This window comes from Eubacterium sp. BIOML-A2, from assembly GCF_009680135.1.
Lineage (GTDB): Bacteria > Bacillota > Clostridia > Lachnospirales > Lachnospiraceae > Faecalicatena > Faecalicatena contortus_B.
Genome location: NZ_WKZK01000016.1, coordinates 1 through 57,671 on the forward strand (window position 1 = coordinate 1; position 57,671 = coordinate 57,671).

The 57,671-nt window shown below is 45.3% G+C and carries 54 protein-coding genes, 1 tRNA gene and 1 other annotated feature (1 of these 56 running past the window's edge); of the genes, 11 read left to right on the forward strand and 44 right to left on the reverse strand.

The genetic code is table 11. The annotated features are described in order from the left end of the window. Positions 1-479: 479 nt before the first annotated feature. From GKG43_RS07865 to dapF, 6 genes are all read right to left on the reverse strand, one after another. Positions 480-1,067, reverse strand: coding sequence for a DUF1349 domain-containing protein (locus tag GKG43_RS07865; protein WP_202976921.1), 588 nt, complete (start codon positions 1,065-1,067; stop codon positions 480-482). A 67-nt stretch (positions 1,068-1,134) separates the two neighbouring features. Beyond that, positions 1,135-2,487: a DNA repair protein RadA gene (gene radA / locus GKG43_RS07870; RefSeq protein ID WP_117440854.1), complete on the reverse strand. Its 1,353-nt coding sequence runs from the start codon at positions 2,485-2,487 to the stop codon at positions 1,135-1,137. Between the two features lie 141 nt (positions 2,488-2,628). Next, positions 2,629-3,042 carry a hypothetical protein gene (locus GKG43_RS07875; RefSeq protein ID WP_050640042.1) on the reverse strand — a complete coding sequence of 138 codons (414 nt, stop codon included), beginning with the start codon at positions 3,040-3,042 and terminating at the stop codon, positions 2,629-2,631. 73 nt (positions 3,043-3,115) lie between these two features. Next, positions 3,116-5,506, reverse strand: coding sequence for an ATP-dependent Clp protease ATP-binding subunit (locus tag GKG43_RS07880; protein WP_243125831.1), 2,391 nt, complete (start codon positions 5,504-5,506; stop codon positions 3,116-3,118). Between the two features lie 138 nt (positions 5,507-5,644). Next, positions 5,645-6,022, reverse strand: coding sequence for a GntR family transcriptional regulator (locus GKG43_RS07885; RefSeq protein ID WP_050640044.1), 378 nt, complete (start codon positions 6,020-6,022; stop codon positions 5,645-5,647). A 485-nt stretch (positions 6,023-6,507) separates the two neighbouring features. Then, positions 6,508-7,365: a diaminopimelate epimerase gene (gene dapF / locus GKG43_RS07890; protein WP_050640045.1), complete on the reverse strand. Its 858-nt coding sequence runs from the start codon at positions 7,363-7,365 to the stop codon at positions 6,508-6,510. A gap of 213 nt (positions 7,366-7,578) precedes the next feature. Here dapF and GKG43_RS07895 point away from each other — a divergent pair, with 213 nt between their 5' ends. After that, the gene (locus GKG43_RS07895; protein ID WP_050640046.1) at positions 7,579-8,418 is read left to right on the forward strand and encodes an AraC family transcriptional regulator; all 840 of its coding nucleotides are present in this window, start codon (positions 7,579-7,581) and stop codon (positions 8,416-8,418) included. Here the strand turns inward: GKG43_RS07895 and GKG43_RS07900 are convergent. The 11 genes from GKG43_RS07900 to GKG43_RS07950 form a co-directional block, all read right to left on the reverse strand. Further along, positions 8,370-8,846, reverse strand: coding sequence for a threonine/serine exporter family protein (locus tag GKG43_RS07900; RefSeq protein WP_050640047.1), 477 nt, complete (start codon positions 8,844-8,846; stop codon positions 8,370-8,372). The two genes, GKG43_RS07895 and GKG43_RS07900, sit on opposite strands and share 49 nt — an antisense overlap. Continuing rightward, positions 8,843-9,775: a threonine/serine exporter family protein gene (locus GKG43_RS07905; protein ID WP_082202888.1), complete on the reverse strand. Its 933-nt coding sequence runs from the start codon at positions 9,773-9,775 to the stop codon at positions 8,843-8,845. Before GKG43_RS07905 ends, GKG43_RS07900 begins: the two co-directional genes overlap by 4 nt. A 279-nt stretch (positions 9,776-10,054) precedes the next feature. Then, the gene (locus GKG43_RS07910; RefSeq protein WP_050640048.1) at positions 10,055-11,797 is read right to left on the reverse strand and encodes a carbon starvation protein A; all 1,743 of its coding nucleotides are present in this window, start codon (positions 11,795-11,797) and stop codon (positions 10,055-10,057) included. 44 nt (positions 11,798-11,841) lie between these two features. Next, the gene (locus GKG43_RS07915) at positions 11,842-12,360 is read right to left on the reverse strand and encodes a hypothetical protein (protein WP_129878941.1); all 519 of its coding nucleotides are present in this window, start codon (positions 12,358-12,360) and stop codon (positions 11,842-11,844) included. Between the two features lie 125 nt (positions 12,361-12,485). Continuing rightward, the gene (locus GKG43_RS07920) at positions 12,486-13,796 is read right to left on the reverse strand and encodes an ATP-binding protein (protein ID WP_055152806.1); all 1,311 of its coding nucleotides are present in this window, start codon (positions 13,794-13,796) and stop codon (positions 12,486-12,488) included. Then, entirely contained in the window at positions 13,786-14,466 is a 681-nt protein-coding gene (locus tag GKG43_RS07925) for a response regulator transcription factor (RefSeq protein WP_129878942.1), read from the reverse strand. Before GKG43_RS07925 ends, GKG43_RS07920 begins: the two co-directional genes overlap by 11 nt. Before the next feature lie 4 nt (positions 14,467-14,470). Further along, on the reverse strand, positions 14,471-15,148 hold the full coding sequence (phoU, locus tag GKG43_RS07930) for a phosphate signaling complex protein PhoU (protein WP_050640051.1): 678 nt from the start codon (positions 15,146-15,148) through the stop codon (positions 14,471-14,473). A 3-nt stretch (positions 15,149-15,151) separates the two neighbouring features. Further along, positions 15,152-15,901: a phosphate ABC transporter ATP-binding protein PstB gene (gene pstB / locus GKG43_RS07935; RefSeq protein ID WP_025656581.1), complete on the reverse strand. Its 750-nt coding sequence runs from the start codon at positions 15,899-15,901 to the stop codon at positions 15,152-15,154. Between the two features lie 15 nt (positions 15,902-15,916). Then, complete coding sequence (gene pstA / locus GKG43_RS07940; RefSeq protein ID WP_050640053.1) at positions 15,917-16,777, reverse strand: phosphate ABC transporter permease PstA; 861 nt, start codon at positions 16,775-16,777, stop codon at positions 15,917-15,919. Beyond that, entirely contained in the window at positions 16,770-17,663 is an 894-nt protein-coding gene (pstC, locus tag GKG43_RS07945) for a phosphate ABC transporter permease subunit PstC (RefSeq protein ID WP_050640836.1), read from the reverse strand. The genes pstA and pstC overlap by 8 nt, the downstream gene beginning before the upstream one ends. A 37-nt stretch (positions 17,664-17,700) precedes the next feature. Next, entirely contained in the window at positions 17,701-18,633 is a 933-nt protein-coding gene (locus GKG43_RS07950) for a substrate-binding domain-containing protein (protein ID WP_050640054.1), read from the reverse strand. A gap of 305 nt (positions 18,634-18,938) precedes the next feature. On the opposite strand from GKG43_RS07950, the gene GKG43_RS07955 reads away from it, so the two are divergent. After that, positions 18,939-19,352: a hypothetical protein gene (locus tag GKG43_RS07955; protein ID WP_050640055.1), complete on the forward strand. Its 414-nt coding sequence runs from the start codon at positions 18,939-18,941 to the stop codon at positions 19,350-19,352. 58 nt (positions 19,353-19,410) lie between these two features. Here GKG43_RS07955 and GKG43_RS07960 read toward each other — a convergent pair whose 3' ends face one another. Next, complete coding sequence (locus tag GKG43_RS07960; protein ID WP_050640056.1) at positions 19,411-20,307, reverse strand: AraC family transcriptional regulator; 897 nt, start codon at positions 20,305-20,307, stop codon at positions 19,411-19,413. 198 nt (positions 20,308-20,505) lie between these two features. Between GKG43_RS07960 and GKG43_RS07965 the strand changes: the two genes are divergently transcribed. Next, positions 20,506-21,543, forward strand: a complete 1,038-nt coding sequence (locus GKG43_RS07965) for a uroporphyrinogen decarboxylase family protein (RefSeq protein WP_050640057.1) — start codon at positions 20,506-20,508, stop codon at positions 21,541-21,543. Between the two features lie 139 nt (positions 21,544-21,682). Here the strand turns inward: GKG43_RS07965 and GKG43_RS07970 are convergent, their stop codons facing one another. The 3 genes from GKG43_RS07970 to GKG43_RS07980 all read right to left on the reverse strand — a co-directional run bounded on the left by GKG43_RS07970 (position 21,683) and on the right by GKG43_RS07980 (position 24,852). Beyond that, positions 21,683-23,323, reverse strand: a complete 1,641-nt coding sequence (locus GKG43_RS07970) for a Na/Pi cotransporter family protein (RefSeq protein ID WP_050640058.1) — start codon at positions 23,321-23,323, stop codon at positions 21,683-21,685. Positions 23,324-23,430: 107 nt separating this feature from the next. After that, complete coding sequence (spoVAE, locus tag GKG43_RS07975; RefSeq protein ID WP_050640059.1) at positions 23,431-23,787, reverse strand: stage V sporulation protein AE; 357 nt, start codon at positions 23,785-23,787, stop codon at positions 23,431-23,433. Positions 23,788-23,841: 54 nt separating this feature from the next. After that, a complete protein-coding gene (locus GKG43_RS07980) occupies positions 23,842-24,852 on the reverse strand; it encodes a stage V sporulation protein AD (protein ID WP_025656573.1) in 1,011 nt (336 codons plus the stop codon). A 614-nt stretch (positions 24,853-25,466) separates the two neighbouring features. Here GKG43_RS07980 and GKG43_RS07985 point away from each other — a divergent pair. From GKG43_RS07985 to spoVAC, 4 genes are all read left to right on the forward strand, one after another. Continuing rightward, positions 25,467-25,841, forward strand: coding sequence for a GntR family transcriptional regulator (locus GKG43_RS07985; RefSeq protein ID WP_050640060.1), 375 nt, complete (start codon positions 25,467-25,469; stop codon positions 25,839-25,841). 3 nt (positions 25,842-25,844) lie between these two features. Next, positions 25,845-26,726, forward strand: a complete 882-nt coding sequence (locus tag GKG43_RS07990) for an ABC transporter ATP-binding protein (RefSeq protein WP_055152816.1) — start codon at positions 25,845-25,847, stop codon at positions 26,724-26,726. Continuing rightward, positions 26,714-27,376, forward strand: coding sequence for an ABC-2 transporter permease (locus GKG43_RS07995; protein ID WP_050640062.1), 663 nt, complete (start codon positions 26,714-26,716; stop codon positions 27,374-27,376). Before GKG43_RS07990 ends, GKG43_RS07995 begins: the two co-directional genes overlap by 13 nt. Before the next feature lie 180 nt (positions 27,377-27,556). Next, complete coding sequence (gene spoVAC / locus GKG43_RS08000) at positions 27,557-28,015, forward strand: stage V sporulation protein AC (RefSeq protein ID WP_025656569.1); 459 nt, start codon at positions 27,557-27,559, stop codon at positions 28,013-28,015. A 438-nt stretch (positions 28,016-28,453) separates the two neighbouring features. Here spoVAC and GKG43_RS08005 read toward each other — a convergent pair whose 3' ends face one another. The 23 genes from GKG43_RS08005 to GKG43_RS08105 all read right to left on the reverse strand — a co-directional run bounded on the left by GKG43_RS08005 (position 28,454) and on the right by GKG43_RS08105 (position 55,075). Continuing rightward, entirely contained in the window at positions 28,454-29,446 is a 993-nt protein-coding gene (locus GKG43_RS08005; RefSeq protein WP_055152818.1) for an ABC transporter permease, read from the reverse strand. Then, positions 29,439-30,536 (reverse strand): ABC transporter permease, encoded by a 1,098-nt coding sequence (locus GKG43_RS08010; protein ID WP_025656561.1) that lies wholly within the window; start codon positions 30,534-30,536, stop codon positions 29,439-29,441. The genes GKG43_RS08005 and GKG43_RS08010 overlap by 8 nt, the downstream gene beginning before the upstream one ends. Next, entirely contained in the window at positions 30,533-32,134 is a 1,602-nt protein-coding gene (locus GKG43_RS08015; protein WP_050640837.1) for an ABC transporter ATP-binding protein, read from the reverse strand. Before GKG43_RS08015 ends, GKG43_RS08010 begins: the two co-directional genes overlap by 4 nt. Before the next feature lie 255 nt (positions 32,135-32,389). Beyond that, complete coding sequence (locus tag GKG43_RS08020; RefSeq protein WP_050640064.1) at positions 32,390-33,565, reverse strand: BMP family ABC transporter substrate-binding protein; 1,176 nt, start codon at positions 33,563-33,565, stop codon at positions 32,390-32,392. A 184-nt stretch (positions 33,566-33,749) separates the two neighbouring features. Continuing rightward, positions 33,750-34,166 (reverse strand): stage V sporulation protein AB, encoded by a 417-nt coding sequence (locus GKG43_RS08025; protein WP_025656558.1) that lies wholly within the window; start codon positions 34,164-34,166, stop codon positions 33,750-33,752. Beyond that, complete coding sequence (locus GKG43_RS08030) at positions 34,126-34,791, reverse strand: stage V sporulation protein AA (RefSeq protein ID WP_050640065.1); 666 nt, start codon at positions 34,789-34,791, stop codon at positions 34,126-34,128. The genes GKG43_RS08025 and GKG43_RS08030 overlap by 41 nt, the downstream gene beginning before the upstream one ends. Then, positions 34,781-34,942 carry a hypothetical protein gene (locus GKG43_RS22910; protein ID WP_167702493.1) on the reverse strand — a complete coding sequence of 54 codons (162 nt, stop codon included), beginning with the start codon at positions 34,940-34,942 and terminating at the stop codon, positions 34,781-34,783. The genes GKG43_RS08030 and GKG43_RS22910 overlap by 11 nt, the downstream gene beginning before the upstream one ends. A gap of 391 nt (positions 34,943-35,333) precedes the next feature. Next, on the reverse strand, positions 35,334-36,050 hold the full coding sequence (sigF, locus tag GKG43_RS08035) for an RNA polymerase sporulation sigma factor SigF (RefSeq protein WP_025656556.1): 717 nt from the start codon (positions 36,048-36,050) through the stop codon (positions 35,334-35,336). Then, complete coding sequence (spoIIAB, locus tag GKG43_RS08040; protein ID WP_025656555.1) at positions 36,029-36,484, reverse strand: anti-sigma F factor; 456 nt, start codon at positions 36,482-36,484, stop codon at positions 36,029-36,031. The genes sigF and spoIIAB overlap by 22 nt, the downstream gene beginning before the upstream one ends. Next, positions 36,481-36,795 (reverse strand): anti-sigma factor antagonist, encoded by a 315-nt coding sequence (locus GKG43_RS08045; protein WP_025656554.1) that lies wholly within the window; start codon positions 36,793-36,795, stop codon positions 36,481-36,483. Before GKG43_RS08045 ends, spoIIAB begins: the two co-directional genes overlap by 4 nt. Before the next feature lie 270 nt (positions 36,796-37,065). Beyond that, on the reverse strand, positions 37,066-38,502 hold the full coding sequence (locus GKG43_RS08050; protein ID WP_129878944.1) for a tetratricopeptide repeat protein: 1,437 nt from the start codon (positions 38,500-38,502) through the stop codon (positions 37,066-37,068). A 21-nt stretch (positions 38,503-38,523) separates the two neighbouring features. Then, on the reverse strand, positions 38,524-38,658 hold the full coding sequence (locus GKG43_RS23585) for a hypothetical protein (protein ID WP_255350410.1): 135 nt from the start codon (positions 38,656-38,658) through the stop codon (positions 38,524-38,526). 17 nt (positions 38,659-38,675) lie between these two features. Further along, positions 38,676-39,995, reverse strand: a complete 1,320-nt coding sequence (locus GKG43_RS08055; protein ID WP_055154657.1) for a folylpolyglutamate synthase/dihydrofolate synthase family protein — start codon at positions 39,993-39,995, stop codon at positions 38,676-38,678. After that, entirely contained in the window at positions 39,992-42,211 is a 2,220-nt protein-coding gene (locus GKG43_RS08060) for an LTA synthase family protein (RefSeq protein ID WP_129878945.1), read from the reverse strand. Before GKG43_RS08060 ends, GKG43_RS08055 begins: the two co-directional genes overlap by 4 nt. A 15-nt stretch (positions 42,212-42,226) precedes the next feature. Further along, on the reverse strand, positions 42,227-44,875 hold the full coding sequence (locus tag GKG43_RS08065) for a valine--tRNA ligase (RefSeq protein ID WP_050640071.1): 2,649 nt from the start codon (positions 44,873-44,875) through the stop codon (positions 42,227-42,229). 208 nt (positions 44,876-45,083) lie between these two features. Next, positions 45,084-45,364: a binding site (T-box leader), on the reverse strand. Between the two features lie 164 nt (positions 45,365-45,528). After that, a complete protein-coding gene (locus GKG43_RS08070) occupies positions 45,529-46,188 on the reverse strand; it encodes an RloB family protein (RefSeq protein ID WP_055154656.1) in 660 nt (219 codons plus the stop codon). A 2-nt stretch (positions 46,189-46,190) separates the two neighbouring features. Then, positions 46,191-47,531, reverse strand: coding sequence for an ATP-binding protein (locus GKG43_RS08075; RefSeq protein WP_055154655.1), 1,341 nt, complete (start codon positions 47,529-47,531; stop codon positions 46,191-46,193). Between the two features lie 153 nt (positions 47,532-47,684). After that, entirely contained in the window at positions 47,685-48,962 is a 1,278-nt protein-coding gene (locus tag GKG43_RS08080) for a glycosyl hydrolase family 28 protein (RefSeq protein WP_157355668.1), read from the reverse strand. 31 nt (positions 48,963-48,993) lie between these two features. Next, the gene (locus tag GKG43_RS08085; RefSeq protein WP_129878946.1) at positions 48,994-50,358 is read right to left on the reverse strand and encodes a glycosyl hydrolase family 28 protein; all 1,365 of its coding nucleotides are present in this window, start codon (positions 50,356-50,358) and stop codon (positions 48,994-48,996) included. Beyond that, entirely contained in the window at positions 50,355-51,158 is an 804-nt protein-coding gene (locus GKG43_RS08090) for a carbohydrate ABC transporter permease (RefSeq protein WP_055154652.1), read from the reverse strand. Before GKG43_RS08090 ends, GKG43_RS08085 begins: the two co-directional genes overlap by 4 nt. 1 nt (position 51,159) lies before the next feature. Continuing rightward, complete coding sequence (locus GKG43_RS08095; RefSeq protein ID WP_157355666.1) at positions 51,160-52,044, reverse strand: sugar ABC transporter permease; 885 nt, start codon at positions 52,042-52,044, stop codon at positions 51,160-51,162. A gap of 256 nt (positions 52,045-52,300) precedes the next feature. After that, positions 52,301-53,641 carry an ABC transporter substrate-binding protein gene (locus GKG43_RS08100; protein WP_055154650.1) on the reverse strand — a complete coding sequence of 447 codons (1,341 nt, stop codon included), beginning with the start codon at positions 53,639-53,641 and terminating at the stop codon, positions 52,301-52,303. Positions 53,642-53,653: 12 nt separating this feature from the next. Then, positions 53,654-55,075, reverse strand: coding sequence for an alpha-L-fucosidase (locus GKG43_RS08105; protein ID WP_083487150.1), 1,422 nt, complete (start codon positions 55,073-55,075; stop codon positions 53,654-53,656). 391 nt (positions 55,076-55,466) lie between these two features. Between GKG43_RS08105 and GKG43_RS08110 the strand changes: the two genes are divergently transcribed. The 4 genes from GKG43_RS08110 to GKG43_RS08125 all read left to right on the forward strand — a co-directional run. Continuing rightward, positions 55,467-56,525, forward strand: a complete 1,059-nt coding sequence (locus GKG43_RS08110) for a LacI family DNA-binding transcriptional regulator (RefSeq protein ID WP_055154648.1) — start codon at positions 55,467-55,469, stop codon at positions 56,523-56,525. Between the two features lie 129 nt (positions 56,526-56,654). Next, positions 56,655-56,727: transfer RNA gene (locus GKG43_RS08115), tRNA-Ala, on the forward strand. A gap of 317 nt (positions 56,728-57,044) precedes the next feature. After that, positions 57,045-57,377: a nucleotidyltransferase domain-containing protein gene (locus GKG43_RS08120; RefSeq protein ID WP_050640076.1), complete on the forward strand. Its 333-nt coding sequence runs from the start codon at positions 57,045-57,047 to the stop codon at positions 57,375-57,377. Continuing rightward, positions 57,370-57,671, forward strand: partial view of a HEPN domain-containing protein gene (locus GKG43_RS08125; RefSeq protein ID WP_050640077.1) — the 5' portion only. 94 nt of this gene lie beyond the right edge of the window; the window shows 302 of its 396 coding nt (coding positions 1-302); the start codon lies at positions 57,370-57,372; its stop codon lies off the right edge, out of view. The genes GKG43_RS08120 and GKG43_RS08125 overlap by 8 nt, the downstream gene beginning before the upstream one ends.

Below are 57,671 nucleotides of genomic sequence, written 5' to 3' on the forward strand. Positions count from 1 at the left end.
ATTATGATGCTGTTCTTAAAAATTTTCTCTATAAGAAATTTTCAAGGGTTTGTTGTCTATTGTTTAATTATCAAGGTACTTTGCTGTCGTTCTTTGTCGTCAGCAGCAACTTTTACATGATACCATGTTCGTCGTCATCTGTCAAGAACTTTTTTATTTTTCTTTTCTACATTGAGTTTCCAGTTGTTTCCAGTTCCTCATGCGACAGCTTTAATAGCTTACCACATCACGCTGCTATTTGTCAAGCATTTTTCGACATTTTTCAACTTGATCTGCCAGTTGGTCGAACCCCTGCATAACTCCTGTCTGGCTCAGAAGCTTCCGCTCTGCCAGTCTCGCTTGCAGCAGGTATGTCATCCGCGATGGAACTTAATATTATCATTCCAGTTCGTAATTGTCAATAATTTTCTTGTTTTTTATTTTGTTCGTACAACTTAGACATTTTATTATTAGATTTGACAGCGCTGTTATGCAATTTTTTACTGATGCGGTTCCCAAAGACATTCTGAAAATATTGCTTCTGAGAACACAGCTTGGAATGAAGATTTTTCAGGGCTGCATGCGTATACCCCAACATTAACATGCCCTTCCCCTTGGAAAAGATGTGCAATTCTCATCTGCTTAAAATGAATTCCGTCGTAGGAGTTTTCCACAAGATAATCACTCTTACGCCTGCTCAGTCTGTAAAACATGCTCTTCTGATCCGCCGGAATATCCGTAGTCGCCCAGTCTGAATATCCACAATTGGTGACTACACTTCCCAGGCGCTGAAAATACTCATTCTCGTATTCTATAGATGCTTTCAGCCAGTTATCGCTATCCTGATATACCATAATGCCACACTGATCAAATCTGTGGGTACTGTCAAATTCGGTTTTAATTGTAAATGAAAAGTAGGGCTCGTCAGTTTTTATCAGCAGCGCAGGTGCATTGTCATTGCGGAATCCATAATAGGTACGCTGCCAAAAGTCCGTTTCCGGTTCTGTTATGATAGCTAGCTTCCCCTCTTCAAAGTGATACAGGGTGGGTTCATGTATCCAGAATGTATTATTTTTTGTAAACTCCATTACCATTTCTCCTTTTCTTGGACTGATATCATTACTCTTCTTCCTTCTACACTTAATATACAACGTTTTATAAAAGATTCATTGCATCATTAATCGTTTTAACACCTACTATTTTAATTCCTTTTATATCTTTCACCATATCTCTTGATACAGCTGGCAGTACACAGGTCTCAAACCCCAGTTTTTTTGCTTCCGACACTCTCTGCTCCGGCATATTGACTGCCCGGACCTCACCGCTCAGCCCTACTTCCCCAAATACGATCATTTTCTCATCAATTGGCCGGTTCTTATAGCTGGAAACCAACGCCATAATAATTCCCAAGTCGATTGCAGGCTCATTCATCTTGATCCCTCCTGCTATATTTACATAGGCATCATAATTGGAAAGCGGCAGCCCGATTCTTTTTTCCAGTACAGCCATCAGCAGATTAACTCTGTTATAATCTGTGCCTGCTGCCGTTCTTCTTGGAAGCCCAAAATTACTCTGGCAGACAAGCGCCTGTATTTCAATCAGAATCGGCCTTGTGCCCTCCATCGAACATGCTACTACAGAACCGGACGCATTTTCCGGTTTACCGCTTAGCATATATTCAGAAGGATTTTCCACTTCTGTGAGCCCTGTCTGTCTCATCTCAAACACACCAATCTCATTGGTAGAGCCAAAACGATTCTTTACACCCCTCAAGATCCGGTAGGACGCATGCCTGTCCCCCTCAAAATATAACACAGTATCCACCATATGCTCCAGAACTCTTGGCCCTGCAACTGTTCCTTCTTTTGTCACATGTCCCACGATAAATATAGAAATTCCCAGGCCTTTTGCAAGCTGCATAAAAACATTCGTTGATTCCCTCACCTGGGATACACTGCCCGGTGCAGAAGATACCTCTTCACTGTACATCGTTTGAATAGAATCGATGATCACCAGTTGGGGGTGCCGGCCCTCGATAATATTCTTAATTGTCTCCAGGTTTGTTTCGCACAATAGCTTGAGATTTTCCTTAAATTCCCCCATACGGTTCGCCCGAAGCTTGATTTGTGCCAGAGATTCTTCACCTGATATATATAGAATGTTCTTTTCTTGTGACAGCCGCTGACATACCTGAAGCAGAAGTGTTGATTTTCCGATTCCGGGATCGCCGCCCACCAGTACCAGGGAACCCGGAACAATACCGCCCCCTAGTACCCGGTCCAATTCCTGTATCCCCGTCAGAATCCTTGTGTGATCGTCCGCACTGACCTCCGAGAGCGATACAACCTCCGCCTCCCTTACAGTCTTAACCACTGCTGTCTTCGCGGTACTTACCTTCTCCTCAACAAAAGTATTCCATTCCTTGCAGGCAGGGCACTGCCCCAGCCATTTTGACTCCTCATGCCCGCAGTTCTGGCAGAAAAATACACTTTTTTTTGCCTTCGCCATAATGCTCCTTCCTCCCAGGTACCTCATAGGGGGCTGCTCTTTTGGAAAAAGGATCAGACCCCTATGAGGTACCTATGAAAAAGAGACAGGCTTATGTTTCCCTGTCTCCTTTTTTATTGCTTTATGCAGATAATTCCAGTACTAGCACTTTGATACACTGACAGTCACGCTGTCTCCTTCGCTTACTTCTGTGCTGACGCTTAACTTGCCGCTTAAGTTTGTCATCATCTTGCCAGCTGTTGTACCATTGATAAATACTTCATACTCACTGTCTGGTTCCAGCTCTAATGTGAACTGTACGTCTTCAGGTGCGGATACTGTGAATGTCACTTCTGCATCAGTAGCCTTGAAGTTCTCTACTGTGCTTCCCGGTACGGATTCGTATACGAACATTCCGTTCTTCTCCAGCTTCGTGATCTCTTTAAATGTCTTCACTTTATAGATATCGCCTTCAAATTCGAAATTGTCCATTTTTGTCTTGGATGCTAATGTATAGTCTCCAAAACTGAGTGTTCCGTCATCTTCTGCGCGTAGTAGTTCTTTTACTGTTGCCATTTTTATTATCCTCCTAGGTATTTCAGATTGATGGTTATCCTGTTTGTATTATATAATACTTCGTTTTTATTTTCTACTCATTTATGGACTTTGGGTAAAATTTAATTTCTTTTTTAGATACTCCTGCCTCCACACGGTCCCCTTCTTTTACTTCACCGTTTAAGATCGCCTCAGCCAGCTTATCCTCCAGTTCTGTCTGCATGGCTCTCCTGAGGGGACGGGCACCATATTTTGCGTCGGTCCCTTTCTCGACAATGAATTTCTTCGCAGATTCCCTGAGCGTAAGTGTTATATTCATCTGTTCTTTCACGCGTTTTGTGAATTCTCTGCACAGCAGAGTTACAATCTGCTTCATATGGGTATTGTTCAGCGCATGGAATACTATAATTTCATCAATCCGATTCAGAAACTCCGGACGGAAGATCGTTTTCACCTCATCCATCACGTTCTGCTTCATCCGCTTATAATCCCCTGCCGGATCTTCTTTGGCGGCAAATCCCAGTTTCTTAGGCTCTACAATTGCTTTTGCACCCGCATTGGATGTCATAATGATTACCGTATTGCAGAAATCTACTTTCCGCCCCTGGGAATCTGTAATATGGCCGTCATCCAGCACCTGGAGAAGTATGTTAAATACATCCGGATGCGCTTTCTCCACTTCATCAAATAGTATAACCGAATAGGGATGCGTACGCACCTGATCACTGAGCTGTCCGCCTTCTTCATGCCCAACATACCCCGGAGGAGACCCTATCATCTTAGATACAGAGTGCTTCTCCATATACTCTGACATATCGACCCGGATCATAGAATCCTCATTTCCGAACATCGCCTCCGCAAGCGCTTTTGAGAGTTCCGTCTTACCTACCCCCGTGGGGCCTAGGAACAGAAAAGAACCAATCGGACGTTTTGGGTCTTTTAATCCAACACGCCCCCTCTTAACGGCTCTGGCCACGGCACTGACTGCTTCCTCCTGGCCCACGACCCTTTTATGAAGAACCTGTTCCAGCTTTTTCAGTCTGTCCGTATCGCTCTCAGCAAGCTTCTGCACCGGCACTTTTGTCCACGCAGATACCACGTCTGCAATATCGTCTTCTTTCACTTCCGGATGGTGGGATGCCGTCTTTTTCTGAAAACGCTTTTTCAGGTTTTCCAGCTTATCCTCAACCGCTTTCTGTTCCGTGTGAACAAGAGATGCCTTCGTAAAGTCGCCGGATTTAATGAGCTCCTCTTTCTGCTTGAGCAGTTCTTTCAGGGAATCTTCCAGACTTTTAAGATTCTCCGGCACTTTATAACCCCGCATACTGACCCTGGAACACGCTTCGTCCAGGACATCAATTGCTTTATCCGGAAGATTTCTGTCTGTAATATATCTTTCCGACAGCTGTACCGCTGCTTCAAGGGCCTCCTCCCGTACAGATACCTTGTGGTGGGCTTCGTATTTGCCGCTCAGTCCATGCAGGATCTCAAGGCATTGTTCTTTGGTCGGCTCCTCTACCGTAATCGGCTGGAACCGGCGCTCCAGAGCCGCATCTTTTTCGATATATTTTCGATACTCCGCAATCGTCGTTGCGCCGATCAGCTGCATCTCTCCGCGGGCAAGGGATGGTTTTAGGATACTGGAAGCGTCAATCGCTCCTTCCGCTCCGCCTGCTCCGATCATTGTATGCAGCTCATCCAGGAAAAGAATAATATTGCCGCTGGCCTTTACATCGCCAATCAGCCCTTTCATACGCTCCTCAAACTCCCCGCGGTACTTGGAGCCCGCAATCAGCCCCGGCAGATCTAGGGTGTAAATCTTTTTGCCTTTCATATTATCCGGTACCACACCCATAGCAATCCTGGAAGCGAGCCCCTCTATAATGGCAGTTTTCCCAACACCGGGTTCCCCTACCAGACAGGGATTGTTCTTTGTCCTTCTGCTCAGTACCTGCATCAGTCGGTAGATCTCCTGCTCCCGGCCTACAACAGGATCCAGCCGGCCCTCTTCCGCCTCGGCAGTCAGATCTGTACAGAACTGCTCCACCACGGCGCTTTTTCCGTGGGTTTCATCCTGCAGTTCCTCCTGATACTCTTTCGGATCCACTCCTGCCGCATTCAATACATCCTGTAAAATCTTCTGCAGACTGATATTGAGCGTAGTCAATATCCTGGTTGCAACACAGTCCACATCGTGGACCATCGCCAAAAGCAGATGCTCCGTACCCACGCTTTTTGTGTGAAGGCACCGCGCCTCCCTGTTGCTGTTCTCCAGCAGATACTGCAGCCTCGGGCTCTCCTCCGGATGCTCCACACTCAGCACATCCCCAGCCGGTGTAATCAGCTCATCCATCAGATGGAGGATGCGCTCTTCATCCACGCCGTTCGACGCCAGAATCTGTCCGGCCACCCCTGTAAACTCCTTGCGCAGCCCCAGCAGCAAATGCTCCGTACCAATATACGGATGCTTCAGCTTCTTTGCCATCGATGCCGCATATTTAATGGCGCATTCGGCCTAATTTGTATAATTTATCTGCATATTTTCCTCCTGTCACTATTCAATCAATTTTAAAATTATATCGCCTTTATCCCATCATAAATCGAGACTCCTTCCAGAAGTCTCTTAAAAGGCTCCATCATACACATCAAATATTTCATCCACCAGATTATGCACTTCTTCCCTGGAAATATTCTTACAACAGCCCTTTGCCAGTAAAATTGTAAGCTGCTCCCTCATCTCGTCCAGCGCTTTCATCTTATCCACATCCAGGGCAATAACCGCGCCCCGTCTTCTGTCCAGCTGAATAAACCCTTCCTGCTTCAGAACGCTGTATGCCTTATTTACCGTATGCATATTCACCCCGACCGTGTCAGCAAGCTGACGCACAGACGGAAGCGAATCCCCTTCATGAATCGTAGAAGTAGCAATCCCCATAATAATCTGATTGCGCAGCTGAATATAAATCGCCTCTTCACTGTTAAAATCTATCTCAATCAGCATATCATCACCTGCCTTTAATTGTTATACCTATGTTAGCACAAACACCCCAGTCCCCGCAAGTGAAAATTGTAGGTGTTATTCATATACCGGAGCTATGCTGTGCCGCCAAACGTATCAGTACGCTGCCCCCGTTAAGGAGCCTCCCCGGTTAACGGCCTTACCTACCGATTGGATGCACCCAGCGAAAGGAAGGGATGGCCGCAAGCCGTCCAAGTGCACCTATGCCGCCTCGAAATGCTAAAGCGGGCCTTAGAAATTCTTGGAAGCCGACAGCCGGGAAAGTGGGGAGATTTTGTGATCTCCGAATCACAAAATCGGATGACCCAGCGCGAGAAATCATCAAATTTCTCGTGATGTGTCATCCGTACCCCACTTTCGCGGCTGTCAGATTCCTAGAATTTCTTAGGTTCGCGTCCGCATTTCGAGGCGGCATAGGTGCACTTGGGCGGCTTGCGGCCATCCCTTCCTTTTGCGGCTCCCTGCCGTCAAACCGCCCGCAGTTTCTCCACAAACTCATTAGAAAGAGAGATTTTTGCCACATAGAATACTTCTCCGGTCATGTAAACCTCCCAGTTATCATCGATCTCTACCTGCAGTTCCCCGCCCGGCATGTGTACGATTACTTTATTTCCGGTCAGGCCCAGTTTGTGGGCCACTCCTGCTGCTGCACACGCTCCTGTGCCTGTTGCCATCGTGTAACCGGCTCCTCTTTCATATGTTTCTATGGCAATATTATTGTTGTCGATCACTTTCATAATCTCTGTATTTATTCTGTCCGGAAAATACCTTGCAACCTCGGAATAATTACCGATCTTGCATACAAGCGGCTGCGAGATCTCACGCATTGGGATAACGCAGTGAGGATTGCCCACGGATACACAGGTTACCGGATACAATGTCCTGCCGAATACCATGTCTTCATTGATGACCTCGCGGCGCTCTCCTGTCACCGGAATCTCATCGCTCCAGAAGGACAGACGCCCCATGGAAATACGCAGCCTGCTGCCGTCTTCGTTCAGATACGTGATTTCCACCAGTCCTCCGTCTGTCACAAGTTTGTAATTCTTCTTCTGCACATAGCCGGCATCCTTCAGGTATTTGGCAAAAATACGCACTCCGTTTCCGCTCTTTTCGGCAACGCTTCCGTCCGGATTCCATATGCGAAGGGACATGTGTTTTTCCCCGATAAACGGACCTTCCAGTATCCCGTCAGAGCCCAGCCCCATATTGCGGTTGCAGAGCATCTCCACATTTGCTTTATTTAATTCTAATTCATTCTTATTCGGATCAAAAACCAGATAATCATTTCCAAGACCATGATAACGTTCCAATGTAATTTTCATAATAACGCACCTCCTGTTTCTATCATTATATCAGGCATTTTTTTCATATAATACTTATTAAATGCTTTTCACATTGCAGATAATGCTCTATACTATATTTGACGGCATTTACGCGGGGCCGGCCGGAGCAGTCAGGCACTTGCAGGGAATGCCCGGAGGCACACGGATTCATGTGTCTTCATCCCTGACAATCATAACGAAAAGGAGACGCTTATGCAGCAATACAATAAAAGAGGTTATCTAAACAGCGATTTCCGTATATTCCATCTAAAGGACAGTATCTCCAAAGAGTTTGAATTTCACTACCACGACTTTCATAAAATTACTATATTTATAAAGGGTAAAGTACAATACATCATAGAAGGCAAATCCTATGAACTTGAACCTTACGACATTGTACTGGTGAACCGCAACGATATCCACCGCGTACAGGTGGACAATTCTCTGCCCTATGAGAGAATCATCGTCTATATTTCTCCCGGTTTTATGGAGGATTATCAGACGCCGGAATATGATCTGAATTACTGCTTTGAGAAAGCAAAAAAGGAACGCTCCAGTGTACTTCGAATCCATTCACTAGAGAAAAGTTCTCTTTTCCGGATTACAAACCGCCTGGAGCGTTCCTTTGAGGATCAGGAGTATGCCAGCTCTCTTTACCGCCAATTGCTGTTTTTGGAATTCATGATACACCTGAACCGCGCCGCCATCAAAAACCGCGTGGAGTTTCTGGATACAGAATTGTATAATTCTAAGATTGTTGATATCATGCATTATATTAACGGACATCTTACGGATCATCTGGACATCGATACTCTTGCAGGCATCTTCTACATCAGTAAATACTATATGATGCGGCTGTTCAAGGCAGAGACCGGTTATACCATCGGCAGCTATATCACCTACCGGCGCCTGCTCTTTGCCCGGGAGCTAATCCTGGACGGCATGCCCATTACAGAGGCCTGTTTTGCCAGCGGATTCCGGGATTATTCCACCTTTTCCAGAGCCTACAAATCGGAATTTTCTGAGGCGCCGCGCAGCCTCCTTCGCCAGTAGCTGAGGCTGAACCACTGCTTCGGTATGGTGACAATAAACACAATGCCAAGCACAATCGCAAAAGCAATCTTCAGCGCTTCAATGCCTCTGACTGCCGCCTCCCGCAGGCTGCCCTGCACAAGGTTATATACCGTATAGTAGACTCCCGCCCCGGGAATCAACGGGAATATACCCGGTACAAGGAATACGGTAATCGGACACTTCATCCACACAGCCAGCATCCTGGACATCAGCACCACCAGCACAGTTCCCAGAAATGTAGAAGTTGCTATAGAAGCGATATTCTCACTTGCCAGATAGCAGAGCCATCCCGCCATCCCCGTCAGCCCGCAGCAGAAGTAAAATCTCCGCGGCACATTGAATAAAACAGAGAATGCGATTGTCCCCAGAAAAGAGCAGAACATATTAACCAGCACAAATCCTGTCATGGTATCATACCTCCCGTGAGCTTATTGAAACATCCCAGCACGAACCCGACTCCGATGGCGATATAGACAAAGACGAGAAGGGCATCCACGATCCTTACGATCCCTGAGATAAAATCGCTGTTTGCAATATCCCGGATCGAATTGACAAATGCCAGCCCCGGAACCAACGGCAGTATGGAGCCTATGATCAGCTTGTCTATCCTCACCGGGAAGGGCCACGGAATCTGAAGAGCAAACAGCGCCATAATCGTAATAAGCCCTCCGCCCACAATATGAATGATAATCTTTGACAGCCTGTGGTTCTCCGCAAAGATCACAAATATATACAGTAGGCACCCAATCACGACTGCCAGCATGCTTTCCCATAGGTTGGCCTGCAGCAGATAGCAAAAACAGCCGCTTCCAATGCCTGCGGCAAATACCCGGAACCGTCCCCTCTTGGGCGGCATCGCCTCGATCCGCCGCAGCCGCTCCTTTGCCTCCTCCAGCCCCACCTTTCCAGCCGCAATCTCTCTTGACAGATCATTCACTTCGGTAACAATCCCTAAATGGAAGCCGGAAATCGGAATATGCTTCACCTTGGCATACACTTCCTCCGCCTCATCCCTGGCAGTCATAAAAATACCGTTGCTCATGACAAAAGATTCCACATCCTTAATGTGAAATCTCCTGCAGACATGTTCAATGGTCTCCTCCACCCGGAAAATCTCCGCCCCGTTCTTCAGCAGTACCCGCCCCATATTCATTGCCAGATCCAGCACATCCCGCATAGCTTCCTGTTCTCTGCCCGTAAAGCCTGCCGGACTGCAGACTGCCTCGCCTCCGCCCGTTCTTTCTCCATCGTCCCTGTCAGAAGCGGGATTCGCTGCGTTTATATTTTTTATCACGATCTGTTCTGCATCTTTTCTCATGCTAACCCTTTCATCCATGTAAAAACCCCCAAAACATCTATGGGATAGTATTTACAAATTGCCGAAACAATTGCAGATATCCCTATTAAATTACTTTTTGATCCTAAGTAATTTATTTTAGCATGCTTTGAGGGTAAAGTCATCTCACTTTATATAGTTATTCATTTAACAAAAGGACAAAAAGTAACAGTTCCGACAGGTCTGCGAGGACCCTACGAAAACTTGATGGTTACAGACATACAGACCTTCGACGCAGACGAATTTAAATGGCCTGAATTGTCAACCAAAATTCTTCTGTTATGCCTTTGCTTTTTTCTTTGACTGGCCTGTCAGAGTCTTGATTCCGTCCACGGCAAGCACTGCTGCCAGTACAATCAGAAGTACGCTGATCACAAGCCGGATATAGCACCAGCCAACTCCGTCCGCACCGGCAAGAATTCCGGCAAAGTTGGACTTAATTGTGAGGCACAGCGAAGTAATGGTTACAATCAGCATAAAAGCCATCGGAACCAGGAACATTTTATTGTTCTTGCCCACCTTGCCAAGCCATGTCGCAACCGCGAGGAGGCCCAGGGCAGCCAGCAGCTGGTTTGCAGCTCCGAACAGCGGCCATACATTTGCATATCCGGTCATACCAAGCGCAATGCCAAGAACAACAGTAATAATCGTTGCCACGTATGGATTAGTCAGAACCTTCTTATAACCGGTCACCGATTTGACCTCTTCGCCCGGTTCCAGCCAGAATTCCTGGAACATATAGCGGGCAAGCCGTGTAGCCGTATCCAGGGAAGTCAGGCAGAATGCGGAGACTGCAAGCACCAGCATAGAGAATATCACACTTTCAGCTCCCTTTAAGAACGGGATCGTGGACGTCATCTTGGAAATACCGGTTGCAAATACATTCGTAGGCACTACCAGTTCCCCTGCGGAGTAAAACTTCCATACATATCCGACAGCACAAAGAGAAATAATTGCCAGCGCGCACTCGATCAGCATACCGCCGTATGCGATCGGGCGGGCATCTTTCTCACTGTTCAGCTGCTTGGCAGTGGTACCGGAACCAACCAGTGAATGAAAACCTGAAATCGCGCCGCAGGCGATGGTGATAAACAATGCAGGGAACATATATCCCAAAGAGGTTCCTGTAGGCATCAGCGTATCCTTAAATCCGGTAAATGCAGGAATATCCAGACTTGCATTTCCTGTTATCCCCGCGCCGATCACACCGATCACCGCAACCGCCATCATAAAATAAAGCAAAAAAGAGCTCAGATAGTCACGCGGCTGTAACAGGATCCAAACCGGTGTTACGGATGCAATTAAAATATAAATTCCCACAATAACCATCCACGTCTTATTATTCAGGTACAGAGGATGCCAGTTCAGTCCGATTACCATACAGAGAATAATGGCAATCACGCCAATGACGGTAGACACGCCCAGTGATGCGTTTTTGCGGTAAACCAGGAATCCGAATATCACAGAAATCACGATAAACAAAATCGATATCATCGCCGTTGATGAATTCGCTGCAGATGCAGCGTAGTCCACCGCTCCGGACTCCGTATAGGTTGCCATAAATGTATTTGCAACAATAGATGCAAATGCGGCAACAACAAGGAGTAGTGTCAGGTAAGAGAAGATAATGAATATCTTCTTAGCCTTTGTCCCCATAGAGTCAGCGATTACTTCACCGATGGACTGCCCTTTGTGGCGGATCGATGCAAATAATGCGCCGAAATCATGGACTGCTCCGAAGAAGATACCTCCGATCAATACCCATAGCAATACCGGCACCCATCCGAATACAGCCGCCTGTATCGGGCCGTTAATCGGGCCTGCCCCTGCAATCGAAGAGAAATGATGTCCCATCAATACAGGCGCCTTGGCCGGACAATAATCCATCCCGTCTTCAAGCTCATGTGCCGGAGTCTTTCTCCCCGGATCCACACCCCACTGTCCTGCAAGCCATTTGCCGTATGTAACATACGCAATGACCAGAATCAGAATACCTGCAAGTAAAATTACTACTGCGTTCATTGTTCACACTCCTTTTTTCGTAATTATAGCTTTATATAAAAAGGTCAGAAGACCTTCTCATATCCTTTGACCAGCTCCCTCGCCGCCCGGTTGCCGGACACCCTGCGGTTCTCCATATCAAAAACGAGCACCCTGGCCTCTGCATATCCCCGCAGGCCAAGCCGGTAATTCTTAAAAAACTTAAAGTCTCTGACGGCCTTTTCCGCCTCCTTTGTCAAACCTCTCTCGCTGATAAACACCGCCGTGATATATGTATACATATGATTCTCGCAGGTACAGGCTTCTCCATTCCTCACCAGTTCAGGCTCAATGAATGAAACAATGTGCCCGCGGAAGCGCTGGATATCCTCTGCTTTCAGTCTGTCTATGCACGAAAAAAACGTATGCTCAAAACAATCTGCCCGCCACAATTCAGCCTTCTTCACAAGGACATACTTTGCGCTGGTCACATTAAAAGCCGCATACGCTTCGTATCTGTCCCCTTCGACATCATATGGACGGGTAATATCAAAAGCCGCCTGATAAGACTGCAGCAGTTTTTCTAAAAGTTCATGCCCTTTCATTGTCTGTTTCTCCTTTAGGCTTTCTTGCTTTGATGCTCTGAAGCGGCAAAAAACCGCATGGTCTAGTTTACACCAGCCCAAACGGTTTTTCAATGATATATTTTATACTTTTTTAATAAATTATATCAAAATTTAATATCTATGCGTGTCCCCTTTCCCGGCTCGCTGTCCACGGCCACCCTGGCTCCGTGCAGAAGCGCCCCATGTTTTACAATAGAAAGGCCCAGCCCGGTGCCGCCGCTCTCTTTGGAGTGGCTTTTGTCCACACGGTAAAAACGCTCAAATATCCGTTCGTGGTGCTCTTTCGGTATTCCGATCCCGGTATCTGCAACGCATACCTTTGGCCCCTGAAGCGTATTGCCGGCCCAGACGGACACCTGACCGTCCGCTGTGTTGTATTTGATCGCATTTTCACAGACATTATAGATCATTTCATCTAAAATCTGGCGGATACCGTGATACACGACAGGCTCTCCCTCCACCACGATGTGCACTTTTTTCGCGTTTGCCTGCGGGGAAAGACGGCTCACGATCTCCCGGCAGAGGGCATAGAGGTCCACATCCTCTTTCTCAAGCTCCACAGACTCCTCATCCAGCTTGGAGAGCCTGATAATATCTTCCACAAGCGTAATCAGGCGCCGTGCCTCTTTGTATATCCTGTCAGAGAATTTAGGAACGTCCTCGGGCCTCACCATTCCATTTTTCATGATCTCCGCATACCCCGATATAGAAGTCAGCGGCGTCTTTAGTTCATGGGAGACATTGGCGGAAAATTCCTTGCGCATATTGGAAACGGCATCCTTCTCCTTATTCTGCCGGTCCATCGCCTCCAAAAGAGGGGTCATCTCCTCGTACACAGCATTGTCCAGCGGATGCTCCAAATCCAGTTCATTGATGGGCTTGATCAGCCGGGCGGTCTGCCATTTTGCCATCAGCCAGGCCATAACCAGCATAACAGCGGCCAGAATACATATCACCGGCAGCATTCTCAGAGCCGTACTCACCAGTCCGTCCATCAGCTTAGATACGCGCAGTACTGTACCGTCATCCAGAAGAAGGGCGTAATAATACATCTCTTTTCCCAGCGTGCCGGATACCCGGATATCCTCACCACTGCCGCTCTTCAGGGCGCTTTCCACCTCCTGCCTGAATCTGTGGTTGTCCAGCGTGGATTCGTCCCGTCTGGAATCATACGCCACGGTTCCGTCTGTATCAATCCGGGTCACCCGGGTCCTCACATCCACTTCATCCATCTGTTCCAGGTAGGCCGGGCCCGAAATATTAATCGCAGTCTTGATATATCTGGCCTCCTGCCGCACCTCTGTCTTCAATAAAGTCAGGTTCTGCCGGTATATCACAACGGTCAGAACCAAATAAGAGATCAGCAGCGTTATAGACAGCACAAACACCATGCTTCTCTGGATTCTAGCTCTCATTCGCTCCTCCTACGCGGTATCCAACGCCCCTCACAGTCTCGATAATCTCGCCTTTCTCTCCCAGTTTCTGCCGCAGCGTCCGTACATGTACATCTACCGTTCTGGTCTCACCGTCAAAATCATAGCCCCAGATATCCTCCAGCAGCTGATCCCTCGTGAGTACAATATTCTGATTCCTCATCAGTCCTTCCAGCAGTTCGAACTCCTTAAGTGTCAGTGTAACGGCTTTTCCGTCCACGGTCACCTCGTGCTTTTTTACATTCACACAGACGCCGCCCACGCTCATATCATCTTTGTCCGGCGCTCTGCCCGTACGCCGCATGACGGCTTTTACCCTGGACACGAGTTCCATCATTCCAAACGGCTTTGTCACATAGTCATCCGCCCCTGAATCCAGGCCGATTACCTTATCGTACTCCGCGCCCTTGGCCGTTACCATAATCACAGGAATGTCCTTCGTCTTAGAAGAACTCTTCAGCTTACGGAGCAGGGAAAGCCCGTCTTCTCCCGGCAGCATAATATCAAGCAAAATAAGCTCTGGCGTATCGAACGCCAAAGCCTCCATAAAAGAGCCGCCTTCCGCGAAGCCCTGTGCCTTGAGCCCTGTAGTCTCCAGTGTGTAAATCACCAGCTCCCGGATGTTGTCGTCATCTTCTACGCAATATATCATGTTGTCACTCCTTTATCAATTTTTCTCCCAGAGCCGTTCCATTTCTGTGGACCCCTGTGATAGAAAATTCGACCCATTCGGCGATATTGGTAGCATGGTCGCCAATACGCTCCAGATACTTTGTCACCATAATCAGGTCAAAGATTCTCTTTCCATTTTCGCCTCTTTCTTTCCGGATATAGTCCACAAGTTCGTCACGGATCGTGTCAAACAAATGGTCTACGGCATCGTCGGCCTCCACAACGTTCTTGGCCAGTTCCAGGTCCTTTGTTACATAGGCCGTTACGCTGTCCCGCACCATCCTGCTCGCTGCTGCCGCCATGATGCCGATTTCCTTGATATCGGCCGCGGTATTATGCCTGGAGGATATCACAATCTCCGCAATATCTGCCGTCTGGTCGCCGATGCGCTCCATATCCGTGATCATCTTCAGCGCCGCCGAGATCCTGCGCAGATCCTTTGCCACAGGCTGCTGCTGTAAAAGAAGCTTCAGGCACAGTCTTTCAATATCCTTCTCCATCTGGTCGATCTCTTCATCGGCCTCCATGATCGCTCTGGCCTGTTCCATATCGCATTCCTCCAGCGCTTTCGTCGCCTTTGCAATGGCCGTCTCGCACAGCTCTCCCATATGAGTGAGCTGCTCATCCAGTAACTGTAGCTGCATGTCAAATCTATTCCGCATTTTTTAACCAAACCTCCCTGTAATATAATCTTCTGTCCGCTTATCCGCGGGTATGGAGAACAATCTCTCCGTATCATTGTATTCTACCACCTCGCCAAGAAGGAAAAATGCCGTATTGTCCGACACGCGCACCGCCTGCTGCATGTTATGCGTTACCATGACTATAGTATAATCTTTTTTCAGTTCCATCGCAAGGTCTTCTATCTTCGATGTGGAAATCGGATCCAGCGCGGATGTGGGTTCATCCATCAGGAGAACCTCCGGCTCCACCGCCAGCGCCCTGGCTATACACAGACGCTGCTGCTGCCCGCCGGACATCCCCAGTGCACTTTTCTTCAGCCGGTCTTTGCATTCTTCCCAGATCGCCGCGCTGCGCAGGGACTTTTCCACAATATCATCCAGCCGGGATTTGGAATGAATTCCGTGGGTCCTCGGCCCAAATGCAATATTGTCGTATATGCTCATCGGAAACGGATTCGGCTTCTGAAACACCATACCCACACGTTTACGCAGCAGGTTCACATCCATTCCCCGGAATATATTTTCACCGTCCAGCAGGATCTCCCCTTCAATACGGCAGCCCTCAACCAGATCGTTCATCCGGTTAATGGACTTTAACAACGTCGATTTACCGCAGCCGCTGGGCCCGATAAATGCTGTGATTTTATTCGCTTCTATCTCCAGGTTTACATCCTTCAGGGCTTTGAAATCTTCGTAATACAAATCCAGATTTTTGATACTTATTTTTCCCATATCTGATTCCTTTCTTTATGCTTTTGTTAAACGCCTGGCTATCACACTGGATAATGCATTGATACCCACGACCAGAAGCAGCAGAACCACTGCTGTGGCGTAAGCCTGATCCATATAAAGCCCCTCGCTTGCCAGGTTATACATATGCACGGCCAGGGTCCTTCCGGACCCCATCACGCTGGATGGTATATTTGCCACGGTTCCTGCCGTATACATCAGCGCCGCTGTTTCTCCGACAATTCTGCCGATTGCAAGGATCACACCTGCAAGGATGCCCGGTATGGCGGACGGAAGCACGATCCGGAACACGGTTCTGAGCTTTCCTGCCCCAAGGCCGAAGCTCCCCTCGCGGAAAGTATCCGGCACTGCTTTCAGGGCCTCTTCCGTCGTGCGCATGATCAGCGGGAGAATCATAATGGCCAGTGTAAATGCACCTGCCAGTAGGGAAAAGCCCCAGTCCAGCGTATTTACAAAGAACAGCATTCCAAACAGTCCGTATACGATTGACGGAATGCCGGATAATGTCTCTGTTGTGAGGCGGATGATTCCCATAAATTTGTTGCCTCTTTTCGCATACTCTACCAGGAAGATTGCAGCGAAAATCCCCAGGGGAACGGCTACAACCAGTGACAGCAGCGTCATGGTCACCGTATTCACCAGCGCCGGCATCAAAGATGCATTGTCCGAAGTGTAGGTAAAGGAAAATAAAGAAGGCTTAATATAGGGAACACCGTGCACCAATATATAAATGATCAGGAAGATAAGTACTGTAAAAGTAACGACGGCACCCAGCAAAACCAGAAGCATCATGATAAAGGAACCCGGATGATGAAGATAGGTTTTCATTTTTTGACGAAATGTTGTTTGATTACTCACGGCCGGACCTCCTATTTAATAATGCTACACTGAAGTTGATAATCAGGATAAATACAAACAGAACCACACCCGTTGCAATCAGCGCTTCTCTGTGTAACTCTGCGGCATACCCCATCTCAATCACGATATTGGCTGTCAGAGTCCTGACACCCTTCAGGAGGCCTGCAGGCATTCTGGCCTGATTACCTGCCACCATGATCACGGCCATTGTCTCTCCGATCGCACGGCCGATTCCCAGGACAATTCCTGCAATTACCCCGGATTTTGCCGCCGGCATGATCACCCGGAATATGCTTCTTTCATGGGTGGCCCCCAGCGCCAGCGCGCCTTCATAATACTGCTGCGGCACGGAACGGATGGCAGACTCTGTCACACCGATAATCGTAGGCAGAATCATCATTCCCAGAAGGATAGAAGCTGTTAAAATACCGCTGCCGTTTCCGCTGCTTTTTGTCAGTCCCATATCACGCCATGTTCTTCCAAGTTCTCTTACCCAGGGAACCAGGACAACCAGCCCGAAAAATCCATATACAACAGAAGGGATACCAGCCAGAAGTTCTGTTGCCGCCTTCAGCGGCCGGTAAATCTTTTTCGGACAGTACATTGCCATAAATACGGAGGTCAGAATCCCTATGGGCACGCCCACAATGATTGCTCCTGCCGTCACATAAATACTGCCGACGATCATGGGAAGGATGCCGTATATATCATTGTTCGGCTTCCACATTTCCCCGGTGATAAATTTTACAAATCCGATCTCTTTCATCGCAGGGACTCCATTTGCAAATAAAAAGACACAAATGAGAGCTACCGCCAGCACCGAAGCACAGGCGGCAATGAAGAATACTCCCTGCATGAATTTCTCATTCCATGCTTTTGATTTCATCGATTCAATTCCCTCTTCCTGGTCAGGTTTCTGAGCTTTATTCAATCACGTCATCCCAGGTGACTGCCTCACCGGTATAGATTGCTTTTACCTGATCACTGCTCAGCTCATCTACTGTGCTGTTTTTGTTCACAATCACTGCAATTCCGTCTGTTGCAATCACAGTCGCCTGAAGCCCCTCTGACAGTTCCGTATCTTTCAGCTCTCTCGATGCCATTCCGATATCGTAGCTTCCGTCAATCGCAGATGTCATTCCTGTCGTAGAATCCGTTGTCTGAAGTTCGATTTCGGCATTTGCATTGACAGCCTTGTATGCCTCGATCAGCTTTTCCATTACCGGAGAGATGGAAGATGAACCGCCGACTACCGCCTTTCCTGACGGGCTTGTACCCTCAAAAGGTTTTACATCATCCACTGCAATATAGTGATTTTCTTCTACAACGGCCTGCCCTTCCTCGCTCATAATGAAGTTAACAAAATCTTTTGCCACTTCGTTGTCCAGGTTTTCCTTGGTTGCAATGTTAAACGGTCTGGATACTTTATATGTACCAGATTTTACATTTTCAGCGGTTGCCTCTGCACCGTCGATTTTTAAGGCCTTCACACTGTCGTCCAGTGATCCGAGTGAAATATATCCGATCGCGTACTCGTCGCCTGCTACTGTCGTCATCATAACGGAAGTGCTGTTTGTAATCTGCGCCTCCTCCGTTGTCATATCAACCTTTTCATCGCCATTTTTTTCTTCGATCCCGAATAGCTCGATAAACGCGCCTCTTGTACCAGAACCATCCTCACGGGATACAATTGTAATATCATAGGAGCTGTCCCAGGAAGCACTCTCCTGCTCCGTCTTTGTATCTGCATTTGCCTCGGCAGTATCTCCCGCCTTGCTGTCGCTGCCGCATCCTGTTGCCGCAACTGCCAGCATACTAACCATAGATAAAACTGCAATAAACTTTTTCATTCTCATTTCACAATTCTCCTTTACATCTTAAATTAATCTTCGGGCGAATACCCGACATTTACTTGAACCATTTTCTTCACAATGCAATCATATAAAATCAATGTAAAATTTGAAATCATCATAATGTTAAATCCTTGTTAAGTGCATGACAGTAAAAAAAATTATTCAGTGAACGAATTGCGCTGACATATAGCGCGTTGTATTATATAATAAAGAAAATTAAAAAACAAAACATTTGAGAAATAACAATTGGAGATACTCAAATAACGGGCAGCGGTCTTTCTCAATTGAACTTTAAGGAGGAAAATATTATGGGATTATTCAGCAGCAGCAATAAAGATCCAGAGGCAGATTTTATTATGTTAGATGGAATACCGTCAGTCAGCAGGGGAACAACAGTGACACTGGGTATATCCGGACAAGTTCTGACAGTAAAAGACAGGGGCAGTGATACACTAACATATACGCTGCCAGCATGCAGAATTAAAAATATCTACATCGGTTCGGAAGCCCAGATTATAAATAAAAAAATAAATGTTCACGGTGAAATAGTGGTCAATGGGATAGTAATAGAAGCCCTCCGGGATCTGATTGGTGATGGTGATAAACACCGTTACTTTATGATAATCTTTTACGATTTCAAACAGACAATTCTTTTGGAGATTACAAACGAAGCCAAGACCTTACGGCTATATAACAAATTAAACCCCATGATATCCAATTAAACCATAGAATTGCAAAATCGGACGCCCACATGGGTAGAATCTGCTTCCGAAGCAGATTCTACCCAATCCGATAAGCCCCCCTGTACTGCGCCGGAGTCATTTTTTCTTTTTCTCTGAAGCGGCGTATGAAATGGCTTGTATTGCAAAAGCCCAGCATTTCCGAGATTTCGTCGACCGGCAGTCCAGTCTGCATCAGCATCTGTCTGCCTTTCCTCAGCCTTCTGTTCATAACGAATTCCTGGGGTGTCATCCGGTAAATGGCTTTGAACTGTTTGATAAAATAGGGAAGGCTGATCCCACAGACATCCGCCAGTTGGCTGTTTGTAATCCCATCCCTTAGATGGGCGTCTATGTAAGCCTCTACGCGGGAGAAGTTGGCTTTTACATCCTGGGAAATCTCGACCATTGCGTAGCGTCTCTCATTTTTTAATATTTCCAGCAGCAGGCTGTAGATCTCCAGGGAGACATTCTGCCGCTCATCAATCATTAGTTTCTGCTGTAATATTCCCAATGCTGCGGACGCATCTGAAAATATCATTCCTTCGATCACAGGGCCCTGTGTGTCTACGATATGGCGCGTCAGCCTTCTGCTGTCGCCCCCATAGAATTCTACCCATGACATTCCAAGCGGCTCCGCCTCATCACTTCCATAAGAATGTTCTTCCCCAGCAGGAAGCACAATCACTTGGTTTTTACCCAACTCGTAAGTATTGCCCCGGAAAGTCAGCTTTCCCTTTCCAGAAAAAATGCAGAACACCTCGCAGCAGCTCATGGTACTGTCCCGTTCTACAAAGAACAGACTGGGTACCCGGGATTCAATTCCCGTTCTGTTGACACAATAATAAATGCTGTCCTCGATCTCCTTAAATGGCGATATATAATAATAGTCATGAAAATCTATATCGCCGTTACATACAAATATATTTGCAAAAGGGGCATCTTTTATATATTCCATAGCCTCATCTCCTGTCTTTGGCTCATTTTAATTTTTGTACTATCTTATTATAAATAATAATGGAAATCACGTCAATTTCTTACCGAGAAATAATACTCTCATACTATTTCAATATTTTCCAGTGTCTTGTATACAGCCTGGATTTTTTTTAATATTAGTTTAAAGGAGTTCCGTACTCTAACGAAAGGAGATTTAAAAATGACAGGAAAAGAACGTTTTCTTGCTGCCGCAGCAAGGCAGCCTTTAGACAGACCCCCCATATGGATGAGTGCACCGATCGGAGAGGAAATGAATATCCTATGCCGGTATTTCGGCGTATCCAACTGGCACGAGCTGCAGGTCAAAGCAGGCGATGATGTGTATGCTTTTGATATTCCTTATGATTCAGGTTACGCTACCAGCATAGCAGCCGCTTTCGACTGGTACAGAAATGGCTCGAACGTAGATCCGGACCACCGGACCCTGACGGCCGACGGCTGCTTTAAAACTGCGCAGGAGATATCGGATCTGGATTTTTTCGACTGGCCGGACCCAAGAAAGTATATTGATGCGGAGGAAGTAAGACGCCGCTGTGCAATGGCTCCGGATGGCCGCGCCACCCTAGCACAGGTATGGAGCGCACATTTTCAGGATACATGCGCCGCATTCGGCATGGAGACTGCGCTGATGAATATGGTCAGCAATCCGGAGATTTACATGGCTGTGGACGATAAAATTGTGGATTTCTACTTGAAAGCTAATGAAGTGGTTTTTGAGTCCACAAAGGGAATGCTGGATGCCATTATTATTGCCAATGACTTTGGAAGCCAACAGGGGCTTATGCTCTCCCGGGAAATGATTCATGATTTTGTTATGCCGGGAGCTAAAAAGATTATTGAGCAGGCCCACAGCTATGGAGTCAAAGTCATCTATCACTCCTGCGGAGCCATATTCGACGCTATGCCGGAACTCATTGAAGCGGGAGCCGATTTTATCCATCCGCTGCAGGCTACAGCCGTTGGAATGGATCCAAGCCGGATTAAAGATACCTATGGGGAAAGCGTCTCTTTCTGCGGTGGAATAGATATACAGGAACTGCTTCCTAACGGCACCCCCGAGGAAGTCAGGGCTAAGGTACGACAACTTCGTGAAATCTTTCCAACCGGACTGGTTCTCTCACCGAGCCAGGGAACGATTCTCGATGATGTTCCGCCGGAAAATATAGCGGCAATGCTGGACGAAGCACTGAAACCTTAAACGCAGATAACAGAAGACCCGGCGTAGTTTTGCCGGGCCTTTTTGATAGAAAGAGTAACAGGTCAGACATGCCTGAACTGTTACTCTAAAGGACTGCCGACTCACCGCATTCAGCGGTTCGTGCAGCAGTCCCTGTAGATTAATTTGCTACTGTAAGTACTTCTTCTGCAATGTTTCTGGAGTGGTCAGAGATACGTTCCAGACACACAAGTGCATCCAGATATACAATTCCCGCATCCGTATTGCACTGGTTCGTGGCCAGACGTTTCATATGCTCGCTGCGCAGGCGGATCTCCAGATCATCAGCCTGGCTCTCTTTCTCTATCACCTTCATAGCCTTCTCTTTGCTGTTTTCCTCAAATGCCTCGATTGCATACACGTAGCTGTCGATACAGACATTGATCATCTCTCTGAGCTCGGCAGTACCGATTTCGGAAAATTCTGCCTTTCTTTCCTGCAGTGTCTCAGCAAATTCCGAAATATTTTCGCAGTAATCACTGATTCTCTCAATATCTGACAGGGTCTGCAGGATACTCGCAATGTGCTGGTGCTCTTTCTCATTAATGGACAGCGCGCTGATCTTGATGACATAATCAGTGATGCCGCTGCACAGCCTGTCCACCACATTTTCTTCCTCTTTAATATCCAGAATCTCCTGATAGTCTTTTGTAAACATAACATTCCTGGACTTTTCCAATGTCCCCTTTACGATGGTTCCCATACGGACAACCTCGCTGACTGCTGACTGCAGTGCAATCCCAGGTGTCTCCAGGATTCTGTCGTCCAAAAGTACACGGCTCTGGTCCACCTCTCTGTCGTCTTCCTTTTCCATCTTCTTGGCCAGTTTAATGATCCAGTCAGAAACCGGGAAGAGAAGGACAGTTGTCCCAATATTAAAGATTGTATGCACCGTACTGATCTCTGTCTGTGTGATAATGCCGCCTCCCGCATTCGGGTAGATGACCTTGAAAAATACGATCGCAACAACACTAAAGAGCACGGTTCCTATAATATTAAATAAAAGGTGCATAACCGCTGCTGTCTTCGCCGTCTTTTTTGCACCGATACTGGACATGATAGCTGTTACACAGGTACCGATGTTCTGTCCCATAATAATGTAAACCGCAGCATTGAACGGAACCAGCCCCGCCGCCGCAAGGCTCTGCAGAATACCGACAGATGCAGAAGAACTTTGAATAATGGCCGTGACCACCGCTCCTGCAATAATCCCAAGAAACGGATTGTGTCCAAGTGTCACAAAGATATTGCGGAATCCTTCTGATTCCTGCAGCGGAGAGACTGCCGATGACATCGTCGTAATACCGACAAACAACAGACCAAATCCTATGATAATGCTGGAGACATCCTTTGTCGAACGCCTGGTCCCTGTCAGCATTACGATCACACCAAGCATAATGGCGATCGGAGCCAGATTGCCGGGGCTTAAAAACTTCGCCCACTCCACACTGGATACAAGCCAGCCGGTAACGGTTGTACCGATATTGGCCCCCATGATCACTCCCATTGCCTGGGTCAGGTTCATAATCCCCGCATTCACAAAACCGACAACCATAACCGTCGTCGCCGAAGAGCTCTGAATAACGGCCGTAATAAAAGCACCGAGCAGAACACCAAAAAACTTATTCTTTGTCAGTGCTTCCAATAATGTCTTCATCTTACTGCCGGCGGCATTTTCAAGCCCCTGGGCCATAATCTGCATTCCATATATGAACATGCCAAGGCCCCCGACAAAAGGGATAATAATGCTTACGTAATTCATACGTTTCCTCCTAAAAATATACTGCTATTTGAAATTTTCCCGCATTATTACGATAACATTATCATTTACAAAAAACAACATAATTTTACATATATTTTATATGGATTTTATTTTTTCATCCGCGGCTCGAAAATAAAGGATGCAATATACCCAAAAATCAAGGCTGCCGAGATTCCAACGGCGCTTGCCTTGAAACCGCCCATAAATATTCCCAGAAATCCATTTTTATCTACCGCTTCCTTCACGCCCTGCCAGAGAACATTGCCAAAACCAAGCAGCGGAACGCTTGCCCCTGCACCTGCAAATTTCTGGAATGGCTCGTATATATTAAGGAACCCCAGAACAGCACCGCTGCATACAAGAAGTACCATGATCCTTCCCGGCATAAGTTTTGTACGGTCCAACAGAATCTGCACCACTGCACAGATGATACCGCCTATTAAAAATGCTTTTAAATAATCCATAAGAACCTCCTTTGAGGGCGTAATTTTTAAATTTACAACCCTGCTTCTTTTAAACTAACAATGTTCCAGCACAATGGCATGTGCAATACCGGGCACGCTGGCTCCCTCGTTAAAACTGACGGTGGACATCAGTGCACCTGTAGGAACAAACAGAATTCGCTTCCACTCCCCTTTTTTCACCTTCGGCAGAATATAGGCCGCCAGAGTGACTGCCGCACACCCGCACCCGCTTCCCCCTGCATGGGTATCCTGGGCCTGCTGGTCATAGATTGTCATGCCGCAGTCCATATGTTTTGTCTTAATATCATAGCCTTTTCCCTGCATCAGGTCGAACAGAATATCCTGCCCCACGTACCCCAGGTCTCCGGTAATAATTCTGTCGTAATCTTCCACTTTTCTCCCAAAATCCTGCAGGTTCTGTGCAATGGTGTCCGCCGCGGCCGGCGCCATACATGCTCCCATATTCTGGGAATCTTTTAGCCCATAATCCACAATTTTACCTACGGTTACCCCGCTGATGCGGATATGGCTTTTTTCGGTACCCACCAGAAATGCACCGCTCCCTGTCACAGTCCAATGCGCAGATAATGGCCGTTGGTTCGCATACCCCAAAGGAAAACGGAATTCTTTTTCTGCGCTCCCGAAATGGCTGGATGTGACAGCCAGCATATAGTCCCCATACCCTGCTGCTACGCTCATCGCGCTGAGTGCCAGCGCTTCTCCTGAAGTGGAGCATGCTCCGTACAGTCCGAACATAGGAATCTGCAGCGCCTCAACCCCCATAGAAGTTGCAATCCCCTGACGCAGAAGGTCGCCTCCAAACAGATACCGCACATTTTCCGGCGGTACATGTGCTTTACCCAATGCCAGTACGCACGCCTCTTTCTGCATATTGCTCTCTGCCTCTTCCCAGGTCTTTGCCCCGAAAAGATCATCCTGGTTTGTCATATCAAATAATTTTGCAAGCGGCCCTTCCGCTTCCTTACTTCCGACTACGGAGCCGCTGCTGATAAGATAAGGAGATTCTCCAAAGCCGATGCTCTGGCTGCCTTTTACCTGATTCATCTCTTTCCCTCGTTTCCATTTATAATTTGCTTGGATTTTTATGATTAGTATACCAGGGTTGTTGCAAATTATTCATGGGGGACGCTTACCGTGAGCCGGGAGATGCTGCGGGAAGTGCCTGTCCTGTTGGAAATACAGCCCGCTGTGCTAAGCAGCAGTAAGAGGAAATCCGCAGAATCAGCCGGAACCAAACACATTCACCGCTTAATCTGATGATTAAGCGCCTCAGGTGTTTTAAAAAGCTGCTTCGGGAGCAGCTTTTTTCCGGCTGATTCTGCGGATTTCCTCTAACTGCTGCTAAGCTTGCTCATATGCATTTCCAACAGGACAGGCACTTCCCGCAGCATCTCCCGGCTCACGGTAAGCTGGTGCATCCGGTCGGAAGGGATGCACTCGGATTTTGGCGGTGCTGACCGGAACTGCGGATGGGATAGGGATGGGGGCTTTTTTAGCTGTGGGTAGTTTTTAAAATAAATTATTGACAAAATTATACTTTTTGTATATATTGTACTTATACAGTAAGTACAGTTGAGTACATGTTTGGCTGCGCAATGTTTCTAAAAAAAATAGTTGTTAATGATTATACGATGTTCTACGGGAAGGAGGGATTACATTTGGATATTATTCTCAGCAGCAGCGGGGGGAAGCCTATCTATGAGCAGATTACATCCCAGATTAAAGGGATGATTATGAGCGGACAGCTCAAGGCCGGGGATGCCCTTCCTTCTATGCGTATGCTTGCTAAGAGCCTGCACATCAGCGTTATCACCGCTCAGCATGCTTACGAAGATCTTCAGAGGGATGGATTTATAGAAACAATTCCCGGGAAAGGAACCTTCGTCTCTGCCCGGAACAAAGATTTTATTAGAGAAGAACAGCTGCGGATTGCGGAAGAAAAGCTCAAAGAAGCTGCCGGGATAGCAAGGTGCAACGGTATCCCGCTGTCACAGCTCATTCATATTCTTGAATTATTTTACAAGGAGGACTGATTTATGGAATATTTTACGGATCATATATTAAGCGTAAGCCATCTAACGAAAACATATAAGGATTTCAAACTGGATGATGTGTCTTTTACGGTTCCCAAGGGGATGATCGTCGGCCTGATCGGGGAGAACGGCGCCGGCAAATCAACTACAATTTCCGCCATCTTGAATATGATCTCCATTGAAAGCGGTGATATACGTGTATTGGATATGGATTTTAGAAAACAGGAGCGTGAGATTAAACAGAAGGTCGGAGCCGTCCTGGATGAACTGCACCAGGTTCCGCACCTTTACTGCCGCGATATTGACGCCATTATGAAGCGTTCTTATACAAACTGGGACAGCAATCTTTTTAAAGAATACCTGGACAGATTCCACCTTCCCGCAGACAAAAAAATAAAGGAATTATCAAAGGGTATGAACGTAAAGCTGAACTTCGCAATTGCTTTATCCCACAATCCCGAGTTTTTGATTCTTGATGAGGCAACATCCGGGCTGGATCCGGTGATGAGAGACGAAATCCTGGATCTTCTTCAGGATTTTGTTCTGGATGAAAATCATTCTGTCCTGATCTCATCCCATATCACGAGTGACCTGGATAAAATAGCTGATTATATCATCTTCATGCATGAAGGCAGGATTCGGTTCATGAAGTCAAAAGAGGAAATTGATAACCAATACGGGGTGTTGAACTGCAGCAGCAGCTTTTTCGAAGCGCTTTCGCCGGATGATTATCAGGCTTATATAAAGGGCGATTACTCCGTACAGGTCCTGGTCCGCAGCAAACAGGAGCTGCTATCCCATTTTTCGGATCTGGTCATCGAACGCGCAACCATTGAAGACATTATGCTTTTCTATATTAAGGGGGTTATCACATGTCAGGATTAGTTTACAGAGATCTGCTTACGTTTTATAGAAAGAATACAAAAGTAACCTATATTATGGAAGCCGTATACTTTTTATTTTTCCTGCTCGTGCTGAGAAATATTTACGGCGCCATTACTTTCCTGGTGATTGCCTCGCCCATCAGCATGTCAGGGTTACCGGCAACGATGAAGGATCTGGATACCAATTACAAGGGAATGATGTCTGCAAGGCTTATGCCTTATACACAGAGGGATATCGTTACAGCGCGGTTTCAGGCCGCATTTTCCTGCCATCTCCTGTATCTGGCCGAGATGCTCCTGTTCTGTATCCTGCATCACGCTATCACAGACAGCATCTCATGGAAGACATACGCTCTTTTATTTTTAGGCGGCTGGCTGAGCGCCGTATTTATCACCAGTGTCAATCTATTATCCAGCTTCATCACTGGTCTGAACGCAGCCTCCATCATTTATCTGCTCACGGTGATTCTCCCGGTCGGACTTTTTCTGATCATCACGCTGACCGATTTGTATGATATTATAATACCGTTTTTAACCGGTAAGCATCCATTTATCTTCTGGATTATTGCTGTTTTGCTTGATATCATAATGGTTGCAGTAAGTTATCTGGTTTCCGTAAAAAGATTTACAAAGCAAAGAGAAAAACTATAAAAAATAGTAAGGCGCGAAAAAACCTAGCCGACTATTTTTTATGCATCACACATAAGTGTCCAAAAAATCGGCCACTAAGTGCTCATAGTTATAAAAAATAAACAGAACCAATTTTGCTGGTATATTCTATCTTATTTTCCAAATACTAATCTCAATCTAGTGTTTAAAGGAGAAACAGATATGGATAAAGTAGAAAAAATGAAGCAGGAAAAGCAGTACCAGGATTATGTAAAACAAAAAACTCCTGTTCACAATGTTTATGTTAATATGGCAAAAGCTTTTGTTACGGGAGGAATCATCTGCACGGTCGGGCAGTTCATCTACAATTACTGTGAACTTCAGAGCTTATCCAAGGACGAATGCGGCAGCTGGACTTCCCTGCTCCTGGTTCTGCTCAGCGTTATACTTACCGGAATCAATATCTATCCTAAAATCGCAAAATGGGGCGGAGCCGGAGCCCTGGTTCCTATCACAGGATTCGCCAACTCTGTTGCATCACCTGCTATTGAATATAAAAAAGAAGGGCAAGTCTTCGGGATTGGGTGTAAGATCTTTACCATCGCGGGGCCGGTGATACTTTATGGGATATTCACGAGCTGGGCTTTGGGGATTATTTATTGGCTGTTTAAGGTTATTTAGAGTGTCGGGCGCCTGCGCGGAGAGGGAATGAAGAAGCGAATTTGGCTTATGATGGTTAAGATTCTTTATATACTTATCCTCCCCAATCTTATCGTAAGTTCAATTCCATCCACCTCCCCCATCAGAGCCTCGCTAAGTGCCGTTCATTTCCGCCCGGATGCACCCAGCTGTGAAAAACCGCGGAGAAGCGGCTGCTGCCGGAAACGGGGACAGGGGGGCTGGAAGCGTCTTTACGGCGATTAGCTGGAGTTAAGTAAAAAGGAAGGAAAACTAGGATGAGATATGTGATCACAAATCACATATCTCACCCTAGTTTTCCTTCCTTTTTGCTTTACTCCAGCTTACCGCCGTATACCGTTTCCAGCCCCCCTGTTCCCGTTTCCGGCAGCAGCCGCTTCTCCGCGGTTTTTCACAGCGTCCCCACCTCGATCACCGTCACTACCGCTCCTCCCGGAAGTAATTTAGGCCGCAGCTCTTCGGCTGTGCATGCTCTTTGCTCTGGCGCATGCTTGTGACTACCAGAACCACGATTGTTGCCACATATGGCAGCATGTCATAGATCTGTGCCGGGAGTCCCGGGATATTTACGTACATACGCATGATTGTCAGGCCCCCGAATATCAGTGCAACTAATATTCCTTTTGCAGGTCTCCATGTCGCAAAAATTACAAGGGCAACAGCGAGCCAGCCGTAGCCGCTGACACATCCGTGTACCCAGACGCCGGATGTGGTAACCATGCTCATGTACATACCGCCGATTCCACAAATTCCACCGCCCACTACGGTTGCAATATACTTGTATTTTGTAATATTGATTCCCGCCGCATCGGCTGTGGCCGGATCTTCCCCAATTGCTCTGAGGTTCAGGCCCACACGGGATTTGTTAAAGAACCATGCCATAAATATGGACAGGATCACTGCAAAATATACCAGCCAGTTATATTCGAATAACAGCTTGCCTATAATCGGGATATCAGACAGCACCGGTATATGCAGCCTTGAAAAAGCTGCTTTTGTGGTACCGCTTACTGCTACATATCCACCGGCCTTTTGTCCGATGTATTCCCCAAAAAAGTTGCCGAAACCTGTACCGAAGATGGTCAGCGTCAGACCGGTTACGTTCTGGTTCGCACGCAGAGAAATGGTGAGGAACGCGTAGATCAGCGCTCCAAAGGCTCCCGCTATAAATGACACCAAAAGCGCAATCAATGCAGATACCGTCCCGCTGACACTGCCGCCGGATTTTGCCACGGCCTGCTCGTAATAGTAAGAGCCTGCCAGACCGGTAATCGCCCCCATGAACATCATGCCTTCCACACCGAGGTTCATGTTTCCTGATTTTTCAGTCAGGATTTCCCCCAGCGCCCCCAGCAGCAGCGGTGTACCTGCCAGTACTGCCGCAATGAATAAACTGTTTAATGTACTAAGCATGCTGTTCCTCCTTTCCTCTGAATATCAGACGGTATGTAATAAAGAACTCACATCCAAGCATGAAGAAAAGGATGATTCCGATCAACAGATCCGAAGCCGAAGCCGGTATCTTAAAATTCGTCTGAATGGTATTGGATCCCCTCTCAAGCATGGCGATAAATACGGAAACCACAAGCATTCCAAAGGGGTTCATCTTTGCCAGCCATGCCACCGTGATCGCAGTGAATCCGACACCGCCTGCGGTTCCTTCCGTTATCGTGTAATCTGCGCCCGCAAACTGGAGCATTCCTACGAGGCCGCACATTGCACCGGATAAAAACATAGTGCGGATAAAAACTTTGCTGACGTTGATTCCCGCATATCTCGCCGTGTTATTGCTCTGTCCCACAACAGCAATCTCATAGCCCTGCTTCGTCTTATTGAAATAGATGAATGCCAGGACAACCAGAACCAGTGCCAGAATCCAGCCCCAGTGGACGCCCAGTACCTTTTTCAGCCTTGCGCCCTGCACCAGCATGGCAATCTTCGGAAAACTGCTTCCCGGCGCTTTCCACGGGCCATTCATCAGATATTTAATAAATGCAAGTGCGATATAGTTCAGCATCAGGGTAAACAGTGTCTCATTGGTTCCCCATTTTGCCTTACAGACTGCCGGAAGCAGACCGTAAAGGCCGCCAGCTGCCATACCTGCCAGAAGCATCAGAATCACAAGCGGAATCTTTGGGAAGATATGCGCGGTGAACAATCCAAACGCACCCGCTGCAACTGCCCCCACAAGGATCTGCCCCTCTGCCCCGATATTCCAGAACTTCATTTTAAACGCAAAGGAAATACCGATTGCCGTGATCAGAAGCGGAACCGCAAGTTTTACGGTCTCATGGATTACAGTTCTGGAACCCCAGGATCCGATTACCATTGCCTTATATACAGCAAGCGGGTTATGTCCGAGAACCAGGATTAAAAGCCCCCCGGTCACAAGCGACAGAAGAAAAGCGGCCGCACGGATTCCCCAGGCCTTCTGCTGTGAAATAGAACCTCTTTTCACCATACGGATCAGTGGTTCTTTTACCTGTGTCTGCTTACTGCTCATACCCCTGCCTCCTCTTTTGTAGTCTCATCCTTATTTTCACCGGCTGGATGTCCGCCGGCACTTTCCTCGTCACTGCTCTTCGGGCCGTTTTTCTCTTCCCCCACATGGATCATCATCAGGCCGATATCTTCCTTCGTCACTGTGCGCGGATCTACAATACCGCTCACCTTTCCTCCGCAGAGAACCATAATGCGGTCGGAGAGTTCCATCAGCACGTCCAGATCTTCTCCGATAAATATAACAGCCACACCCTTTTTCTTCTGTTCGTTCAGCAGGTCATAGATCCGATAGGAAGAGTTGATGTCCAGCCCCCGCACCGGATATGCCACAATCAATACGGACGGGCTCAGGGCAATCTCTCTGCCCAGCAGTACCTTCTGGACGTTCCCCCCGGAAAGCCTTCCCACAGGCGTCTCTACTCCGGGCGTTACAATCTCCAGCTCCTCAATGAGCTGTTCAGCCACTGCCTTTGGTGTTTTCCGATCTACAAAAAGGCCTTTTTTATCTTTGTAGCTTCGAAGCATTACGTTGTCTGTCATATCCATTCCGGCAACCAGCCCCATACCAAGCCTGTCTTCAGGAACGAAGGCCATAGAGATGCCCTTTTTTACAATCTCGTCGGGCTTGAGCCCCAGAATGCGCTCTTTGATCGGCTCTCCGTTATGTTCTCCCGCGTAGAGCACCGAGCCGCCGATGGCAGGATACAGGCCGGCAATCGCCTCACAGAGTTCTTTTTGGCCGCTGCCAGCAATTCCGGCAACACCCAGTATCTCACCTCCATACGCCGAGAAAGAGACATTGTCCAGCGCCTTGACGCCCTCACCATTCAGGCAGGTCAGGTCAATGACCTGAAGACGCTCAATGCCCCGCTCCTGCTTCGGTCTGTCGATCTCCAGACTGACCGGACGCCCTACCATCATCTCCGTCAGCTCCGCCTGGTTTGTCTTTGCTGTCTCAACAGCACCTATGTATTCCCCCTTGCGAAGTATCGCCACACGGTCGGATATCGCCAGCACCTCATGCAGCTTATGCGTAATAATGATGATGGATTTGCCATCCTTTTTCATGTTACGCAGCACCGCGAAAAGCTTCTCCGTCTCCTGCGGCGTCAGTACTGCCGTAGGCTCATCCAGAATCAGGATATCTGCCCCTCTGTACAAAACCTTCAGAATTTCAACCGTCTGTTTCTCTGAGACGGCCATGTTATAAATCTTCTTGGCAGGATCGATCTCAAACCCATATCTGGATGCAATCTCCGCCACCTTTTTATTTACTTCTTTCCGGTTCAGCACCGCCTTCCCGTCAAGTCCCAGCACGATGTTTTCCGCCGCCGTCAGAACATCTACCAGTTTAAAATGCTGGTGGATCATTCCGATTCCCAGTCCAAACGCATCCCTCGGCGAACGGATTGTCACCTGTGTGCCGTGGATACTGATTTCCCCATGATCCGGGAAATAAATCCCTGAAAGCATATTCATCAGCGTCGTTTTACCGCTCCCATTTTCACCAAGGAGCGCCAGTATCTCTCCGTTCTTCAGCTCCAGGTCAACATCCTTGTTGGCAACGACCTTTCCAAATGTTTTGGTGACGTGATGCATTTTCACAGCATACTCTGTAGTCTCGCCCAAGTCTTCACCCTCCTTTTACTCTTCCTGTCTTTCTTCTCTTCCTTTTCTGTCCCCCGTTCGGGTACACCGCAATACACGTCCCTGCAATGACATGCATTACGGAATGCCCGAAAAGGCCTCTCTCCAAAAACAGAGCCGTCATACAACGGCTCTGTCAATGAACTTATCCCTGGATGAATCGATAATGCTGCTTTTCACACCAATCGGGTGCTCCCGGCAACTCGATTATTCAACCACATTGCATCCTTCGATGATGTAACACCAGGATGGTGCGGAAGCTTCTTCCTGCTCGTGATAGTAATCGCCTTCAGCAACTTCTATTGTTTCGCCATCCGGGCTTGTCCCTTTCAGAGGACCATCGAATACGTGGATCTCGCCTGCCTCAAGTGCCTTAGTCGCCTTGTCGATTGCTTCCTGAGTTCCCTCTGCTGCAATGTCAGTATTCAGTGGTGACAGATAAACTGCGCCATCTTTCAGACCTTTACACCAGTCAACCGGGATCTCCTTGCCGTCAATCATTGCCTGTACTGCATCCGTTACATAGATACCCCAGTCAATACGTGCGGAAATCAGGGAAGCCTTCGGTGCTGCTTCAATCATATCATTGTTATATCCAACCTGGAAAGCGCCGTACTCCTCAGCCGTCGTTGCCGGTGCCGTAGAGTCTGAATGCTGGGAAACCACATCGCAGCCTCTCTCGATCAAAGCTTTTGCAACCTGTGATTCAACCGTTGGGTCGTTCCATGAATTCGTATACATGATATCCATGGTCACATCCGGATTCACACTCTTAGCCCCCAGGTAGAATGCTGTATATCCACTGATAACCTCAGCAAACGGGAACGCAGCTACATAACCCAGCTTATTAGACTCTGTCTTCATACCTGCTGCGATACCTGCCAGGTAACGGGCTTCAAAAATAGATGCAAAATAATTATGCATGTTGCTCAATCCGGAGTCTTTTGCCTGGAATCCTGTAGCGTGGCAGAACTGGATATCCGGGTACTCCGCTGCTACTTCTTTTACGTAGTCTTCAAATCCAAAACTTGTTGCGAAAATAATGTTGCAGCCGGCGTCAACCAATTCTCTCAGCGCGGTATCACATTCAGCACCCTCAGGAACATTGAACTTATTGATAATCTGATCATCGCTTAATCCCAATGCTTCCTGCATCTCCTTGGTTCCCAGATCATGGTTGTATGTATACCCCATATCACTGGCATCAGAAACATGTACAAAGCCGACTTTCAGATCTTCCTTTGCAATGCCTGATGTGCTCTCTGTCTTCTTGTCGTCTGAATCTGAAGTGTCTGCCTCTGCAGCCGGTTTGGCACCGCAGCCTGCAACCAGGCCGATAACCAACGTTGCGCACAGCAGTGCGCTCAAGATTTTCTTTTTCATACCTTCTCCTCCTAAATAAAAACTGGCTACCCTAATTAAGAAACATATTCCTTGATTGGATAGCCTTATACTACTTCTAAATTTTACACCGGCATAAGAAATAAGTCAAGTTTTCTGACTCGTTCTTTGAAAACTTCTTAACAAACTTTTAGGCTTACGGCTGACTCTTCATTTTACCTTCCTGCTACCACCGCTGCAAAAAGAACACAAAAGACCCGATCCCTTTTCCAAGCGCCATGCTGATGATAAACGCAGATATATACCGTACAATTTTCAGCCTGCGTACAAAAATCGGGAATACATTCAATATCTCAGCCAAAGCCATTGACCAGCAGCCCACAAAGATACCGGCCAGAATCCCAAATACCGGGATCAGCCAGTTTCCGTGAGAGATATGGATCTCAAATACGGAAAAAAGATTACCTGCAATACCCCCCAGGGCGACACAGTCTTCATAAAGCAGAATTCTGTCGCCGGTATGTGTCCGGTCTGCAAAATCTGCTACCACTCCCAGCTCTATAATAAAAGAAAACAGCCCGCCTGCGACGACAAGCCCGCCGCTAAGTCCGATGACTGCTAATATGATTTGATTTACCCACATCCAGCTCCTGCTCCCTTCTTGATGCATCCTCGACCAGAGTTGTCTGGATATCATTTTCGTAAAGGCGCATCTGCACCTCCATAGGCGTCGGATCCACTGTAAAGCGCTTCTTTCCGAAGTGATTGAAAAATACAAGGATACCTACCGTAATTCCTACAGAATAGGACACCTCAAGTATTGTGAATCCATCGGAAACGTCGCCTGTCACATACTCGTAAATCTGTGAAAATAATCTTGACGTAGAAACGTCATTATTAAAAGCCATAATCGAAAAAGCAGCGCCGCAGAAAGTAATCAGCACTACAATGACCGTTTTTATTACATGCCATACCATACCGGGCGTCTTCTGCTCTTCATAAGTGATAATTATATCCTGTTCTCCCAGATTTTGTACTTCAAGTCCGGGATATTTCTCATGGATACAGGCAATAATTTTTAAGATAGAGATTACCATACGCTGTTTTTTCTTATCCGGTATCTTCAGGATCTTCAGGGTTTTCAGTTTTGGAATCATCTCCTTATTGCTGCACTCCATAGCAACAATATCACCTAAGGTGACATCTTTTTTCTGTACCTCAACGTTCCTGTCACCCTTGAGATACACTGTATCATGATTAACAGCCATAGTATTCCACCTTCGGTCCCTGAATCAGAGTTCCCTCACTGGCAGAGGGCTGCCCGCTTCCATTAAAATAATAATAAAAAATACCCACAACCACCGCCGCAAGCACAATGCCGAAGAGGCAGATACGAATTTTCCTTCTTCCATTTTCCATAGAGGCCACCTAACCTTTCCAAAAATATAGTAGTGATAGTATTTGAAAAAAATGCGAAAGTATACGTTCGCGTCGTAAAAGGTGAGGCGGCTTCCGGCGGACTGTGTATGCCATTTCCGGAACCGGCCGTTTGCGGAGAATCCGTAAGAGAAAAAACAGGAAATATTGAGGGTGCTTGCCGCAGTTGGCCCGAATGCCGATGCATTCGCGCCGCCGGCGGCAACAGAATTTGTTTTTGTAAAACAAATTCTGCCCTCAATATTTCCTGTTTTTTCTCTAACGGATTCTAACCCGCGCACTTTGAGGCCCCGGAAATGGCATACACAGTCCGCCGGAAGCCGCCTCACCTTTTACGACGCTGGGTGCATCTGGGCCGGCGTCCCCTCCCCATCTAACTCCCCAGCCGCCGCAGATTCTCAATAATCCGCTTCTCCATACGTGAGACCTGTACTTGGGAGATCCCAAGTTTTTTCCCCACCTGGGACTGTGTTTCATCCGCAAAGTACCGCAGATATATAAGCTGTCTTTCTTCTTTATCCAAAGTCTCCAGCAGTTGTGCCAGGAGCATATGGTCCAGAATTTTTTCCTCCTTTCTTTCTTTTTCTTCCAACTTGTCCACAAGACGGATCTCGTTTCCCTCCTTCTGGTGGATCGGTTTATACAGTGACTCTACTTCTCCGCCGGCTTCCATGGCCTGTACTATTTCTTCTTTGTCTACATCCATTGTAACGGCCAGCTCCTCGAGTGTCGGCTCGCGGCCCAGGCTTGCGGTCAGTGCTTCCCTGGCCTGAAAGATCTTGTAAGACAGCTCTTTTAAGGAACGGCTTACCTTTATCATACCGTCATCCCGCAGGAAACGCTTGATTTCTCCGGATATCATTGGGACTGCATAGGTAGAGAATTTTACTTCATAGGACAGGTCGAACTTGTCGATGGCTTTTAATAGCCCGATGCTGCCGATCTGGAACAGATCCTCTGCATCCGTCCCCCGTCCATAGAAGCGCTTTACTACACACCATACCAGCCCCACATTTTCTTCTACTAATCGTTCTCTCGCTTCTTTATCTCCATCGTGTGATTTTTTGATTAAAGCGATTGTGTGGTCCATAGCTCCCTTCCTTTTCCGATGGTTTTCTTCATCCGAACCGTAGTTCCTTCACCTGGCTCGGATTCCACTTCTACATGATCCATAAAGGCTTCCATGAAAGCAAATCCCATCCCGGAACGTTCCAGCTCTGGTTTGCTGGTATACAGAGGAGTCATGGCCTGTTCTATATTTTCAATCCCGACTCCATGATCTCTTACTTCCACGGTCATCTGCTGCCCTTCAATCCTGCAGCGGATGGAAACTTTATGTATCTCGTTCTCATATCCATGGATTATGGCATTGGTTACCGCCTCAGATATGGCTGTCTTCACATCCGAGACTTCTTCTACTGTCGGGTTCAGCTGCGTCAGAAATGATGCCACTGCCACTCTCGCAAATCCCTCGTTCGATGAATGGCTGTCAAAAATTATCTCCATTTCATTTGTGTTTTTCATGCCTCGTCCTCCTCATATATCTGCATTATTTTTGTCATTCCCGACATCGTCAGGATCTTTTTTATTCTCGCATTGGCGTGTACCGCCCAGACTTCGCCTCCCACCAGGCGGATGATCTTATACCTTCCCATTATAACTCCAATTCCCGAACTGTCCATAAAATCCGTCATCTCAAAGTCGAAAATAACAAACTTAATATGGTTCCTCTCAATCAATGCATCTGCATTTTTCCGCATTTCCTCCGCATTGTGATGATCCACCTCGCTGGGCAGGTAAATTGTCAGGCAGTTCTCCTGCACCTGATACTTCATAGTACTCCTCCTCTATGCTATTCATATTCTTCCGGACTTTTTTATGCGCTCCCCGCAGTCCTGTTCTCTCTTTCATGTATCCTGCGCTTCTTTTCTTTCCCGCTGCCGTTTTTTCGTTACTGCGCACGCCCCAAAGGTCTTAGCAGCAACGTTTTTCCCATCAGAAAAAGGATATGCAGCTTTCTACATATCCTTATCTTTCGTGTATCAGAACCGTCTGAGCCGCGTATCACCGCGCTGCAGTCCTCTTATGTATCTCTTCTTCTGCCTCTATTGTCCTTCTGTATTCTGTCCTTCGTTGTCTGCACTGCCGGTCTGATCCGCATTGCCATCCTGCTGATCCGTACTCTGCTGATCGGCATCCTGCCCGCCGTCAGACTGTGTATCTCCCCCCTGGGAAATACTGTCCAGGCTGTTCTGAGCCTCCTGGGCGCGTTCCGTATCCGGGTACAGCTCGGTCACGCGTTTCAGATACTTCACCGCATTATCGTTGTCGCCGTTGCGCATATAGGCAACTCCCAGATTCAGAAGTGCTCCTCCGCTGTCATATCCCTCGTCCATACGCACTACCTTGCTGAGGGAATCAATCGCCGTATCATAGTTAGCCACTTCGAGGGATGCTGTCCCTCCGGAATACAAAGACTGGCAGGCAGACGGGAAAATGCTTTGGGCCAGTTCATCATACATCGCCTGACCGCCTTCTCCCAGTGCATCCTTATTTACATTCAGCAGTGTCTCCGCCATGGCGTCGTCTGTATAACTGTTGGAGTAGAATTGGTTGGACACTGTCATCAGATTTTCATAACTCTCAGCCGTGCTGGCCGCATTCTGCGCAGCCTGCTCGGAATTCTCGTCGTTTTCCCGGTATTGGTTCAGCGTCCTTGTCTGGGCGCTGATCTGTGCTTCCATTGCATTGATACGCTCGCTGTACTCTATAATCTGCTTATTGACGCTGTCAGCTTTCGCCTCATTCACTGCCGGCACGATCAGAAACCAAACAATGGCTGCCCCGATCACCGCCCCTACGACAATATTCATCACCGTAAACTTACTGGCCAGCACCTTGAGTCCGGCATGCTTTGGCTGGATGATCGTCTCATTCCCCAGGCTGTATTCTACCGTTTCCTCTTTGCCTTTTTTTCCATCTTTTACTTTTTTACCGCGCAAATTAGCCATCTCATGCATATAACGCAAAGTCCTGTCATTCGTCGTATCCAGCTTTCTGGCAATGCGAAGAATCTGCCTCGCCTTGGCATACTGCTCGGTACGCAGGTATAAGAGCGCCAGAAGCTGATAGGCCTTCAAAAATGTCGGATGAGACGCAACCACCTTCTTCAGCTGGATGATTGCCAGATCCTCACCATTCTGGCTGCAATACACAAGACACTGATTGTAGCGCTTCACGGCCTGGTTGATTATTTCCAGCTCACTGGCCGATTGCTGTACTTCACTGATAAAATAATCAGCCACATTATCCCTGGGTTTCAGATTCTTACTGATAATCCACTCGACCAGGCCTTCCGCCACTTCTCCGCGGCCATAGTATACAAGGCCTAAAAGATTTCTGGCGGCAATATTTTCTCTATTATATTGTAAACTCCGCCGAAGTGAGGTAACCGCACCGGACATGTCACGTATCTGCGCTTTCCTCAGGCCATCATTATACCAGTAATTGGACTGGTATAAGATTTTCTTCGTATAGTCCATCTATGCTCACCGTTATCTTTCTTATTTCGTCTGATCCATTACTTCTCTCAGAAGGTCCGTCATATCTGACAAATCTTCCTGATATACTGCATCTTCAATGTCTTCTACTTCCAGGCTAGGTTTAAACTTCTTCAGTTCTTCTTCAAAATCCAGCATTACACGGCCTCCTTTTCTCAGGTATTCTTGTCACCCTGCTTTCTCACAGCGTTCTCCCTTCTGGCCGGAATGAGCGCTTTTATCATTCCAGTCAGATAAAGAGACCCCAGACAGTATATCGTCCTGTCCTGCTGATGACCCATCACGTAACGGAGCGCTTCTTCTAAGGACTCCCGCGCGAAAACAGGTTTCTCCGTATATTTTTCAAAAATACGCTGCAGCTCTTCTATACGTGCAGCACGCCCGTCATCAATCAAGGTAATCATGTAGAAATCCGTATTCAGATTTCTGCACAGACAGGCAATCATCTCTTCATAATCTTTATCCCGTACCGCAGAGAACAGAATAATATTCCCTTTTTCCTTATCCTGAACGCTCTGTACAAAGCTCTCAACTGCACTGACATTATGTGCACCGTCTACATAGACATCCGGAAGTATCTCTTCCATGCGGCCTTCCCATCTTACACCGGCAAGGGCCTCCCGCCACCGGCATATCTTCCCTTCGTTTCCGAAGATCTGCCTCATAGCCTCCAGGGCCAGAATGGCATTGCCCGGCTGATAAAGCCCAATGTTATCAAGAGTCCATGTAGTATCTCCATAATACGCATTTACGCAGGAAAATGCAATATGTTTGTCCCGGATTCCCAGAATTTCGTACGCGTCTTTCCCTATTTTTTTACAGGGCGCCCCAAGTTCTGCGGCTCTCTTCTCGATTACGCGGCTGCTGGCCTCCTGGGTGTCTGCATAGAACACCGGCACGCCCTTTTTGATAATCCCCGCTTTTTCAAATGCAATTTGTTCCAGCGTATCCCCAAGAATCGCCGTATGGTCCAGTCCGATAGAAGTAATCACGGATACCAACGGTTTCCCGATGGCATTCGTGGCGTCCAAACGCCCCCCCAGACCGGTTTCAAGCACAACGTACTCCACGCCGGCTTTGGCGAAAGCTGTCATTGCCATCCCGAAAAGGAATTCAAAAAAGGTCGGATGGGGCAGATTTTCCGCCTCCATCTCCTCCACTTTTTCCATTACATACCCGAAAACATCCAGAAAATCTTCGTCTGCAATCTGGCAGCCGTTGATCACAATTCGCTCATTCATCTTTACCAGGTGGGGTGAGACAAACATTCCTGCCGTCTTTCCCTGGGCAAGCAGCATGGCGTTCAAATATGCACACACCGACCCTTTTCCGTTCGTACCTGCCACGTGGATCACCCTGCGGCCTTCCTGTGGATTTCCCAGAAACTGAAGAAACCGGATCGTATGCCCCGTCTTATTTTTTGCCGTAAACTTCGGAATATTTAAAATATACTCTGCGGCCTCTGTGTACGTCACTTCTCTTCACCTGTTTCCTGCTCTGCAAATGCTTCGCGGCCCGGTTCCACACCGCCGATGGTCAGCGGCAGCTCCGTCAGCTTTCCGCCTTCATACTTATATTCCCTGGATGAGCGGAATATGGTATTGCTGGAACCTACCTGGCACACCTGCAGAATATCCCCGTCCTCAAGGGACGCTTCTTTTAAATCGATTCTGGTATTATTCAGGAACGTACTGCTCTGTTTTTCACCATTTATATAGACTTTACTCTGTTTCGTAAAGTTTTCTCCGTAGATACTATAAGTTCCGTCCAACTGGGAAACCAGTTCGGTTACCGCGGCGTCATTCACTCCCATCACCATATGGCCTTCTGTAATCGGCTGTCCGCTGTCTTTGTAGACATACTGCTTTCCATATAAAATGTCGTACTGCAGAAGTTCCAGGTCCGCCAGATAATTCTTGGTCTGCCGCCTCTGCTGATGGTAATTGAATATCGTGCCGGAATGGATATCCAGACGCTCAAATACATCCGCCATGATCTGGTACGCCGGGATATTTCTATCCTCTTTCTCAAGCCCGATATTATCCCAGATTACATAATTCGTATTATACAGGTATCTGCTCTTGAGATCCTTTGCTTCCAGTCCCATCGTAGGCAGGTGGTCTCCATAAAATACAATGACTGACGGCTCGTTCCGCTGTTCCACCGCCTTCACAAGATCACCGGCAAACTTATCCATTTCATACACTTCGTTCACATAATATTCCCAGGAATTGCGTTTTCCCTCGTCTTCCACCCCGCTCACCACAATCTCCGGGTTCTCAATCATCTTCTCCGTCGGATAATCCCCATGGCCCTGCACACTGATGGTAAACACAAAGTCCTGCTGTTCTGTTGTATCCATGGAATCCATGATATTCGGGATCAGGATATCGTCCGTAGCCCATCCCTTGGGCGTAGTCTGGAGAATGTTCATAAACTCTTTGCTCGTATAATGGTCAAACCCCATGTGGTTGAACACCTGGGCGCGGCTGTAGAAGTTACCGCCGTTATTGTGAAGCGCCTCTGCACCATATCCAAACTTACCCAGTGCGGTGGCTGCACTTTCCAGTACTTTGGTCTTTGCGTATGTTTTATAGGGATATTCCCCCGGGCCGAAGAAACGCATACTCATCCCCGTCAGCACCTCAAACTCTGTATTCGCCGTTCCGGCGCCAACGGAAGGGACCTTAAAGTAACCCGTCGAATGCTCCTGATACATCTTTCTCAGATTCGGGATCGGATCTTCCGAAAATTGGAGCCACTCTACCTCTGTAGGGTCAAAGTAGGATTCCAGCTGCACAAAAATAATATTCGGAAGCGTTTCTTCAGTCCTCCCGTTTGTACTTTCTGTAATACTGCCGTTGTTGCTTATCTTAGCCATCGTCTCTTCACTGTAGCCTGCAGGCTCTGAGATACCGGTATTGAATATACTTGCAGTAAAGCAGTACGGGAAACCATAGTCCTCATAGGCAAATGCAATGTTTCCAAAATAGTTGGAGACAACCCGCTTGTCAATCGCCACATCCGTCAGAAAAACATAGGCCCCAAGCCAGAATACAACTCCTGCCAGCGCAAGAATGCGATGCATTTTCCCCGCGTACTGTCCGCCCCTTCGCCACATGGAGATCACCCAGAGAATCACTGCGGCGATACCCACGATCAGCAGGATCAGTTCAAATGTGTTAAAGTAATTGCCTGTCAGGGCCAGCGCGTCCGAAAGTACCTTCAGGTCCTGGGCATTAAAAGGCGTTACCCTTTTCAGAAGCAGATACCCATTGCAAGTTCCCAGAAACAGCCAGAATACACTGAGCAGTATTCTGGCAAACAGTCTCCGCCTGACAAGATAGACAACGGAAAATGTGGCAAATATCAGGAATGCATTGAACAAAAATACTTTTGGCGATCCCACCATGTAGTCCCATGCCTCAAACAGAGAATGACGGGAGATCACCTCAATCAGCAGGTTCAGCACACATGCCAGCAGGAAATGCAGAATCAGTGAGATCCTGTCCATAAACCTGTATACCGGCTGCATCTTCTTCGCAAACTTACTGTTGCGGCGCTGTTCCAGAATCTGCTGCCGCCGCTCCCTTCTCTCTTTCCAGTGCGCTTTGACATCTTCCTTTTTTAAGTTTTTTATTTTATGAAAAAAGCCTTTTATATCAGGTTTCCTGATTTGAATGTGTTTCATTTATGACCTCTCTTACTATTTCTTCAAGCCTTCCATTCTCTCCTGTACCTGTTTTAACATCTGCGTGTATTTCTCCAGCTTTTCACGCTCTTCCTGAACCTTTGCCTCCGGCGCTTTACTGATAAACTTTTCGTTTGACAGCATCCCTTTGGCTCTCGCGATTTCTTTTGTCAGTTTCTGCTCTTCCTTCTTCAGTCGCTCCATTTCCTGTTCAAAATCAACCAGATCTTCTAACGGAAGATAGACGGATGCGCCGGGTACTACAATGGATACTGCATCTTCGCCAACGCCCTGCTTTTCTGCGCTGATATAGAGCTCTGCGGCATTCATCAGAGGCTTAACCGAATCAGACAATGCGGTAAAGCCGTCGCACAGCGCTTTTTCCCCGCTTACAATAAATACCTTTGTTTTGCGGCTGTTCTCCACGTTCATCTCCGCACGGATATTGCGGATTCCCCGGATTACCTCTTTCATATGGTCCAGAACAATCTCGGATGCGTCAAAACTCCACTCTTCCTTATAAACAGGCCAGTCAGACATCATCAGAGATTCCTCTTCCGGCACGAGCGCCTTATAGATCTCCTCTGTTACGAACGGCATAAACGGATGAAGCATCTTAAGCGCCTGCCCGAGAACGGTCTTTAACGTCCACAGTGCACAATTGGCAGCCTGCGGATTCTCCTCCTTATGGTAAATACGGAATTTTGCCATTTCGATATACCAGTCACAGAATTCATCCCATATAAAATCATAAACTTTCTGTACGGCGATTCCAAGCTCGAATTTATCCATATTTTCTGTCACATCTTTTGCCAGGGTGTTGACTTTGGACAAGATCCATTTGTCCTCCTCTGCCAATTCCGCAGTCCCCGGCTGTGTCAGCGTTTCATTTTCAATGTTCATCAGAATAAAGCGGGAAGCGTTCCATACCTTATTGGCAAAGTTTCTGCTTGCCTCCACTCTTTCATTATAAAATCTCATGTCATTCCCAGGCGCATTACCGGTTACCAGCGTCAGGCGGAGTGCATCCGCACCGTACTGGTCGATGATCTCCAGCGGGTCAATCCCATTGCCCAGTGATTTGCTCATCTTGCGCCCCTGAGAATCTCTCACAAGACCATGGATCAGCACTGTATGGAAGGGGGACCTGCCTGTATGCTCGAATCCGGAAAATACCATACGTATTACCCAGAAGAAAATGATGTCGTATCCTGTTACCAGTACGTCTGTCGGATAAAAGTAGTCCAGATCTTCTGTCTTCTCCGGCCATCCCAGTGTGGAGAACGGCCACAGCGCTGAACTGAACCATGTATCCAGGGTATCTTCATCCTGTGTAAAATGGCTGCAGCCGCAGTGCGGACAGGTCTGCGGAACTTCTTTTGCGACAACGAACTCTCCGCATTGATCACAGTAATAAGCCGGAATTCTATGGCCCCACCAGATCTGTCTGGAGATACACCAGTCTTTGATGTTCTCAAGCCAATGCAGGTAGATCTTATCAAAACGTTCCGGCACAAACTTCAGCTCGCCTGTCTTCAAGGCATTGATCGCCGGTTTTGCCAGTTCTTCCATCTTGACGAACCACTGCTGTTTGATCAGCGGTTCCACCGTTGTGCTGCATCTGTCATGGGTTCCGACATTATGAGAATGAGGCTCAATCTTCACAAGATATCCCTGTGCTTCCAGATCCGCAACGATAGCCTTTCTCGCCTCATAGCGCTCCATCCCCGCGTACTTTCCGCCTTTTTCATTGATCGTGGCGTCATCATTCATGATATTGATTTCTTCCAGATTATGACGCTTTCCTACCTCAAAGTCATTCGGGTCATGAGCCGGTGTAATCTTTACCGCACCGGTACCAAATTCCTTGTCAACGTAGTAGTCGGCCACAATCGGTATCTCCCGGTTTACAAGCGGAAGCACTGCCGTCTTTCCCACAATATCGCTGTACCGCTCATCATCCGGATGTACCGCAATTGCAGTATCACCAAGCATAGTCTCGGGACGTGTCGTCGCAATCTCCAGGAATCTATCCGTTCCTGCGATGGGATACTTGATATGCCAGAAGAAACCGTCCTGCTCCTCATGCTCTACTTCCGCATCGGACAGAGAAGTCTTACATACCGGACACCAGTTGATGATTCTGGAGCCTTTATAAATATATCCCTTTTCATACAGTTTGATAAAGACGTCTTCAACAGCCTTGGAACAACCTTCATCCATGGTGAAACGTTCTCTGTCCCAGTCACAGGAAATCCCCAGCTTTTTCAGCTGGTTTTCAATCGTTCCGGCATATTCTTCCTTCCACTGCCAGGTTCTCTCAAGAAAGCCTTCTCTTCCCAGCTCTTTCTTGTCGATTCCCTCTTCTTTCAGCTGATTCGTTACCTTGACTTCCGTAGAGATCGCAGCATGGTCTGTTCCCGGAATCCACAAGGCATTGTAGCCCTCCATCCTTTTATAGCGGATCAGGATATCCTGCAGCGTATTATCCAGTGCGTGTCCCATGTGGAGTTTCCCCGTAATATTCGGAGGCGGCATCACCGTAGTAAACGGCTTTCTGCTCCTGTCAATTTCCGCATGAAAATACTTGTTTTCGCACCATTTCTCATAAGTCTTGTCTTCAATTTCTTTCGGATTATAAGTCTTTGCCAATTCCTTGCTCATAGTTTCCTCCTTGTTCTCCCTCATAAATATCGTACTCTTATCTCTGTACCAGCCAAAAGTCTTATGTACAGCTTTCTCTGATCAGGTGTCCGCCCCATCACTTTAGTGGCTCGAATGCCATGCAGCATGATGCACTGCCCGTGAATAGCAACCCGCTTTTTCACGGATTTTTCACAGTTTTTTGAATTTAAAAAGCCCTTTACTATAAGTAAAGGGCGTTATATACGCGGTACCACCTTAATTTTATGTCCTTTTTGTTCTTCGGACCTGCTGCTTCTGCCTGCAGTCTGTCACTGACAAAACAGTATACGGACATCTCTAAAGTCCTGTAACGCGGACAACTCCGGGATATCCTACTGAATGTGCTCTTGTTCAGATATCCGGTTCAGAAGCTACCTTCCACGATCCTCACCTGAAACCACCTTACAGCCAACGGATGGTTCTCTCTGCCAGAAGCGATCATGTACTCCTCTTCCTCAACACCTTTGTATATGGTTACCGGACGTCTGTTACGGCCGATAAGATATTAATAAAATGTTAACTTTATATTAACTACAAACTATCATATCTTTCGGACGTTAATTTGTCAAGGTTGTTTAACGAATATTAAGAATTCTGTATTGCCAAACAAACGTATTATACAATATCTATTTTCACAATAATTTGCAGTCACTCAAAATCTTTTCTATTGCCTCCCACGCAGAAAGAGATGGATTTTCTTTATAATATTTGTATCCCCTATATTCAAGCAATCTATATCCATTCTCATTGTTTTTCTGCATGATTTTTCTTGCACGTTCAATAGCGTCAATTACATTAGAAAGATTCATTTTACTCAAACATCGTTTAAAATTATCCTCATGTTTATATTCATCCATGTTCTCAAATTTCTCACCAAAGGCTTTATTAATTGGTGTAATGTACTGCTTTCTATGAGTGAATGAAGCATTACAATTTGCCATGTGCAATATAATCCATAAATCGAAAGTAAAATTACTATATCCTGATTTATACTTTATCTGCTTGCCTATTTGCTCTGCTTTCTTCATATTGTCCATAGCATCTTGGAATCCTTGAACATGATTAGGCTCATCGCTTTCATAATCAAAGAAATGATATACCTTAATCTCTCTTGTGACTGTCAAAGATTTTGCGTGTTTTAGTGGATTCTTTTTCACCGGACAATCAATCGAAACTTTACAAACAGATTCTTCCGTATTGTTAATAAGGTCTTGCAACCATTTCAAATACCATTGCTCTGTTTCTCCCTCGACACTAAAATAGTATTTATTGGTCGGCTTTCTCTTTGCCATCGCTACACCTCACCTTCTCGATCCAAAATCTCCTCAAAGATTGGTGTAAAATCAATATCCTTAATCGCACCATACTGGCTTATAAAGTATTTGCCCATATAATCTTCATGTTTACGGACACCCTTGTCACCCGTTGTTCCAAAATCAGACAACGCATACAAGATACTCTGGTGGCTGTCATCATCACGTTCGACGAATTTAATCTCATCTCTCCTGAAGAGATTGGAGTTTAAAAAAATGGGATTATGTGTATTAAAAATCAACTGTGCATGGTGAATATTAATATCATCATTATGAAAAACATTGATAATACTCATCAATGCCATTGGGTGAATAGACGCATCAAATTCATCAACTACCAGCGTTCCTCCGGTCTGAATTGCTTTTATAACTAGCGGAAACATATTGATAAATCGGATTGTCCCATAAGATTCAAAAATCTCCGCTGCAATAGCCGCATTCTTTTTATTCTTCATATCCCGAAAAACAGAATACAGTTTTGCGTCCGGCTCATCCTCACTTATAACATACCCTACTGCATTTGAGTTAATTCCAAATAGTTTTGCCGCTTTATCAGTTGTCTTTTCCACATAAACTGCCTTTTTCTTAGGATCAGCAAATCTTTTAATTAACTGCATAGAATCGGCACGATAGATTACCATAAACTTATTTGTAAACCAATCTACAATCAATTTTGTAAATTTCTGTGAGAAAACAAGCTTAAATCCATTTGTTAAAAACAGTTCTTCCTTACTTATACTGTTCTTCGCAATCTCGCTTACGCTTTCTACATTTTGCGCTGTTACATCAGAAAGGTACTCTTTAATAACTTTCATATTTCCAATATACAAATCATTGGCACGCTGAAAAATTGGTTCTCCATTTACAAAAAGCTTTTCTGATACGATTTTTCTCGGATATTCCTCATCAAGGAACACTCCTAAATCAATCTCCAATTCATATAAAATTCTAAATTTATCTCCTGCATCTTCCTCATAAAACTCGACGGAAAAACAAACTGGCATTCCTTCTGTTTCATTATTGTTTGGTATCAGCTCTAATGCTGCCGCTGCCGGATTTGGCGAAGATTTCTCCTCGGAATTTCTAATATTTCCTCGTAATACAATCGCACGAAGGACATCCATTGCACCTATAATATTTGTTTTTCCGGCGGCATTCGGTCCATAAATTACGGAGGAACTCAAACCACGGATTTCTTTTCCTTTTACCTTCGTTTTCATCAAACTGTAATCTAAGCCTTTCTGCTTTGGTGCAGCTACCATAGAAAAACTAGATTCTTCCACAAATGATTTATAATTCTTTGTCTTGAATTCAAGAAGCATATAAAACCCCCATTCCGCTAAATACTTGCAAAATCTTATAACGATTATATGCTAATTATTATAATTATTCAATACTTTTATTCTGATTTTGCATTTTTCCCGCAAAATCGCATCTTTTTATTTCGATCAATCCCATAATTTTCCACATGTGCCCTACTCCCCGGCCATAACCACATCTTCAAATATGATAGGTTCTCTTAAGTCATCCTGTTCTAAATCATAAAAGAAACGGTTCATTTCCAATTTTGCTACGTGTCGTGCATACAATACGGAAGACGGACTCACATCCAGTTCATAATATTCCGGTCTCTTTCCCGTCAATTCGGGAATCTCTTTTTTGGTGTATCCGCCTCCACCCAAAACATGATATCTGATATCAGTCAAACTAACATCACGAATTTTCCTTTCCGGTGTTCCCACAACAAAAATCCCATCCATAGAACCCGGCTTTTCCTGTGATGTATTGTCTATAATAATATTCTTAAAATAAAGGCCGTCTATCCCCTTGCTGCTGTCTCGGGCACTCTCTTCCAAGACCCCCATTTTACAAAAATTGGAAGTAACAAATATGGGTCTGGTTACATTTCTCATAATAATATTGCTCATAAGCACATCATGGATCCTCCCGCTCTCCGCCGCCTGAATTTTAAATCCGCTGCAAAGAGTATCATGAAAAATGCAATCGGAAATAACCACATCTTCAATATCCCCGCTGTTTAATAACCCGATTCGGACTGCCGCCCACCTGCTCTTCATAACACAGTTCCTGACTATGATATTGCGGCTTACCCTTCCCGCCACGGAATTTTGGATGCACAGACAGTCATCACTGGTATCCATATTACAATCTGAGACAAAAACATTCCTGCAGCTGTCAAAATCCAGACCGTCACCATTATAATGGCGGCTGCTAATATCTATTCCTCTGATATGTATATCTTCACATTCTATAAACGCTGTGCTCCAACCTGCAGGCATCGTTATATTTACATCTTCCATCCAAATATTTTTACATCTAAGGAACCGGAAAAGCATGGGATGGATTATGTCCGGTTTCCCATCCTCATAGAATTCTGCTCCATTTCCATTGATCGTGCCTCCATATATTCGTATATTTACGCAATCTTCTGCATAAATCAGACACTTGTCCAGGAAGTGTTCGCCAGCATATCTATTAAAATGTGTATCGGCCCCATAACATTCAATTTCAGAACTCGCCAGAATAGTCGCCTTACCGTTCATGATAACTGAAACGTTACTCTTCAAATAAAGAGTACCTGTCAGATATGTGCCCTGCGGAAAATAAACTATACCGCCATCTTTTGACGCAGAATCTAACGCTTGCTGTATCGCTGATGTATCATAGGTTTTCCCATCACCAATGGCGCCAAAATCTTTTACATTATATTTATATTCTAATTTAACATCCATCCCCATCATCTTCCTCCTTCTATGTATCAGTTCAGGCTTGCCTGAACTGTTCCCCTTCGATACATACCTGAACGAATTTCGTCCGATTGATATTGTGAATGATCATCGGCACTCTCACATCTTGTTTCTTAACGCTAAAAGCAATCTGCTCTAACTCCAATGCATCAATATATGCTGCATAAAAGGCATAGCATGGCATAATGCCAAAAAGAAAATATTCAGGATATCTATAATCCACGTCCTCTGTAAAGTTTAAAGCATATTCTTCGTTATGATATCCCCCCTCATATTCAATCTCCCAATTGGCAAATCTTAATGTTCCAAGCTTATAATCTGATAGCCCTTGAACATTAACACAGGAAAAGCGTTCCCCTTCAAACACGGGCACTTCATGCGGCAGCGGTTTCGGCTCCGCCGCCACTTTTGCATGTATATGCTCGATCTCTATATCAGAAATGCTGCCCGGATAAACACCGGTACTTCCTTGCAATTCCCAACTTGGAATATGGCTCAAATTTATATGGACGGGACCCGTTACATTTTCCATCTCCACATGATGTATCCTGATACCATGTGCGGTTCCGCCCTGACCTATCTGTATTTTAACCGCACAGCCATAAGTATCATGGATCAGACAGTCAGACACTTCGATGTTAGAAAATTCTCCATCCGAAAATGGCCCAATCCTTATCCCTGCCCATCGGGATGAGATGTCACAATCTTTAATTTCTACATTCACAGCATTTCGATTTAATACAATTGCGTCATCTCCGCAGTCTAATTTGCAAGATTGAATCGTGATATTTCGATTCCAGGAAAAATGAAATCCGTCTGTATTGCGGTTCTTCCGATTATGCACATACACATTTTTGAATAAAATTTTCTCACATTCCTCCACCAGAACCGCAAACTGTGCCGCATCCTTTAACTGAATCCCATCCACTTCTATATCACTGCAAGCTTTAAAGTATAACAAGCTAGGTCTGACTTTAAATTCTTGAACCGGGGCCTCTTGCCAGTCATCCGCACTAAATGCTTCCAGTCCAAAAGGGAATTTATCTCCCTGCCCCAGAATTTTTCCAAGGCCTTTTAACACAACATGGGCAATGTTTTTGCCATAAAAAATACTCTGCCAATAGTTTTTTTGAGACTGGTGGCAATATTCGTGCACCGTATATTTCCTTAGATCATCACTTCCAATGATCTCACAGCCTTCCCTTAACTCTACTTTTGAATGTTCTCTCAAACATATCGTTCCAACATGGAACTGCCCTGCTTCCAACACAATCCATTTCTTCTCCAGACTGCCTCTGTCCACGGCTTCTTGTATTCTTTTTGTATCATCCTGTTTGTTGGCATCTGGAAATAATACAATTCGATTTTGGATGATACTCATTCTTTTAATCCTCCCATGCTCATTCCCTCTACGATTTTATCCTGCATAAACATGTAAAATACGATAACCGGTATAGCTATAATTACGATTGACGCAAATAAATGCGGCAAGTCCAAACGATTCTGTGTCAAACCAAAAAACGTAGGAGCAAGCGTCAGCGTATATTTTTCAGGATCTGTGGAAAATACGAGAGGAATTTGAAAATCATTCCAGACCTGAATGAATAAAACCACAAGTACATTCACAATTGCAGACTTGGACATCGGCAGTAAAATACGTAAAAACACCTGAAAATCTGTACATCCGTCTATTGCCGCGGCCTCTAAATATGTAGAAGAAATCCCATCAAAATTTCCTTTAAAAATCAAAATCGCCAAAGGTATATTTGCAGTTGCAAGCAATACGATCATAGATATATAAGACCCCCGCAGTCCAAGGTTTCTGATAAGCAAAGTATTCGGAATCAGCGTAGATAAAATCGGAATGGCATAACAGGAAAGCAAAAGTACAAAAAAGAATTTTCTTCCCTTAAACCTCAGTTTAGAAAATGCATATGCAGCAAGAGATGCCGATATCATAACAATCATAATTGTCCCGCCTGTTATGATAAAACTATTTAAAATCATTTTTGGCAATATCAAAACATCATTTATTCTTGTGGAGAAAACATCCTTATAGTTTTGAAATCCACCATTTTTAAGAGATACCTGCATCGTAGAAATTACAGGAATCACCCATACTACTGCAACAGAAAAAAGAAAAACTTCAATTAATACAGCTGTTTTCTTTTTCTTACTCATATTACTTTCCACCTTCTTCCTTATCATTGCTTGTTATTTTCAAAATGCCTATTGAGAGAATCGTTGCTAAAATAATGATAACGATTGCTACCGCACTAGCCTGTCCACTATTTAATTCCCGCATAAACTTTCTATATAAATATAACAATGGAAATTCAGTTGAATTAGCAGGACCTCCGCTCGTCATAATATATGCCAAGTCAAAAAATTTCAAACACCCGATTGTTCCCATCAATAAAATAATAACATGCGTATTTTTCAATAACGGTATTGTAATCCGAAAAAAGCTTTGCCAAAACCCTGAACCATCTATTTTGGCAGCATCGTAGATATCCTTTGAGATATTGGAAAGCCCTGCCCTGTAGTATATTATTCCCATGCCTGACCATTGGTAGACATTGGCAATCAAGATCGTATACAATGCATACCTGGCATCCCCAATCCACATCCTTTTCAAACCAGAGAGCCCTACAGACTGTAAAAATGTATTTAGCGTACCGAAATTCGGCTCAAAAATCTGTAAAAATGTGTAACCTACCACAACCGATGACAGTACAACCGGGAAGAAATAAACTGTTTCCAAAAGCCGGAACCCCACTAATTTCATATTTAGTAACACTGTCAAAATCAAACCAATACTCATCTGAAAGAACAACGTTAAAACCATAAATACCAGACAATTTTTTAAGTCATTTCTAAATATGGGATCTTTCACGAGAGTCGCATAATTCTGCATCCCCACAAACTCAGCTGTACTGAAATCTAACCCTCTCCATTCTGTAAAACTTGACATAAAGTTAAAAATTATAGGATAAATTAAAAAAATGCCTACAAATCCCACTGCCGGCAAAATATAGATATACGCTGATAACTTATTTTTCTTCATCCACACCACCTCCGAACCCCCTATTTCCCTTAACAGTTCAGGCAGGCCTGCACTGTTACTATTTCCCACTGCTATAACCGGCTTTTTCTGAAGATATCTGCCCTCTGCCTGCATCCGGCTGATTTGGAAAAGCTGCATATCAAACTGCAGCTTTTCCTTTATTTAATAGCTACGAGCACTTAGTGACCGTATTTTGGGCACTTACGTGCGATGCATAAAAAATAGTTGGCAAGGTCTTTTTGCGCCTTACTATTTTTTATCTTACTGATTCGGCTGTCTGCTGGATCTGTGACAATGCGTCATCTACACTAAGTCCGGAGCGCATAACGGATACAACAACCTCACCAATTTTATTATCCAGTTCTGTATTCAACGTCGAACGTAAAACCGCAGGATTGGTATTCAAATCATCAAAAGCTTTCTGATACGTAGCCTTTGCCTCATCAGATTGCATATTTTCCATATCAATCGTAACATCCTTTGCCGCCGGTACACATGCCATATAATTCAGCCATTCTCCAGCTGCCGCGCCCTGCGTCCACTCCTCCAGAACTTTCATGGCTTCTTCCTTATACTCACACTCGTTGCTGATAGAATATCCGAAAGACGCATACTTCTGCATGCACGTCTCTCCCCCTTCTACATTCTGCATAGTAACTACTCCAAATTCGTCATTTTCAGTAGGAGTTCCTTTCAATGCCGTACCCATGAGATAATTTCCCAAATACCACTCTCCCGTCAGATAAGCAGCACAATTTCCATTCTTAAACGCTTCGTCACATCCAGGGTAAGCATCTAACCCAAAGTTTTCTTCTGCCAGTATTCCATCATCATACATCTTCTTGAGCTGTTCAAATGCCTTTACAAAAGCCTCATCCTCAAAAGAAGCCTTCCCCTCGACTGCATCCTGCACAATCCCATATTCATTATTTGTTGCCAGCCACAAATAAAAGAATCCCAGATTAACGTCTTCTTTCGCCGCAAATGCTACCGGGAGGGCTGAAGGATCTTTTTCTTTAATTTCCTTTGCAAATCTTGCAAGATCTTCATATTCCCCATTCGGAACCGCTACCCCTAATTCATCACACATCGTTTTGTTATAAAAGATATACCACAATCCAGTAATATCCGAAGGCATCATTTTCAAAGACTTATCAGAAGACACACTGCGGAGATCATCTAAGACTCCGTTATTATATGCACTTTCCCAATCCTCACCTAAAACATCCCCCGCCAGATCATCAAGACCCATGTAATAATCCTGAAATGTAGGAATATGATCAACATCCATGGCAACTATATCCGCTGAATCCCCGGCAACAGAATCTATCGTTAGCTTGTCCCAGTAGTCAAACCATTCCAGAACCTCTACTTTAATATGAATGTTCGGGTATTTTTCCTCAAGCAGCGGAAGCATTTTTTCATTCATAATCTGCAGCTCCGGCTGCCATCCCATAAATGTAAGCTCTATTTTTTCATCATCACCACTGCTGCTATCACTTGAATCTTTTTGTACCTCTGATTTCCCGCATGCACAAATCCCCATTACCAGCAACATAATACACAACATAACGCTTAGCAATTTACGCTTTTTCATATCCTTTTCCTCCTACCAATGTTTATCAAGACCCATGACCTGCAGATCTGCTACCGTAAGGATTTTTGGCTTATTTTTTTCTTCAATCAAACAATAAGGCTCAGGAGTGATTGAAAATGCATATGCCTCTGATTCTTCCATATTATCCGGCAATTTAATTTCTAATTCGCTTCCATTTTGCACCCAATTTAAATCCTGCGGCAGACCAAGCAGCTGGATTTTTGTATTTTCTTTTGCCATAATATATGGGATCTTTAAGCTTCCCTGCGGTCTTTCAAGCGCGATTGCATATACAGTATCTCCTTTTTTCGTATAACGAACAGGAATTCCGTTATCTGTATCTACTCCAAAGTGAACCCAATGCCGTGTTCCATAAATTGCATCGCCATTCACTTTCAGCCATTTTCCAATTCCTAAAAGCCTTTGCTTCTGAATCTCCGGTATCGTGCCGTCTACCTTCGGTCCGACATTTAACAATAGATTTCCATTCTTGCTCACATTGTCAACAAGGATATGAACCAGTTCTTTTACGCTGGAATAATCATCCTCACCTTCCATCTGATTGTATCCGAAAGAACGTCCAATCCCACGGGTTGTCTCCCAATAAAACTCCGGTATACCATTCATGCTTGCATATTCAGGCGTCATATAATCGCCAAGAAGCCGCTCATTGTCAACCTTCCCCCATCTGTCATTTACTAAAACCTCTTTCGGATCCTTTGCCTGGTTGTAATAGTAAGCTATCATCTCTTCGCTTCTCCAGAGTTCAGCCGGAACCCTCTGTCTGGGTACTGCATATTCTGCATCCGGCCAAAACAAATCCGGATGGTATGTATCAATCAATTCTTTTGCCTGTGCATGAATATAGTCTGTATACGGAAAACTCGGATAATGAGAATAATATACATTAAAACACCATGTGAAGTATAATCCGAGTTTCAAGTCGTTGCCGCGCATCGCATCCGCAAATTCTTTTACCAGATCTTTGTGCGGTCCCATTTTATAAGCGTTCCTGTCTGAATATTCCGTTGGCCACATGGCGAAATCATCACTATGCTTTGTAACCATTACGGAATACTTAGCCCCTGCCTCTTTGAACAGCTTTGCCCATTCATCCGCATTATAATTTTCAGCCTTAAACATCGGTATAAAATCATCATAATGAAAGTTACTTCCGTAAGTTTCTACATGATGCTTCCAAAACGGGCTGTTCCTGAATCGCATGCAGTAAAGATAAATTTCCGCATATGGATGGGTTCCATGCAGCTTTGTATACTGGTCAATGTCACATTCTGAAGTGGGCGCCCATGCGGGGACTGAATATACGCCCCAATGAACAAAAATACCAAACTTAGAATCTTTAAACCACTTCGCAGGCTGATGCTGCTTCAATGATTCCCAATTCGCCTCATAATTCATTTTCTTTTCTTCCATCTTTTTACCGGTAGTGTCTGAAATTATATATTTTTATAAACAAAACTGCTTTCTTATGAACTTTATCTGCAAATAAATACCTTTTTACCTTTCTTTCATAAATCATTTGACACTACCTTCTCCCTCCTTTTCATGTATAACTTATCATATTTTAGTAAAATTGTCAATTTTATTCTTTTATTTTATCAATTTATTTTACTTATTTTTTACTGAACTACTTATCTAATACGCATATCTGCTATCAACTGAATAATTGTCATTTATTCAATTTCATTTTTGTTTTTGTTGAAAACTAAACTGTAACATGATAATATATGTTTTAGTAAAACAAAATTAATATTAAGACTGCTTATTTTATTGCAGAATGATATAAAGAAAAGGATGAAGAAATATGGCAACCAAATTAAGTGATGTAGCAGAAAGAGCAGGTGTTTCCTTAACTACAGTTTCCAGGGTTATAAATTATGACAAGACAATGAATGTCACCAAAGAAACAGAAGAAAAAATATGGGAAAGCGTGCATGAATTAGGCTATAAAGTAAAACCCAAAAAAAGGAGTACAAGCAACAGATCAAAAAACAAAAATATCGGCTATATTGTCACAAAAGACGAAAGTTCTTTTGATGACAGTTATTTTTCAGATATCATCAAAGGAATAGAGGCGGAACTCATAAGCAAAAAATGCAATTTAAGCTTTGCATTATCCGCAGAAGAATTCAGCGCTGAAGAGCTGAAAGAAAAATGTGACTCCATAGACTGTGATGGGATTATATTTATAGGAGAGGTACCATTCAGTATCTGTCAGCACTTTTACAATAAAGGGATTGCGGCTGTTGAAATGCTCAGAGGTTATGATGAATTTAAAAATGACCGTATTTCCATAAATTTTGAACGTGCATCCTATTTACTTGTGGACAGAATGATCCAGCTCGGACACAAAAATATTGCATTTCTCGGTGATACTGCGGGTTTTACTGAAGGGCGGATAAATTTATTCGATTATGAAGGGCGTTTTCGAGGATATGTCATGGCCCTCCTTGCCAACCAGATTAGCCTCTCCCCCGAGTTTATCATCAATATCAACTGGGAGATGGAAAAAGCATATACAGAAACCAAAAAACTGTTAGCATCGCAGGATAATATAACTGCCATTTTCGCAGCAAATGACAAAGTTGCTATTGGGGCAATGCGTGCCATCCAAGAGCACGGTTATTCTATCCCGGAAGATATTTCCGTAACAGGATGTGATAACATTGAGTTTTCCCAATATGTCACTCCTCCTCTTACAACAATTGCTTATCCGAGAAGCGAGTTGGGGCGGGAGGCTGTACGCATATTGCTGGAAAAAATCCATTCATCAGATCCTATTACTAAGTCCTGCACAAGAAATATACAGTTTGCAGCTCAAATAATAGAAAGGAAGTCTGTATCCGTTTGTCCAAGCAATTAGAGGAAATCATTGCATCATTTCCAGAGACGCAAAAGAACTCTCTGAATTCAGAGTTCTTTTTGAATAAATTTTATGTTTTCTGAATTTTCTGTATTGCCATTTCTGTAGAAAATGCTATAATTCTCGTATGGGGTATTAGCGCAGTTGGGAGCGCGCAACATTCGCATTGTTGAGGCCACGGGTTCGAATCCCGTATACTCCATAGCATGAGGCATAACTTATATAATCAGGAAGTTATGCCTATTTCTATGCCGCATAAGCTCTAGTACATCGTAAAATAAGTAACTGACTCATAAGCTGAGATAAATTTTCGAGAGTGCTGCTCCACAAACGTAGGCGTAGTGGGGCTACGCTGAGGCTTTTGCGTCTGTGCTATCGGAAAATTAGGCCAGCGAAACAGTAAGGGATTTAGATTGGCTTATACTAGGCCGCGTGTTATAATAAAGTATATAAAAACAATGTGAATTGAATGAATCGGGTAGCGTCATGGTTAAAATCATAAATAAAGGAGTGATTGTAATGAAAGACATACATGACATACTTATGGAATTTTCCCAGGAAATAAAGCAGGTTTTAGGGGACAAACTAACTAAAATTATTCTTTACGGTTCATATGCCCGTGGTGAACAAAAAGAAAATTCAGATATAGATATTATGGTATTGACGACATATACAGATGAAGAAATTGAAAAGATAGAAACAAAAATTTTTGATATTGCATTTGATTTCGAAATGAAATACTTTTTGGATATCAGTGTTATTATTAAGAATGAGAAGCACTTTAACTACTGGTTGGGATCATTACCTTTTTATGATAACGTAGAGAGGGAGGGCGTTGTACTAGATGGATGACAGACAAAAAGAATTAAGTAATTACAGATTGCAGGAAGCGAAAGACAGTTTAAGCGTGGCAAAACATTGCTTAGAGAATTCCTTATATAAGGATTCGATTAACAGGTCTTATTACTCTGCTTTCTACGCGATTAAAGCAGTCCTTGCAATGGGAACGGTAGATTTTAAACGGCACAAAGATGTAGTTGCATATTTTAATCAGCATTATGTTGCTAAAACAATTTTTTCAAAAGAATTGGGAAGAAAACTTGCAACTTTGAAACGTTTGAGAGAAAAAAGTGATTATGATGACTT

Excerpts from the sequence above, each read along its gene's own strand:
- GKG43_RS07865 (WP_202976921.1), bottom strand. The coding sequence starts at position 1,067 with ATGGAGTTTACAAAAAATAATACATTCTGGATACATGAACCCACCCTG.
- radA (WP_117440854.1), bottom strand. The coding sequence starts at position 2,487 with ATGGCGAAGGCAAAAAAAAGTGTATTTTTCTGCCAGAACTGCGGGCAT.
- GKG43_RS07875 (WP_050640042.1), bottom strand. The coding sequence starts at position 3,042 with ATGGCAACAGTAAAAGAACTACTACGCGCAGAAGATGACGGAACACTC.
- GKG43_RS07880 (WP_243125831.1), bottom strand. The coding sequence starts at position 5,506 with ATGGCAAAGAAGCTGAAGCATCCGTATATTGGTACGGAGCATTTGCTG.
- GKG43_RS07885 (WP_050640044.1), bottom strand. The coding sequence starts at position 6,022 with ATGCTGATTGAGATAGATTTTAACAGTGAAGAGGCGATTTATATTCAG.
- dapF (WP_050640045.1), bottom strand. The coding sequence starts at position 7,365 with ATGAAAATTACATTGGAACGTTATCATGGTCTTGGAAATGATTATCTG.
- GKG43_RS07895 (WP_050640046.1), top strand. The coding sequence starts at position 7,579 with ATGCAGCAATACAATAAAAGAGGTTATCTAAACAGCGATTTCCGTATA.
- GKG43_RS07900 (WP_050640047.1), bottom strand. The coding sequence starts at position 8,846 with ATGACAGGATTTGTGCTGGTTAATATGTTCTGCTCTTTTCTGGGGACA.
- GKG43_RS07905 (WP_082202888.1), bottom strand. The coding sequence starts at position 9,775 with ATGGATGAAAGGGTTAGCATGAGAAAAGATGCAGAACAGATCGTGATA.
- GKG43_RS07910 (WP_050640048.1), bottom strand. The coding sequence starts at position 11,797 with ATGAACGCAGTAGTAATTTTACTTGCAGGTATTCTGATTCTGGTCATT.
- GKG43_RS07915 (WP_129878941.1), bottom strand. The coding sequence starts at position 12,360 with ATGAAAGGGCATGAACTTTTAGAAAAACTGCTGCAGTCTTATCAGGCG.
- GKG43_RS07920 (WP_055152806.1), bottom strand. The coding sequence starts at position 13,796 with ATGAGAGCTAGAATCCAGAGAAGCATGGTGTTTGTGCTGTCTATAACG.
- GKG43_RS07925 (WP_129878942.1), bottom strand. The coding sequence starts at position 14,466 with ATGATATATTGCGTAGAAGATGACGACAACATCCGGGAGCTGGTGATT.
- phoU (WP_050640051.1), bottom strand. The coding sequence starts at position 15,148 with ATGCGGAATAGATTTGACATGCAGCTACAGTTACTGGATGAGCAGCTC.
- pstB (WP_025656581.1), bottom strand. The coding sequence starts at position 15,901 with ATGGGAAAAATAAGTATCAAAAATCTGGATTTGTATTACGAAGATTTC.
- pstC (WP_050640836.1), bottom strand. The coding sequence starts at position 17,663 with ATGAAATCAAAAGCATGGAATGAGAAATTCATGCAGGGAGTATTCTTC.
- GKG43_RS07950 (WP_050640054.1), bottom strand. The coding sequence starts at position 18,633 with ATGAGAATGAAAAAGTTTATTGCAGTTTTATCTATGGTTAGTATGCTG.
- GKG43_RS07955 (WP_050640055.1), top strand. The coding sequence starts at position 18,939 with ATGGGATTATTCAGCAGCAGCAATAAAGATCCAGAGGCAGATTTTATT.
- GKG43_RS07960 (WP_050640056.1), bottom strand. The coding sequence starts at position 20,307 with ATGGAATATATAAAAGATGCCCCTTTTGCAAATATATTTGTATGTAAC.
- GKG43_RS07965 (WP_050640057.1), top strand. The coding sequence starts at position 20,506 with ATGACAGGAAAAGAACGTTTTCTTGCTGCCGCAGCAAGGCAGCCTTTA.
- GKG43_RS07970 (WP_050640058.1), bottom strand. The coding sequence starts at position 23,323 with ATGAATTACGTAAGCATTATTATCCCTTTTGTCGGGGGCCTTGGCATG.
- spoVAE (WP_050640059.1), bottom strand. The coding sequence starts at position 23,787 with ATGGATTATTTAAAAGCATTTTTAATAGGCGGTATCATCTGTGCAGTG.
- GKG43_RS07980 (WP_025656573.1), bottom strand. The coding sequence starts at position 24,852 with ATGAATCAGGTAAAAGGCAGCCAGAGCATCGGCTTTGGAGAATCTCCT.
- GKG43_RS07990 (WP_055152816.1), top strand. The coding sequence starts at position 25,845 with ATGGAATATTTTACGGATCATATATTAAGCGTAAGCCATCTAACGAAA.
- GKG43_RS07995 (WP_050640062.1), top strand. The coding sequence starts at position 26,714 with ATGTCAGGATTAGTTTACAGAGATCTGCTTACGTTTTATAGAAAGAAT.
- spoVAC (WP_025656569.1), top strand. The coding sequence starts at position 27,557 with ATGGATAAAGTAGAAAAAATGAAGCAGGAAAAGCAGTACCAGGATTAT.
- GKG43_RS08005 (WP_055152818.1), bottom strand. The coding sequence starts at position 29,446 with ATGCTTAGTACATTAAACAGTTTATTCATTGCGGCAGTACTGGCAGGT.
- GKG43_RS08010 (WP_025656561.1), bottom strand. The coding sequence starts at position 30,536 with ATGAGCAGTAAGCAGACACAGGTAAAAGAACCACTGATCCGTATGGTG.
- GKG43_RS08015 (WP_050640837.1), bottom strand. The coding sequence starts at position 32,134 with ATGCATCACGTCACCAAAACATTTGGAAAGGTCGTTGCCAACAAGGAT.
- GKG43_RS08020 (WP_050640064.1), bottom strand. The coding sequence starts at position 33,565 with ATGAAAAAGAAAATCTTGAGCGCACTGCTGTGCGCAACGTTGGTTATC.
- GKG43_RS08025 (WP_025656558.1), bottom strand. The coding sequence starts at position 34,166 with ATGTGGGTAAATCAAATCATATTAGCAGTCATCGGACTTAGCGGCGGG.
- GKG43_RS08030 (WP_050640065.1), bottom strand. The coding sequence starts at position 34,791 with ATGGCTGTTAATCATGATACAGTGTATCTCAAGGGTGACAGGAACGTT.
- GKG43_RS22910 (WP_167702493.1), bottom strand. The coding sequence starts at position 34,942 with ATGGAAAATGGAAGAAGGAAAATTCGTATCTGCCTCTTCGGCATTGTG.
- sigF (WP_025656556.1), bottom strand. The coding sequence starts at position 36,050 with ATGGACCACACAATCGCTTTAATCAAAAAATCACACGATGGAGATAAA.
- spoIIAB (WP_025656555.1), bottom strand. The coding sequence starts at position 36,484 with ATGAAAAACACAAATGAAATGGAGATAATTTTTGACAGCCATTCATCG.
- GKG43_RS08045 (WP_025656554.1), bottom strand. The coding sequence starts at position 36,795 with ATGAAGTATCAGGTGCAGGAGAACTGCCTGACAATTTACCTGCCCAGC.
- GKG43_RS08050 (WP_129878944.1), bottom strand. The coding sequence starts at position 38,502 with ATGGACTATACGAAGAAAATCTTATACCAGTCCAATTACTGGTATAAT.
- GKG43_RS23585 (WP_255350410.1), bottom strand. The coding sequence starts at position 38,658 with ATGCTGGATTTTGAAGAAGAACTGAAGAAGTTTAAACCTAGCCTGGAA.
- GKG43_RS08060 (WP_129878945.1), bottom strand. The coding sequence starts at position 42,211 with ATGAAACACATTCAAATCAGGAAACCTGATATAAAAGGCTTTTTTCAT.
- GKG43_RS08065 (WP_050640071.1), bottom strand. The coding sequence starts at position 44,875 with ATGAGCAAGGAATTGGCAAAGACTTATAATCCGAAAGAAATTGAAGAC.
- GKG43_RS08070 (WP_055154656.1), bottom strand. The coding sequence starts at position 46,188 with ATGGCAAAGAGAAAGCCGACCAATAAATACTATTTTAGTGTCGAGGGA.
- GKG43_RS08075 (WP_055154655.1), bottom strand. The coding sequence starts at position 47,531 with ATGCTTCTTGAATTCAAGACAAAGAATTATAAATCATTTGTGGAAGAA.
- GKG43_RS08080 (WP_157355668.1), bottom strand. The coding sequence starts at position 48,962 with ATGGATGTTAAATTAGAATATAAATATAATGTAAAAGATTTTGGCGCC.
- GKG43_RS08085 (WP_129878946.1), bottom strand. The coding sequence starts at position 50,358 with ATGAGTATCATCCAAAATCGAATTGTATTATTTCCAGATGCCAACAAA.
- GKG43_RS08090 (WP_055154652.1), bottom strand. The coding sequence starts at position 51,158 with ATGAGTAAGAAAAAGAAAACAGCTGTATTAATTGAAGTTTTTCTTTTT.
- GKG43_RS08095 (WP_157355666.1), bottom strand. The coding sequence starts at position 52,044 with ATGAAGAAAAATAAGTTATCAGCGTATATCTATATTTTGCCGGCAGTG.
- GKG43_RS08100 (WP_055154650.1), bottom strand. The coding sequence starts at position 53,641 with ATGAAAAAGCGTAAATTGCTAAGCGTTATGTTGTGTATTATGTTGCTG.
- GKG43_RS08105 (WP_083487150.1), bottom strand. The coding sequence starts at position 55,075 with ATGGAAGAAAAGAAAATGAATTATGAGGCGAATTGGGAATCATTGAAG.
- GKG43_RS08110 (WP_055154648.1), top strand. The coding sequence starts at position 55,467 with ATGGCAACCAAATTAAGTGATGTAGCAGAAAGAGCAGGTGTTTCCTTA.
- GKG43_RS08120 (WP_050640076.1), top strand. The coding sequence starts at position 57,045 with ATGAAAGACATACATGACATACTTATGGAATTTTCCCAGGAAATAAAG.